This is a genomic window from Pontibacter akesuensis, from assembly GCF_001611675.1.
GTDB classification, from domain to species: Bacteria; Bacteroidota; Bacteroidia; order Cytophagales; family Hymenobacteraceae; genus Pontibacter; species Pontibacter akesuensis.
On record NZ_CP014766.1, the window covers coordinates 57,672 to 115,342 of the forward strand.

The 57,671-nt window shown below is 51.0% G+C and carries 50 protein-coding genes (2 of these 50 cut by a window edge); 19 read left to right on the forward strand and 31 right to left on the reverse strand.

What is annotated here, in order from left to right; all coding sequences use genetic code 11:
- On the reverse strand, nucleotides 1–837 hold the 5' portion of the coding sequence (locus A0W33_RS00270; RefSeq protein ID WP_068836302.1) for a hypothetical protein. 636 nt of this gene lie to the left of the window's left edge; 837 of the gene's 1,473 nt are visible here — the first part of the coding sequence; its start codon is at nucleotides 835–837; the stop codon falls past the left edge of the window.
- 509 nt (nucleotides 838–1,346) lie between these two features.
- On the opposite strand from A0W33_RS00270, the gene A0W33_RS00275 reads away from it, so the two are divergent.
- The 4 genes from A0W33_RS00275 to A0W33_RS20790 all read left to right on the forward strand — a co-directional run bounded on the left by A0W33_RS00275 (nucleotide 1,347) and on the right by A0W33_RS20790 (nucleotide 5,990).
- Nucleotides 1,347–3,071: an ABC transporter substrate-binding protein gene (locus A0W33_RS00275; protein ID WP_082815083.1), complete on the forward strand. Its 1,725-nt coding sequence runs from the start codon at nucleotides 1,347–1,349 to the stop codon at nucleotides 3,069–3,071.
- 6 nt (nucleotides 3,072–3,077) lie between these two features.
- Nucleotides 3,078–4,451, forward strand: coding sequence for an ABC transporter permease (locus tag A0W33_RS00280; protein WP_068836303.1), 1,374 nt, complete (start codon nucleotides 3,078–3,080; stop codon nucleotides 4,449–4,451).
- A complete protein-coding gene (locus A0W33_RS00285; protein ID WP_068836304.1) occupies nucleotides 4,448–5,524 on the forward strand; it encodes an ABC transporter permease in 1,077 nt (358 codons plus the stop codon). Before A0W33_RS00280 ends, A0W33_RS00285 begins: the two co-directional genes overlap by 4 nt.
- A gap of 205 nt (nucleotides 5,525–5,729) precedes the next feature.
- The gene (locus tag A0W33_RS20790) at nucleotides 5,730–5,990 is read left to right on the forward strand and encodes a hypothetical protein (RefSeq protein WP_139237096.1); all 261 of its coding nucleotides are present in this window, start codon (nucleotides 5,730–5,732) and stop codon (nucleotides 5,988–5,990) included.
- A 432-nt stretch (nucleotides 5,991–6,422) separates the two neighbouring features.
- On the opposite strand, the gene hemA is transcribed toward A0W33_RS20790, so the two are convergent.
- The 5 genes from hemA to A0W33_RS00310 all read right to left on the reverse strand — a co-directional run bounded on the left by hemA (nucleotide 6,423) and on the right by A0W33_RS00310 (nucleotide 12,346).
- Nucleotides 6,423–7,706, reverse strand: a complete 1,284-nt coding sequence (gene hemA, locus A0W33_RS00290) for a glutamyl-tRNA reductase (protein WP_068839848.1) — start codon at nucleotides 7,704–7,706, stop codon at nucleotides 6,423–6,425.
- 143 nt (nucleotides 7,707–7,849) lie between these two features.
- Nucleotides 7,850–8,911 carry a response regulator gene (locus A0W33_RS00295; protein WP_068836305.1) on the reverse strand — a complete coding sequence of 354 codons (1,062 nt, stop codon included), beginning with the start codon at nucleotides 8,909–8,911 and terminating at the stop codon, nucleotides 7,850–7,852.
- A 3-nt stretch (nucleotides 8,912–8,914) separates the two neighbouring features.
- Nucleotides 8,915–10,141 (reverse strand): hybrid sensor histidine kinase/response regulator, encoded by a 1,227-nt coding sequence (locus A0W33_RS00300; RefSeq protein ID WP_068836306.1) that lies wholly within the window; start codon nucleotides 10,139–10,141, stop codon nucleotides 8,915–8,917.
- 203 nt (nucleotides 10,142–10,344) lie between these two features.
- Nucleotides 10,345–10,791: a response regulator gene (locus A0W33_RS00305; RefSeq protein WP_068836307.1), complete on the reverse strand. Its 447-nt coding sequence runs from the start codon at nucleotides 10,789–10,791 to the stop codon at nucleotides 10,345–10,347.
- A 10-nt stretch (nucleotides 10,792–10,801) separates the two neighbouring features.
- On the reverse strand, nucleotides 10,802–12,346 hold the full coding sequence (locus tag A0W33_RS00310; protein WP_068836308.1) for a sensor histidine kinase: 1,545 nt from the start codon (nucleotides 12,344–12,346) through the stop codon (nucleotides 10,802–10,804).
- Nucleotides 12,347–12,578: 232 nt separating this feature from the next.
- Here A0W33_RS00310 and A0W33_RS00315 point away from each other — a divergent pair, with 232 nt between their 5' ends.
- A complete protein-coding gene (locus A0W33_RS00315) occupies nucleotides 12,579–13,325 on the forward strand; it encodes a universal stress protein (RefSeq protein ID WP_139237098.1) in 747 nt (248 codons plus the stop codon).
- Between the two features lie 307 nt (nucleotides 13,326–13,632).
- Here the strand turns inward: A0W33_RS00315 and A0W33_RS00320 are convergent, their stop codons facing one another.
- The 5 genes from A0W33_RS00320 to ric all read right to left on the reverse strand — a co-directional run bounded on the left by A0W33_RS00320 (nucleotide 13,633) and on the right by ric (nucleotide 17,706).
- The gene (locus A0W33_RS00320; protein ID WP_068836310.1) at nucleotides 13,633–13,947 is read right to left on the reverse strand and encodes a metal-sulfur cluster assembly factor; all 315 of its coding nucleotides are present in this window, start codon (nucleotides 13,945–13,947) and stop codon (nucleotides 13,633–13,635) included.
- On the reverse strand, nucleotides 13,928–15,235 hold the full coding sequence (locus A0W33_RS00325; RefSeq protein WP_068836311.1) for a cbb3-type cytochrome c oxidase subunit I: 1,308 nt from the start codon (nucleotides 15,233–15,235) through the stop codon (nucleotides 13,928–13,930). The genes A0W33_RS00320 and A0W33_RS00325 overlap by 20 nt, the downstream gene beginning before the upstream one ends.
- A gap of 4 nt (nucleotides 15,236–15,239) precedes the next feature.
- Complete coding sequence (locus A0W33_RS00330) at nucleotides 15,240–16,052, reverse strand: DUF2249 domain-containing protein (protein WP_068836312.1); 813 nt, start codon at nucleotides 16,050–16,052, stop codon at nucleotides 15,240–15,242.
- Nucleotides 16,053–16,054: 2 nt separating this feature from the next.
- On the reverse strand, nucleotides 16,055–16,564 hold the full coding sequence (locus A0W33_RS00335; RefSeq protein ID WP_068836313.1) for a hypothetical protein: 510 nt from the start codon (nucleotides 16,562–16,564) through the stop codon (nucleotides 16,055–16,057).
- 182 nt (nucleotides 16,565–16,746) lie between these two features.
- The gene (gene ric / locus A0W33_RS00340) at nucleotides 16,747–17,706 is read right to left on the reverse strand and encodes an iron-sulfur cluster repair di-iron protein (protein WP_068836314.1); all 960 of its coding nucleotides are present in this window, start codon (nucleotides 17,704–17,706) and stop codon (nucleotides 16,747–16,749) included.
- Between the two features lie 197 nt (nucleotides 17,707–17,903).
- Here ric and A0W33_RS00345 point away from each other — a divergent pair, with 197 nt between their 5' ends.
- Complete coding sequence (locus A0W33_RS00345; RefSeq protein ID WP_068836315.1) at nucleotides 17,904–21,191, forward strand: vitamin B12-dependent ribonucleotide reductase; 3,288 nt, start codon at nucleotides 17,904–17,906, stop codon at nucleotides 21,189–21,191.
- Nucleotides 21,192–21,480: 289 nt separating this feature from the next.
- Here the strand turns inward: A0W33_RS00345 and A0W33_RS00350 are convergent, their stop codons facing one another.
- Together A0W33_RS00350 and A0W33_RS00355 are read right to left on the reverse strand one after the other, a co-directional pair.
- Entirely contained in the window at nucleotides 21,481–22,761 is a 1,281-nt protein-coding gene (locus tag A0W33_RS00350; RefSeq protein ID WP_068836316.1) for a hypothetical protein, read from the reverse strand.
- Nucleotides 22,762–22,820: 59 nt separating this feature from the next.
- Nucleotides 22,821–23,462, reverse strand: coding sequence for a thioredoxin family protein (locus A0W33_RS00355; protein ID WP_068839849.1), 642 nt, complete (start codon nucleotides 23,460–23,462; stop codon nucleotides 22,821–22,823).
- 286 nt (nucleotides 23,463–23,748) lie between these two features.
- On the opposite strand from A0W33_RS00355, the gene A0W33_RS00360 reads away from it, so the two are divergent.
- From A0W33_RS00360 to A0W33_RS00370, 3 genes are all read left to right on the forward strand, one after another.
- Nucleotides 23,749–25,563, forward strand: a complete 1,815-nt coding sequence (locus A0W33_RS00360) for a hypothetical protein (RefSeq protein ID WP_068836317.1) — start codon at nucleotides 23,749–23,751, stop codon at nucleotides 25,561–25,563.
- Between the two features lie 7 nt (nucleotides 25,564–25,570).
- Nucleotides 25,571–26,032, forward strand: coding sequence for a 6-pyruvoyl trahydropterin synthase family protein (locus A0W33_RS00365; protein WP_068836318.1), 462 nt, complete (start codon nucleotides 25,571–25,573; stop codon nucleotides 26,030–26,032).
- A 188-nt stretch (nucleotides 26,033–26,220) separates the two neighbouring features.
- Entirely contained in the window at nucleotides 26,221–26,421 is a 201-nt protein-coding gene (locus tag A0W33_RS00370; RefSeq protein ID WP_068836319.1) for a hypothetical protein, read from the forward strand.
- 79 nt (nucleotides 26,422–26,500) lie between these two features.
- Here the strand turns inward: A0W33_RS00370 and A0W33_RS00375 are convergent, their stop codons facing one another.
- The 7 genes from A0W33_RS00375 to A0W33_RS00405 all read right to left on the reverse strand — a co-directional run bounded on the left by A0W33_RS00375 (nucleotide 26,501) and on the right by A0W33_RS00405 (nucleotide 32,977).
- Nucleotides 26,501–27,268, reverse strand: a complete 768-nt coding sequence (locus A0W33_RS00375) for an ABC transporter permease (protein ID WP_068836320.1) — start codon at nucleotides 27,266–27,268, stop codon at nucleotides 26,501–26,503.
- Nucleotides 27,265–27,978, reverse strand: a complete 714-nt coding sequence (locus tag A0W33_RS00380; protein ID WP_068836321.1) for an ABC transporter ATP-binding protein — start codon at nucleotides 27,976–27,978, stop codon at nucleotides 27,265–27,267. The genes A0W33_RS00375 and A0W33_RS00380 overlap by 4 nt, the downstream gene beginning before the upstream one ends.
- A complete protein-coding gene (locus A0W33_RS00385; protein WP_068836322.1) occupies nucleotides 27,941–29,233 on the reverse strand; it encodes a nitrous oxide reductase family maturation protein NosD in 1,293 nt (430 codons plus the stop codon). The genes A0W33_RS00380 and A0W33_RS00385 overlap by 38 nt, the downstream gene beginning before the upstream one ends.
- Nucleotides 29,217–29,681 (reverse strand): nitrous oxide reductase accessory protein NosL, encoded by a 465-nt coding sequence (locus A0W33_RS00390; protein ID WP_068836323.1) that lies wholly within the window; start codon nucleotides 29,679–29,681, stop codon nucleotides 29,217–29,219. Before A0W33_RS00390 ends, A0W33_RS00385 begins: the two co-directional genes overlap by 17 nt.
- On the reverse strand, nucleotides 29,678–30,286 hold the full coding sequence (locus tag A0W33_RS00395) for a hypothetical protein (RefSeq protein ID WP_068836324.1): 609 nt from the start codon (nucleotides 30,284–30,286) through the stop codon (nucleotides 29,678–29,680). The genes A0W33_RS00390 and A0W33_RS00395 overlap by 4 nt, the downstream gene beginning before the upstream one ends.
- Nucleotides 30,287–30,364: 78 nt before the next feature.
- On the reverse strand, nucleotides 30,365–32,404 hold the full coding sequence (nosZ, locus tag A0W33_RS00400; RefSeq protein ID WP_068836325.1) for a Sec-dependent nitrous-oxide reductase: 2,040 nt from the start codon (nucleotides 32,402–32,404) through the stop codon (nucleotides 30,365–30,367).
- A gap of 27 nt (nucleotides 32,405–32,431) precedes the next feature.
- On the reverse strand, nucleotides 32,432–32,977 hold the full coding sequence (locus A0W33_RS00405; protein WP_068836326.1) for a c-type cytochrome: 546 nt from the start codon (nucleotides 32,975–32,977) through the stop codon (nucleotides 32,432–32,434).
- 165 nt (nucleotides 32,978–33,142) lie between these two features.
- On the opposite strand from A0W33_RS00405, the gene A0W33_RS00410 reads away from it, so the two are divergent.
- From A0W33_RS00410 to A0W33_RS00435, 6 genes are all read left to right on the forward strand, one after another.
- Nucleotides 33,143–33,514: a hypothetical protein gene (locus A0W33_RS00410; protein ID WP_068836327.1), complete on the forward strand. Its 372-nt coding sequence runs from the start codon at nucleotides 33,143–33,145 to the stop codon at nucleotides 33,512–33,514.
- A 51-nt stretch (nucleotides 33,515–33,565) separates the two neighbouring features.
- A complete protein-coding gene (locus A0W33_RS00415; protein ID WP_068836328.1) occupies nucleotides 33,566–34,483 on the forward strand; it encodes a transporter family protein in 918 nt (305 codons plus the stop codon).
- An 87-nt stretch (nucleotides 34,484–34,570) separates the two neighbouring features.
- Complete coding sequence (locus A0W33_RS00420) at nucleotides 34,571–36,874, forward strand: nitric-oxide reductase large subunit (RefSeq protein ID WP_068836329.1); 2,304 nt, start codon at nucleotides 34,571–34,573, stop codon at nucleotides 36,872–36,874.
- A gap of 492 nt (nucleotides 36,875–37,366) precedes the next feature.
- A complete protein-coding gene (gene nirK, locus A0W33_RS00425) occupies nucleotides 37,367–38,842 on the forward strand; it encodes a copper-containing nitrite reductase (protein WP_068836330.1) in 1,476 nt (491 codons plus the stop codon).
- 11 nt (nucleotides 38,843–38,853) lie between these two features.
- Nucleotides 38,854–39,657: a formylglycine-generating enzyme family protein gene (locus A0W33_RS00430; RefSeq protein ID WP_068836331.1), complete on the forward strand. Its 804-nt coding sequence runs from the start codon at nucleotides 38,854–38,856 to the stop codon at nucleotides 39,655–39,657.
- Between the two features lie 45 nt (nucleotides 39,658–39,702).
- Complete coding sequence (locus A0W33_RS00435) at nucleotides 39,703–40,326, forward strand: SCO family protein (RefSeq protein WP_068836332.1); 624 nt, start codon at nucleotides 39,703–39,705, stop codon at nucleotides 40,324–40,326.
- Nucleotides 40,327–40,429: 103 nt separating this feature from the next.
- Here A0W33_RS00435 and A0W33_RS00440 read toward each other — a convergent pair whose 3' ends face one another.
- From A0W33_RS00440 to A0W33_RS00485, 10 genes are all read right to left on the reverse strand, one after another.
- Nucleotides 40,430–40,879 carry an RrF2 family transcriptional regulator gene (locus A0W33_RS00440; RefSeq protein ID WP_068836333.1) on the reverse strand — a complete coding sequence of 150 codons (450 nt, stop codon included), beginning with the start codon at nucleotides 40,877–40,879 and terminating at the stop codon, nucleotides 40,430–40,432.
- Between the two features lie 365 nt (nucleotides 40,880–41,244).
- Nucleotides 41,245–42,165: a universal stress protein gene (locus A0W33_RS00445; protein ID WP_068836334.1), complete on the reverse strand. Its 921-nt coding sequence runs from the start codon at nucleotides 42,163–42,165 to the stop codon at nucleotides 41,245–41,247.
- Nucleotides 42,166–42,216: 51 nt separating this feature from the next.
- A complete protein-coding gene (locus A0W33_RS00450) occupies nucleotides 42,217–42,954 on the reverse strand; it encodes a sulfite exporter TauE/SafE family protein (RefSeq protein WP_071890006.1) in 738 nt (245 codons plus the stop codon).
- A 2-nt stretch (nucleotides 42,955–42,956) separates the two neighbouring features.
- Complete coding sequence (locus A0W33_RS00455; RefSeq protein WP_068836336.1) at nucleotides 42,957–43,427, reverse strand: FixH family protein; 471 nt, start codon at nucleotides 43,425–43,427, stop codon at nucleotides 42,957–42,959.
- 42 nt (nucleotides 43,428–43,469) lie between these two features.
- Entirely contained in the window at nucleotides 43,470–44,873 is a 1,404-nt protein-coding gene (gene ccoG / locus A0W33_RS00460; protein WP_068836337.1) for a cytochrome c oxidase accessory protein CcoG, read from the reverse strand.
- A 296-nt stretch (nucleotides 44,874–45,169) separates the two neighbouring features.
- Nucleotides 45,170–46,372, reverse strand: a complete 1,203-nt coding sequence (locus A0W33_RS00465) for a c-type cytochrome (protein ID WP_068836338.1) — start codon at nucleotides 46,370–46,372, stop codon at nucleotides 45,170–45,172.
- Nucleotides 46,369–46,566 (reverse strand): hypothetical protein, encoded by a 198-nt coding sequence (locus tag A0W33_RS00470; RefSeq protein WP_068836339.1) that lies wholly within the window; start codon nucleotides 46,564–46,566, stop codon nucleotides 46,369–46,371. The genes A0W33_RS00465 and A0W33_RS00470 overlap by 4 nt, the downstream gene beginning before the upstream one ends.
- 111 nt (nucleotides 46,567–46,677) lie before the next feature.
- Nucleotides 46,678–48,870, reverse strand: a complete 2,193-nt coding sequence (gene ccoN, locus A0W33_RS00475) for a cytochrome-c oxidase, cbb3-type subunit I (protein WP_068836340.1) — start codon at nucleotides 48,868–48,870, stop codon at nucleotides 46,678–46,680.
- Between the two features lie 351 nt (nucleotides 48,871–49,221).
- On the reverse strand, nucleotides 49,222–49,413 hold the full coding sequence (gene ccoS, locus A0W33_RS00480; protein ID WP_068836341.1) for a cbb3-type cytochrome oxidase assembly protein CcoS: 192 nt from the start codon (nucleotides 49,411–49,413) through the stop codon (nucleotides 49,222–49,224).
- 166 nt (nucleotides 49,414–49,579) lie between these two features.
- The gene (locus A0W33_RS00485) at nucleotides 49,580–51,982 is read right to left on the reverse strand and encodes a heavy metal translocating P-type ATPase (protein WP_068836342.1); all 2,403 of its coding nucleotides are present in this window, start codon (nucleotides 51,980–51,982) and stop codon (nucleotides 49,580–49,582) included.
- A 513-nt stretch (nucleotides 51,983–52,495) separates the two neighbouring features.
- Between A0W33_RS00485 and A0W33_RS20795 the strand changes: the two genes are divergently transcribed.
- Nucleotides 52,496–52,660: a hypothetical protein gene (locus A0W33_RS20795; RefSeq protein WP_157577979.1), complete on the forward strand. Its 165-nt coding sequence runs from the start codon at nucleotides 52,496–52,498 to the stop codon at nucleotides 52,658–52,660.
- A gap of 305 nt (nucleotides 52,661–52,965) precedes the next feature.
- Here the strand turns inward: A0W33_RS20795 and hemN are convergent, their stop codons facing one another.
- On the reverse strand, nucleotides 52,966–54,336 hold the full coding sequence (gene hemN / locus A0W33_RS00490) for an oxygen-independent coproporphyrinogen III oxidase (protein WP_068839850.1): 1,371 nt from the start codon (nucleotides 54,334–54,336) through the stop codon (nucleotides 52,966–52,968).
- 811 nt (nucleotides 54,337–55,147) lie between these two features.
- Here hemN and A0W33_RS00495 point away from each other — a divergent pair.
- From A0W33_RS00495 to A0W33_RS00505, 3 genes are all read left to right on the forward strand, one after another.
- Nucleotides 55,148–55,471, forward strand: a complete 324-nt coding sequence (locus tag A0W33_RS00495; protein WP_068836343.1) for a hypothetical protein — start codon at nucleotides 55,148–55,150, stop codon at nucleotides 55,469–55,471.
- A gap of 286 nt (nucleotides 55,472–55,757) precedes the next feature.
- A complete protein-coding gene (locus A0W33_RS00500; protein ID WP_068836344.1) occupies nucleotides 55,758–56,336 on the forward strand; it encodes a class I SAM-dependent methyltransferase in 579 nt (192 codons plus the stop codon).
- Nucleotides 56,337–57,564: 1,228 nt separating this feature from the next.
- Nucleotides 57,565–57,671: the 5' end (the start) of a PA14 domain-containing protein gene (locus A0W33_RS00505; protein WP_068836345.1), read on the forward strand. 3,142 nt of this gene lie beyond the right edge of the window; only the first 107 of its 3,249 coding nucleotides appear in the window; it begins with the start codon at nucleotides 57,565–57,567; its stop codon lies off the right edge, out of view.

The following is a 57,671-nucleotide window of genomic DNA, read 5'->3' on the forward strand; positions in this document are numbered from 1 at the left end:
CCTTTTTAGCCTTAAAAGCGCGTAAACAAGTATATACTTGTTATACAAACTGTCGAAACGGTATTTATTAACCAGACCTTTTGCCAGCAGCTTCTCCGAAAATATTGTCAACTGTAGAATCTTCTCAAAGTCTCCAATCATTTCATAATAAAGGATTGAAAGCTTATAAAAAGAATTAAAAGCCTCGTAAGTACCAGAGCACCGCCACAATTCCTTTACTTCCTGTACTTTCAGATCCAGTTCCGCAACAAGAAGCCTTCTGTTTTTTACACTTTTATGCGCTGACACCCGCATTAACTGGTAAATATTTTGGGCTTTACGCTCAGTAATTTTATTATCTAGCATTTTGTTATACTCACTCACCTGTTTCTGGTATAAAGTGTGCTTACCTGTAAAGGCGTAACACGACAGGATTAACTCATATGCCAGAAGGGTTTGATTGGTAAATGAAAACATAATAGCAACGGAGAGCGCCTTATTTGCGATACTCACTGCTAGTTGAAACCTTTGGTTTCGGAATAAGACATTGGCCTTAATAAGCAGTTGCTGACAATACTGTTCCTGCTGATAAATTAAGTTTTCATCATTATCGAACTCGTAGAGCAATAACATATCATACAATTTTGCTTTAACCCGGTGTTTAAGCATCTTGTACTTATAGTTATTCGGCAAATCGTTGTATAGTTGTTGAGCAGCCTCTGTGTCATCTTTAATAGCACCACTCGTAACCATCGCAAAGAATTGCGCCTCTTTGCTAGTGCTTCTATTAGACTTAAAAAGACTTCCTTTCGTTGGGCTAGCTTTTAACACTTCAACCAGTTGTAATATTTCTTCCAAAAGTTATATCTTATAACGGTATAATAAATGTTACAATTAGCTCAAAAGCTTACTTTTTAGGCAAAGCCACTTTATATATTTTTGAAATACTGACATCTGAAATTTTATTTACCAGATGTTACAATATATAAATTCTGATTTTAAATAACATTTTAATTTTTAAAACAGCACAATATTTTCTGATTTTTATAAGAATTCCCTTATAAAACAATGCAATTTTAATAGTTACTTTTATTATTACTTATTCCTTTTAAAGTAGACCTCATTTTAGAAATATTTGCTTATAACTTAAACACTCACATCATGATAACTCTGATCGTCACTATCATCATTTCTTTGTTCCCTACATCAGGTGATAAAAGCACTACTGGTACTACTACTCCTACAACTCAGCCAGCAACTGAACAACCTATATCTACATTCGGCGGAACAACTGGCTGGATCGATAAATAACATTGCCCCTTTTTCCCTATCTTGCCCCTAAAAGCTTGTAGCTTAAAAGGCGATTCATGAGGAAAATTAGTCAGGCATTAATTTGCTGCATACTCTTACTTACATGCTGTGGCCAGCCTGAGCGGGCGCCTGAAGAGGTGCGTGTACGGCTGCAGGCAGAGCCGGAAACACTAAGCCCTGTCAGCTACAGTGATGCCGGGGCTTTACAGATCATCAACCTTCTGTTCCAGAGTTTGCTTAGCGCTGATTTGGGCACGAATAAGGTGAAGCCTTTTTTGGCTGCAGAGCTACCTGTGATTCAGCAGCAGGACTCCCTAACGCTATTTACCTACACCATTAGGGAAGAAGCCACGTGGACAGACGGCAGACCTGTTACAGCAGCAGATGTAGCTTTTACCCTGAAGGTTTTAAAAGCTCCTTTGCTCAATAACGAGAGCATGAAGCCGCAGGTAGAATTTATTCAGGATATCAGGTTTGATGAGAGGAACAACAGGCGTTTTACGCTGGTTTGTGCTGGCTTCGCTCCTGAGATGGAACTGCTGACAGGTGATTACTTCATTCTGCCGTCCCATGTCTTCGATCCTGAAAACTTACTTCAGCACCTTCGCGTGGCTGATTTAGCTGGAAGCTCTTCCAAGCTGGAAAACGATAGTAAACTTAAAACTTATGCAGCCAGGTTTAATTCTGCCGAGTATGGGCGGGACCCGAACCTGCTGCAAGGCAGTGGCGGCTATACATTAGAGAATTGGGTAAACGGCCAATACCTGACATTGGCGCGCAAAAAAGACTGGTGGGGGAATAACACATCTAACACACAACATCTGACAGCCATTCCGGAACGCGTTAGTTTTCAGATTATACCAGATATCACAACGGCTCTGCTGGCGCTGAAAAACCAGCAGCTGGATGTACTCGAGAACATTCCAGCTGCTGAGTTTGACCAGTTAAAGCAAAACGAGAACTTTCAGGAACACTATGCGCTTTTCGCGCCCGATGCCTACGAATTCGTATATGCAGGCATTAACTCACGCCTTCCCAAATTTGCCGATAAAAGAACTCGTCAGGCTATCGCCCACCTATTGGACATCAACAGTGTGATCAAGGTCTCGCAGCAAAGTTATGCTACCCCAACAGTGGGCCCTATTCCGCCTTCTGTCCCTGAATATTACAACGCAAACCTCAAGCCATTTACCTATAACCCTGACAGAGCTATTGCGTTGCTGAAAGCTGCGGGTTGGTCACGGGAGCAGGATGGCTGGTTCAAAACCATTGAAGGCAAACGACAGCAACTTTCCATTAAGGCGAATTACCGCGCCGGAAACACCAACTTCGAAAATGCAGCCATTATCCTGCAGCAGAACGCAGCCAAGCTGGATATTCCGGTGCAGGTGCAGGCCATGGAGAACAGTTTGCTAAGCCAAAACCTGAAAGCGCATGAATTTGACCTATTCTTCCGGGCGCTTTCAGGAAATCCTTTTGTTTTCAATTTCAAGCCACTCCTCCACACGAGTTATGCAGCGGCTGGCGGCTTGAACTATACCGGATTTGGCACAGCAGAAAGCGATCAGATACTCGACAAAATCAGCTCAACGGCAGCAACCGAGGCAGAAAAGGCAGCGCTTCTAAAGCGTCTGCAGCATATTATGCATGAAGAAGCCTCTTTTATTTCCATGTATTACCAGAAGGACCGCCTGGCAGTGCATCGCCGGTTCGGTAACCTGAAAATATCCGGTCTGAAGCCTAACTATGATGTTAGCGCCTTCACCCTTAAAAAAGAGTAGGCGCCGATGCTGTTGTCCCTGATCAGGAAGCTATTGTTGATTTTACCCGCGCTTTGGCTACTTGGCACTATAGTATTCCTTCTGAGCCGGCTCCTACCGGGCTCCTTTGGAGCAGAGCGCTTTCTGCAGAAGGAGGCAGGCTACTATAGCACAGGCACAGAGCAGAGCAGGCAGGCAGCCTATGCTCAATTCCAGGAGAAGTCAGGTCTTGATCTGCCGCTGTTTTATTTTAGCCTCTCCTCCACTTCCCTGCCTGATTCGCTGCAGCGTGTTTTCCCTGAGGCTCGTCGCCAACAGTTAGAAAAGCTGACGTTTGTTTATAGTGACTGGACTGCTGTAGCTGCGTATGATACCGCTGTGCAGCGACTTCTGTTAGGTGCCCCAACCAACACCGCACCTTACATTCAAACACTCCGCTACAGCACTGACCCTGAAAAGTTGCGAGTGGCGGCACAGCGTTTAACCCAATCAACCGATCAGGCACTGGCTAAGGCTGCAGTGGGTGTAGAACAAAAGCTACAGCAGCTGGAGCAGAATGGGCTAAAACACGCGTTCCTGCTTCCCCACATTAGTTGGCACGGCACTGACAACCAATACCACAAGTGGCTCACCATCCTGTTAGCTGGTGATTTAGGCACCTCTTACCGCACAGGACGGCCGGTGATGGAAATGGTGGAGGAAGCAATCGGCAACACGTTGTGGCTGCTGCTATGCAGCATGGCCCTAACCCTGATACTGGCCGTTGAATTAAGCGTACAGATGGCAAAGGGCCGTATGCAATGGCTTCGCCGCTTTACCTTGCCCTCTCTTTTCCTTTTGGACAGTATTCCGCTGTTTGTATTAGCGCTGCTGCTTTTGCTTCTGTTTGCTAATCCTAATTTCCTGCAGCTTTTCCCCATGTATGGCATGGGCTACTTTACCCCGCAAACCCTATCGCTTGGGCAGCAGGTGGCACAGTGGTTTCAGTTCATGGCGCTGCCCATCATCTGTCTGGTACTCGCGAACCTGCCTTACATGGCAAACCAATGTTATACTTTGCTGCAGGCTTCAATGCAGCAGGATTACACCCGCACCGCCAGAGCAAAGGGTTTACCGGAGCAGCAAATCATTCGGAAGCATGCCTTCCGGAATGCGCTTATTCCGCTCATCACCATCGTTTCTGATTTTTTACCGGCGCTGGTGGATGGCGCTTTCATCATCGAAACCATTTTTGCCATACCCGGTGTGGGGCGTCTGCTGGTGGAATCGGTACTGGCCCGTGACTACCCCGTTCTCCTGGCAATCGTGCTGGTAATTTTATTTGTGCGAATGGTAGCGTATGCACTGGCCGACATAGGATACGTCCTGGCGGACCCGCGCATCAAGCAACAAGTGGCATGAGGCAGCTCTGGGAAAACCTTTTGCAGCAGTGGCAGACTAAATGGCCCTTCCGCCTTGCCTTGCTATACTTGCTGTTGCTAGTGGTGCTGGTGCTGGTGCTACCGGCGCTCCCTCTTCCCTATTCACCGGGTTACCTTGATTTGAATTATGCTTTTCTGCCGCCTTTTTCGGAGAGTGCGCTTGCCACCCAGCACTGGCTCGGAACCGACGGTTTGGGGCGGGATATACTTTCAAATTTGCTTTACGGTGCCCGCTCTGCCTTTCTCATCAGCTTTCCCGTAATGACCGTGGCAACCCTCTTCGGTTTGTTGATAGGTGTAAGTTCCGGCTATTTTGGAGACAAAGGGTTGGTTATGCCCCGCTACCTGTTACTTGCTTTAGTAGTAACCATGGCGGTCAGCTGCTACTATGGGCTGTATATTCCGTTACAGGTAATGGAATTTAAGCTGCCTTTTACCTATGCTACTCAGGCACTATCGGCCCTACTTGGGTTGGTGCTGCTTTGCGCGTTACTTGCAAAAATTTTAGCCAGCTATACTTTCTGGAAGCGGAAAGTAAAATTACCCGCTGATTGGCTCGTATTGCGGAGTATAGAAGCGCTCAACACCATCCCGAGGTTTGTGCTCATACTTGTACTTGCTTCTTTCATGCCTCCCTCTGTCTTGCTGCTGTCGCTTCTGCTAGTCTTCACCCTGTGGCCCACTCCCGCACGCTTGGCACGTGCCGAAATGCTTAAAATTAAGGAGCTGCCTTATTTCGAAGCTGCCAGGAGTGTTGGTACACCACCCTTACTTCTAATCTGGCGCCATGCAATTCCAAACCTGCTGGGCCCGGTGCTGGTGGCGTTTACCTTTGGGTTAGGAGGCTTGCTGGCCTTAGAGTCTACCCTGTCTTTCCTAAATATAGGATTGCCCACAACTTTTGTTAGCTGGGGCCGTACAATTGCTGGCTTCCGAACCAATACAGCCGCCTGGTGGCTTGTCGCGTTCCCTGGCGGATTACTATCGATTACTGTTTTGGCTATTTATACCTGCAGCCATTACCTGACAAAGCTATTCAGCACAAAAAAGTGACAGCTATATGTTACTTTTCAGCCTATAAATCCACTACAAAACAGCTTCCATCAACTTAAATAAGTTGATAAAGCCCTATTCTTGAAGTTTAATGCAAAAGATGTAAGGTTTTAACAATGTTACTTTTGCAACTTTATATTCCTGTTATCGGAGGGGTGGCAGTGGTATACTTGTAACGTGTTAGAACCCAAACCCCCTTTGTCACATGAAATCGAATGTTCACCCCTCAGCAAAAGTGCTTGTAGAATCATGCCTGAGCATCATAGGATTACATCCTAAAGGTGTTCAGAAGGCAGCTACAGTTGAAGAAGAACCAGCTGGCTTTGCTACCATAGATGGTAGTATGGTCTCTCATCATTCCGGATCATATGCCATCAGTAGTGGCTCCGGTATCTTCATCGGTGATTATTTCGTTGGCTTTGCCGATTCGTGTCAGTCTATCACGCTACCTCCCTATTCCCGGTAGCATAAGACTAATTTGTTTGTAACCCCTTTAATTTTTAAAATAGATTTTGTTGGTTGTTTGTGTTTAAATTAGGCAAAGCCCTGTAGTCCCCCCTGCAGGGCTTTTGCTTTTAAGGCTTTTGCAATTCCTGCAGGTTGAACTACAGGGCTGCATTAGGTCAGCTATAAAATGACTTTTATAATCAATCAGCTTCGATGAATGCCTACAGGGTACAGCAAAAAACACCTGAAGGCCGCTGCATCAATCTTTCTTGCGGAAAGTTTACGCTGCTTATGTTCGTTTCTACTAATTTAATGAACCATGCGTGAAGTGGAAAAGGCTCCGGCCTGTCTGCTTTGTTAGCTGCAAACATGCCGGAGCCTTTTTCAATAATTTTTCTACCCTAAAGGTAGAAGCAACAACTTCAACTTATACTGCTATAGGCAAATCTGTTTATATCCTAACATCAGCTGCAGGAAACTCTTCTTTCTCCAGGTCAAACAAGGAGCTCAACCCTTCGAGAAGTGCATCAGACTCCCCGCGCATACAGGCAGCTTTCAAACGCATCGCTGGCATGCGCACAATCTTGTTCAGCATGTTCTTGGTGATGGTCTCTACCAAAGCCTTCTCCTCTGTGCTTAATTTTTTCAGGTAACGCGCTATCTCCTGCTCACGCACTTCCTCAAGGCGGTTCTTAAACTGCTGCAGGGCCGGCGACATCGTCATCTCACGTGTCCAGTTACTGAACTCAGCTATAGCATCAGCTATAATGTACTGCACCGCAGGGATAGCGGCCAGGCGCAGCTCCAGAGCCTGGGTTGTCCGGTTTCGGATACTGTCTACATTGTGTACTGAGGTGCCCTTTAATGCAGCCAAATCGCTGTCGATGCTGCGTGGCATGGACAGGTCGATGAAAAACGTAGGCGCCTGCGGGCCACACTGCTCAAACTCTGCTTTGCTGATAAAGAAGCAGTCTCCCGGCACGGATGAAATCACGACATCTGCCAGCTTTATTTCTTCCCACACGTTTTCCCAGTAGGCCACGCGCGCGTTGCATTTCTGCGCAAGTTCCAGTGCCTTGTGGTGCGTACGGTTTACAATTGTCAGATTTTCTATACTTGATTTGCGGAAATTGTCGCACACGTTGGCGCCGATCTCCCCAACGCCAATCATGAGCACGCGCGGGTTCAGCAGGTGGTCTGTCAGTTCCTCCACCAACTCCACAGTGGCATAGGAAACCGAGGCGGCACCGTCGCGGAAGGCGGTTTCGTTGGCCACGCGTTTGTTGGCAAAGAAAATTGTATGCATTAACCGGTGTAGAAACGGACCGGCCATTCCTGCGTCCGAAGCCCATTGGTAAGACTTCTTTACCTGGTTCAGGATCTGCATATCGCCCACCACCTGCGACTCTAACCCCAGTGCCACCTGAAACAGGTGCTGCACGGCCTCCTGGTGTGCCGTAATGTGGCGAAAATGCGGCATGATGCGCTTGGTGGCAACAAATCCCTTCTCAATCGCCAGCAGCTTCACAATTTCGCGTGACAGGTCTTTGGGTGAACTGTAGTATACTTCGGTGCGGTTGCAGGTGGATAGCACCAGCACATCCTGCGCCTCAGTAAACTCGCGGATCTTGTCCAGCAGGTTTCGGCAGGCAATCTCATTCAAAGCCACCTCTTCACGAATGACGATCGGAGCGTTTTTGTAGGAAAGTGTGAGTGCTTTAAAATGGTTCTGCATCTGAAATCGGTTAATGTCTGATGCAAAATTCAGCATATAGCCGATGCTAAAACATGACGGATGTCACCCAATTTGATGATACTCAGCAGATGCCCCACCGCGCGCCGAGCGGGCGGTGGTACGGTATTTTTAAAGGAGCCGCCTTAGTTTCGCATGCGTTTCAGCTTGTCCAGGTTCAGGATGGTGATTTTGCTGCCCTGGCTGTCAATAAGCTTTTCTTCCTTGAAATCGGCTAATGTACGAATCACCGTTTCCTTGGAGGCACCCACAATACTGGCCAGGTCCTCTCTCGAGATCACTACCTGCGACAATCCCTGGTGCTCATTTTTATACTGCTTCTCCACGAAGATCAACGCCTCAGCCACGCGCTTGCGCACGGAGTTGTACGCCAGCCGTAGCAGCCGCTCCTCGCGCTCGGCCAAATTGTCGGAGAGTATTTTAATAAATTTGTTAGCCACCAGCCGGTTGTTGTGCAGTAGCAGGAAGAAATCCTCCTTCGAAATCACAAAGATCTCCGAGTCCTCCATCACCGTCGCCGACTCATGGTAAGCCTTCTCCTCAATCAAATCGAGGTAGCCGATAAAATCGCCGTCCTTGTACAGGTTGGTAATGTACTCGCGCCCGTCTTCGTTCGACTTATAAGTTTTGACCTTCCCCTTGTTGAGGAAGTATAGGGCGTTGGGGTGATTTCCCTCCAGGAACAGCGGCTGCTTCTTTTTGAAGAGCTGCAGTTTCTGCCTGTCGGAGGTGAGCTGGCTTAGGTTGTCCTGTCCTTTGGCCTCCTGTATAAATTCATTCAGCCCTTCGGCACTTTTCTGAAAGCCCGCCTTCAGGGCTTCGTTCTTGCGCAGGCGCATCTCCACGGCATCAAGCAGTTCCAGGTCATCAAAGGGTTTTATGAGGTAATCATCGGCGCCCAGGTTCATTCCTTTGCGGAAATCCTCCTTCTCCGATTTAGCTGTCAGAAAAATAAAAGGAATACTGGCTGTTGCCGGGTTATTGCCCAACAGGTGCAGCACGCCGTAGCCATCGAGCTGTGGCATCATAATGTCGCAAATGATGAGGTCGGGCAGTTCTCTTTTTGCCAGCTCCACCCCTTCCTTGCCGTTGGCCGCCTCTGAAATATTGTAATTGGCCAGCGAAAGAATCTCAGCAATGTTCTCGCGTATCTCCTGATTGTCTTCTATTAGCAGTATCTTCTTCATTTCTTAGCTTTTGTTCGGGAAAATAACGGTGAAGGTGGTGCCTTTGTCCAGTTCACTCTCGTAACTCAACGTCCCCTCCATAATATCCACATATTTTTTGACAATGTTTAGGCCTAGGCCCGTCCCCTGAATATTCGTTACGTTCTGAGCGCGGAAGAATGGCGAGAACAAGTGTGCTTTATCGGCCTCGGGTATGCCGATGCCCTCATCCTGCACCGTAATCGTGATGTTATCTTCGGTTGTTTCGGTGGAGAAGTAAACTTCCTTTCCCTCAGCAGAATACTTACTGGCATTGGAGAGCAGGTTGAACAGGATGTTTTTCAGAAGCTGCTTATCCAAGGCTACCAGTGCTTTTTCGCGGAAGTGGCTGTAGTGAATGCGCTGCCCCGGCTTTAAAAATCCTTGCAACTCGTCTGTAACCTCGGCCGCGAACGCCACCAGATCAAACTGCGTGGGCACGTTGTATATTTTGCCCTCCTCAATGCGGCTGATCGACAGGAAGTCATTTAGAATACCGGTCAGGTTGCTCACGGCAGATTTTATTCTTTCGACGTGCTTCTGCCTTTTGTCATCGTCCTCGGTTGTTTTATACTTGCCAATGAGCGATGCGGAGGAAAGCACCGTGCTTAGCGGCGTCCGGAACTCGTGCGAGGCTATCGTCACAAACCTGGACTTCAGCTCGTGCAGCTCTTTCTCCTTTTGTAGGGCCTTGCGCACCTCCTGCTCGGCTTTGTACAAACTTCTGTTCGATTTTTCGAGCTTCTGGATGGCAGCACCCAACTCGTGCGTGCGCTCTTTCACGCGCTGTTCCAGCTCAGTATTCAACCGCTGAATCACCGCAAGGCTTTTGGCGTGCTCTATACTGTATCGAATGGAGCGCTCCAACTCATTTGGGCTGATGGTGCCTTTGACAAGATAATCCAACGCACCGGCACGCATGGCCTTTTCATCGGTTTCGCGGTCGCTTTGGCCTGTCATCAGTATAAGCGGGGCTGTGGTTCCCCGTTTCACCGCTTCCTTTATCAGTTCCAACCCATCCTGTGCGCCCAACCTGAAATCGACCAGGTACACATCGTGCCGTTTCTGCTCGATCAGCTCAAGGCCTTCTTCAAAAGACCCGGCCCACTCCAGCAGGTAGTGGCGCCCCGGAATATCGTTGATACTGTCGCGGGTGATGATAAAATCGTCCTCATCATCGTCTATCAGCAGTATGCGAATCTTATCTTGCATAAAGGAGCTGTTTTGGGGCAGTTGGGGGTTAATTTGTCTTAGCTGTATGCTTCGCTCTAGTAACTCCTGATAAAGTATGGCTTGAAAGTATAAACAAGCGGCACTTAAAAAGTAAACTGATCAGCTAAACCAGTTCGCCCTTAGAAGTATTATTTTATACTTAACTCAGTGTTCAATAACCCTCTCTTAGTAGGACATTATACTTATAGCTTCGGCAACTCCACTATCTCAAACCAGTACTTGCTCAGGGTTTTCATCACATCCACGAGCGAGGCGAACGTAACGGGTTTTGTTATAAAGGAGCTGACACCCAGATCGTAAGTACGCAGAATATCTTCTTCGGCTTTGGAGGTGGTGAGCACGACTACCGGAATCAGGCGCAGGTACTCATCCGATTTAATTTCCTTCAAAGCTTCGCGGCCATCTTTCTTCGGCATGTTGAGGTCGAGCAGAATAAGGCCCGGTGTTGGAAACTTTGCCTTATCCGTAAAGTTCCCCCGGTGATGGAGGTAGTCCATCAGGTCCTCGCCGTTCTCTACAAAGTGGATGTTGTTTTTCAGGCGGCTTTCCTCCAGGGCATCCTTCACCATCATGCGGTCTTCGGCATCATCGTCGGCAATCAGAATAACAATTGTTTTTTTATCGGCCATAATTTTTAATCTACTCCTCTGGGTGTTTACGTGCGAGTGTGATGATAAAGCGGGTGCCTACACCGGGCTGGCTGCTGGCGGTAATATCGCCGCCATGTCGGATGGCAATTTTACGGCATACCGCCAAGCCAATACCTGAGCCTTCATACTTCTGCCCCTCTAGCCGCTGAAAAATGTTGAAGATACGGTCCAGGTACTTTTCATCGAAGCCGATGCCGTTGTCCTCCACGTATATCTCCACCACCTCATCGCCGGGTGTGGCAGTGAGGTGGGCCTTGCGCTGCAGGCTTTTGGCATATACGTTGATGATCGGGCTCTCCTCGGCTTTGCGGAACTTGATGGCATTGCTGATCAGGTTCTGAAACAGCTGCCGCATCTGGGTCGGCTCTGCCTCTATGTTTGGCAAAGGCGAACGGATAATCTCCGCGCCGGTGTGTTCTATACTTACTTCCAGGTCCGAAATCACCTCCGAAAGTATGTCGTCCAAACTCACCATCACAAAAGCCTTTGATTTGGCGGTAACCCTGGAAAAGCCCAGCAGGTCGTTGATGAGGTTCTGCATGCGGGAGGCGGCATTGAGCATGCGGTTTACATAATCCTTGCCCTGTTCGCTCAGGTTGTCATACTCCTTCGTCATCAGGCGGTCGCCGAATGCCTGAATTTTCCGCAAAGGCTCCTGCAAATCGTGGGAGGAAACGTAGGCGAAATCCTGCAGCTCCCTGTTGCTGCGCTCCAGTTCGGCGGCGTAACGGCGCAGGCGCTCCTCGTTCAGTTTCTGCACCGTAATGTCGTGCACGAAACCAGTATATACTTTGCGGCCACTCAATTCCACCTCACTTATACTTAAATAGAAAGGAAAGATGGTGCCGTCTTTCCGAAGACCTGTTACTTCTCTGCCAATTCCGATGATGCGGCGCTTGCCGGTTACCTCGTAGTCGTGCATGTAGCCGTCGTGCAGGCTTTTGTCCGGCTCGGGCATGAGCAGGTTAATGGACTGCCCCAAGAGCTCATCGGCGCTGTAGCCAAACTGTTTCGCGGCGGCGGGGTTCACCATTTCGATGATGCCGCGCTGGTTGATCGTGATGATACCGTCAACCGCTCCCTGTATGATGGAATTGATTTTGTTCTCGCTCTCGCGCAGGGCGTTTTCAGCCTTCTTCAACTCCGAGATATCGTGCACAATGCCTGTAAAGATTAGCCTGTCGGGCAGGCGCACCTCACTTATACTTAGCAGAAAAGGGAATACGCTTCCATCTTTCTTCTTGCCCAGCACCTCGCGCCCCTTCCCAATTATCTGGGCATATCCGGTCTCTAGGTAATTCTGGATGTACTTGTCGTGGTTGCTGTGGTCGGGCTCAGGCATCAGCATACTGATGTTCTGGCCAATCACCTCCTCGGGCGCATAGCCAAAGATATTCCCCGCAGCAGGGTTCATTGTTTCCACAATGCCACGGGTGTCGATGGTGATGATGCCGTCGATCGCCGTGTCAATGATCGCCTTTAAACGGGTGCGGCTGTCTATCTGGTCCTGATGGGTATGCAAAGGTTCTTCCAAATCAAACGTTTTTATAAAAATAGGTACTAGAACTAATATTTACCAACTATCCCCGCAATCATTGCCTCAAACTGATAATTATCACTGCCCCGGGTGCTGTACATCATACAGGAGAAGGCATACGAAAAATAACTTTACACACGCTAACTGAACAGGCTGTTTCTACAGGCGAAGGAAAAGTGAAGTGCCGCCCTACGGCAGGTTTGGTTTAAATTTTAAGGTAGCCCCACTGATGAAAAACATACTGGTAGCAACAGATTTTTCGGACAACGCGCGCAATTCAGCCATATATGCTGCAAGGCTGGCGTGCTGTGCCGGCTGCCGCCTAATCCTGCTGCATACGTACAGCATGGCAGACGTGGTCGCAGAAAATGAGGACAGTAAACCCTGCATTGAAAAGCGGCGGCAGGCAAAGATGGATGAACTGGCACATGAACTGCACGACCACTATGGGGTGTCTGTTACACGCTTGCTGAAGCCGGGCTTCTCGGCCGATGAAATCCCCTCGCTTGCCCGCCGGGTGAAGGCGGATGTGGTGGTGCTGGCCTTTTCCTCGTTGCAGCAATTGCAAAGCGGGGAGACAACAACAACTTTACTTGCCACAGGAATGCCCGCCCTGCTTTTCGTTCCACCGCTGGCTGTTTTCACGCAAGCAGCGGGCATGGCATTCGGGCAGGAACAGTATGGCACACGTATAGCGGAAAACTCCCTGTTGCCAAAGCTAAAGAAAGTATACGGCACGGGCAGCTTTCTGCAGCCGCATCAGCCTATCGCCGCCGTAGGAGAATCATCAATTAGGAATGACGTAGCAATTGTAAGCACAGCAGCGCCAGTTAAAAATCCCTTCATAGCACAACTTCAGCCACACCAACTGCTGGTGCTTTTCGCTGTTGCTGCAACAAGTATAGGCAGCGGAGCGATGGATTTCTTATCAGATGAATCGAACCTGTCGCACCCTATACTTGTGTTGCGAGGCTAATCCAGCTTTCAGCATCAAAGCTATTACAAAGGCCCCATCATTTTGATATCATGGGGCCTTTGTAATTAAGTATGGTGGGTGATGTTGGCAGTTGTAAAAGATGTCCGGGAAACAAGATGGCTCCTCTCCTGCGCGAAGGCTATTAAGTTCTCCGATTTGGTCCACCTGAAAGGCCATGGTGGCAATTAAGTAAAAGGCTTAGCCTCCACGGGAGAAGTTTTTTCCACCACGTAACTTTACGGACGCAAATGTCTTTAATGCGGCTTCCCGAAAACTTAGCAGCCCCTTCTCCTGCCCGGTCTTAAGTTTACCGCCCCTCCAACTGCGCCATGCCTTCCGGCGTTATCATGTCAGGAGACCATGGCGGCGACCAGACAAGGTTTACCTTCACCTCGAGGTTAGGAAAGCGTTTGAGCAGGATTTGTTCGGTGGCAGTTACGATGGTGCCGCTCATGGGGCAGCCCGGGGTGGTAAGCGTCAGTTTCACTTCCAGCAGTTTCCCATCCAGGCTTACTTCGTACACGAGCCCGAGATCCACAATATTCACCCCGAGTTCCGGGTCAATGATATACCTGAGCGTCTCGAAAACATCTTTTCCAATATCAGGCGTTTGCATTTCCATACGTAAAAGGTTTAAGGTCATGAACTTTGTGCAGCAGCATGCGGAACACGTTGACCGTGTACAGGAGCGAGGTGGCCGTGAAGCAGATGGCACCGGCAAGTATAACAGGCTGCATCTGAAGCAGCACACCAGCAACCAGCAGCACGAAGCCAGCCAGGTAAAGGATGTTCTGCCAGCGCAGCAACATGTTGCTGTACATGTCCTTCGGCAGCGGTGTTTTAAAGCGCCCCACGTAGTCTTCGTAGGCATGCATCCACACGATAAAGGGCAGCGTTTTAAAAGTCTGCCCCAGGATCAGGGCTGAAATAAAACCCAGGAACACAGAGAGGCCATACACCAGGTAGATGGCTGAAAGCAGTTCCTGCGGCAAGGCCAGGTTGCTGCTCACCACAAACACCAGCAGCAGGGGAAGCAGCAGGAGCGCCAGCGCCACGAAGGTCTGTTTCATGCCCAGGTCCACATCCTGCCGCTGTCGCAGCTGCTTGGCATCGTGCAAAAACCACAGGAACAGCAGCACCCCTCCCACCACCAAGGCCGCGTAGAGCGGCAAAAGCGCCGTGCGAAAAAGCAGGTGGTCGAAAATGAAAAGCACTAGCCCGGCATTGATGAAATTATACGACCAGTTGAGCTTTTTTATACTTGCCACGTGCGACAGCAAAAACATCGGGATCAGCTTGGAGCCGACGCCGATGATGAGCAGCAGAAACCAGCCTGCCATGCCCATGTGCGCGTGCAGCTGCAGGTAATGCACATGATCACGTGGCAAAAACGCATAGGTAAAATTGAACGCCATCAGCAGTCCCACAAAACCCGTTACCAGGAGCCAAACAGCCGAGGTCACGATAAAATCAGCCTCCACGGCCCATTTTGCCGCTTTGCGGGCTGTTTGAATGATGTTGATTGTTACCAACAAGAAAGAGAAAAACAACAGCACCGCCGCCACCTGCAGAAGCAAACCCACCCAGAAGTGCCAGAAGGCGCAGGCCAGCAACATGGTGCCCACTCCAAGTAAAACGAACGTCCAGACCGCCAGCTTTTCGCTGTAAAGTTTGCTCTCCAGCACCACAGGCAGCAGTTGGTACAGCGCGCCAAAGATCAACATGGTGGCCCAGCCAAGCACGGTTAGGTGCGTGATGGTGAGCAGCTTTGGGTTGAAGTAATGGCCTCCAAAGGCATCGGTGGAGAAAAGCAGCAACACGCTCATGGCCACAAACGACAGCGCGGCAAAGGCATAATGCGGCAATACAACCCATTTGCCCGGTGAATTTGAAGTAGAGGCAGTGCTCATTTCTTTATTTTCTATAGATGAACAAATATACTTCGCCTGGGCCAGCCTCTTTTATACTTATAGCAAAGCCCCGCTCCTGCAACTGCGGCAACAAGTACTGCGGCACTCGTTTGTGCAGCACGTACAGTCCCGCATCCGCAGGTAGCTTTTCCAGTTCACAAAGGATAGTAACCATGGGCTGCGGCATTTCCAGGTGGCGCACATCCACGCGTCGAACTTTGCCGGCATAGGCCGCTAGCAGCGCATCAAAGCTTTCGGAACTGGCAGTGAGTGCTTCCCCAGAAACGGGCGCTGCCGCGTTTTCACGCCAGAAGTAAGTATGCACCAGCTCCAGCCCAAGGTTCTCCACGAAATGCAGAAATCCCTTCTTCCGAAGTATAGTCAGCAAGGGCGTGGGCTCAAAAGTATTGACCAGCAGCAGCGCCTGCGTTAGATCAAGGGTTGTCACGGCATCCATAATCAACCGGAATGGATCCTGGCCAGCGGCTATGCTTTCGCGCACGTCCAGGGTGGTGATTTTTTCTATTGGCAGCTGCTGCAGAAATTCCGGTTTGGCGGCAACGGCAACAGGGGTTGGTTCGGGTGCCGCCGTGGCAGCCATAGTAAAACCCAACGGCGCCAGCTTCCGATAAAAGTCCTCTATCTGGCAGCCGCCAATGCGCGCAGCATCCGCTATACTTACACGCGACGCCAAAATTTTGCGAAGCAGCGGGTTTCGCAGCTTCGCAAAATGAGCGCTTATACTTGCAATCGCCTCTATCGCCGCCGGGTTGGCTTTAATGATGGCGGATATTTTGGTGCTGGCGGCCAGATTCATACTTAGGCTTCTGCTTTTTTGTGTACCCAGAATTCCGGTGTAAAATCGTCGGTGTGCACGGTGTGGCACTGCTCCAGCAGTTTCCCCGCCAGTTCCAGTTCCTCCGGGTTCGCCTGGTCCTGCAGGTACGGGAACAGCTCCCGCTCCTCCCACCGGATGTGGTCGGTCAGGTCCAGCTGCAGCATTTCATACAGCTCCTTTGTCAGTTTCTCCTCTTTAAGGATTAGGTTGATAATCGACTCCAGCAGGCGGTGCTCCTCCTCAATACGGATGCGCAGGGCATCGTTTTTGGGCAGCAGCCGATCCAGCAGCCACTCCTCCTCCTGGCAGTGCTCCTTCAGGATGTTGCCCCAGAAATAGCGCACGTAGTCGCGAATCAGATCCAGATCTGTTCCTTTCTTCAGGCCCTGGCGCAGCTTCCAGCAAAATAGCAACCCAAAGTGGTGTTCCCTGGAAAGCGGCACCAAACTCTTGTCTCTTTTCTGTGGGGTGATGGATGCAGTCTTTTTCATGATCTTGAGAATTTTTCTGAATCAGGAATTGCGGGATGAAGCAGGATGAACAGATTCAGTAGTTCATACTTCACGCCTGGCGGACAAGACACTCGCAGGACCTTCCACGCTGTGAAGTCTGCACAACAGCGAAACAAATTCTGCACATCCTTTCACATCCTGCAACTCCTGATTCAGAGAGTTTATTTAATCACTTCTTTTTCCAGTTCAATGGCCTTCGGGAACAGGATGTTGTTCTCCAGGTGAATGTGGCGGTGCAGGTCGTCCTCAAACTCCTGCAGTTTTTTGAAGGCAACGGTGTAGGTTGCGCAGGCATCAGCGGGCAAAGCGAAATTACTGCTAAGCGCACGGATTGCCTCCAGGCTCTCGCCAGCTGCCTCGTGCTCCATCTCCATCATGTTGATCGGATTCTGGATAGAGCCGAAGGCTGGCTTATCAAGCTGTACGCCGCTCTTTTTAGCCTCCACCAACTGCTTGATGAACGGGAACAGCACGCGCTCCTCTTTCGGCATGTGCGCCTCCAGTTCGTTGGCTACGTTGGTGAAGTGCCTGGCAATTTCCAGCAACTCCGGATGGCGGCCGCCATGCACGCGCGCAATTTTCGAGGTGTACTCGTAGAGCGCCGGAATGGCCTCACGCACATACTTGTGGTGAACGTTCACGATATAATCGGCCAGGAAGGATGGCTCCCAGCTGGCGTAGTCGGTTTCGTTGCTGGTGCTTGCATCCGGAATAGCCTGGAGTTCTTTCTCCACCACATTGGCGTCAAGCCCTTTTTCCTCGCACACCTGCTTAATGGATTTCTTGCCGCCGCAGCAGAAGTCGATGCCGTATTTCTTAAACACCTGCGCCTTGCGGAAGTCCTTTGCCACCAGCTCCCCGATAGACTCACCGGCCTCGAGGTTTAGCTTCGTAATCAGCACTTCCCATACTTCGGGGCCCTGCTCCAGGTACTCCCACTTAAAGATATTGCCGCGCTCGCCCAGCAGTTGGTAATACACCGGCTTTGGGTCGTGATCGTTGTGGATGATGAATCCCTGGCCGCCCTGCAGGTTGTCAAAACGGTCGAATATGGTCGGATGCTTCAGGCGTGGCGCTAGCACGGTTACATCCAGGGTCTCTACTGTTGCGGTATTTTCCATTGTTGAATTTGATGAAGGTTAAAATTCTTTTCTGCTTCTGATTTGTATTTCAAAAGTAAAAAAGCCGTCGCTGAATAAAAGACAGTAAAGTCTTCTATAGGAATGATCTTCGTCATTTTTCATACGCGCAGATGGTCCCACTTTTAACCCGCAGCACCACAATGCAAACCAATTCTATTCACGCTCACCCCTATCTTATGGCAAAACACCAACCCACACTAGAAGGCATGACCATTCCGCGCCTGTTCACTAAAGCGGGCAGCAGCCCCTACACGTTCTATAAGTATGAGCGCCGTTCCTCCACCATCCGCACTCCCACCGGCGAGGTGGTGGCAGAGCTGAAGGACGTGGAAGTACCGGAAATGTGGTCGCAGATTGCTACCGACATCCTGGCCCAAAAGTACCTGCGCCGGGCGGGCGTCCCTCAGTCCGACGGCAGCACCGGCACCGAAACATCGGTGAAGCAGGTGGTGCACCGCCTCGCCAACTGCTGGAAAGTATGGGGCCAGCGCTACAACTATTTCAAATCAGAGGCGGATGCACAGGCATTTTACGACGAGCTGGTTTTCCTGCTGCTGGGCCAGTATGCCGCGCCCAACTCCCCGCAATGGTTTAACACCGGCCTTTATGAAAGCTACGGACTCACCGGCAAGGCACAGGGTCATTTTTATGTTGACCCAGACACACAGGAACTCAAGGAATCCACCTCGGCTTACGAGCGTCCGCAGCCGCATGCCTGCTTTATACTTGGCGTAAACGACGACCTGGTGAACAAGGGCGGCATTATGGATTTGTGGGTGCAGGAGGCGTGCATTTTCAAGTATGGCTCGGGCGTGGGCAGCAACTTCTCCAGCATCCGGGGCAAGGACGAGCCGCTCGAAGGCGGCGGCACTTCCTCTGGGCTGATGTCTTTCCTGAAAATCGGAGACCGCGCGGCCGGGGCCATTAAGTCAGGAGGCACCACACGCAGGGCCGCCAAAATGGTGAGCCTCGACCTGGATCACCCCGAGATCGTGGAGTTTATCAACTGGAAAAAAGAAGAGGAGAAAAAGGTGGCGGCGCTGATTGCCGCGGGCTACAGTTCTGACTACAACGGGGAGGCGTACCAGACAGTGTCAGGGCAAAATTCAAACAACTCGGTACGCGTGCCGGATGCGTTTATGGAAGCGCTGCAGGAAAATAGGGATTGGGAACTGACCGCCCGCACCGACGGCAGCGTCGTACAACGCATACCGGCACGGGAACTGTGGCAACAGATTGCAGACGCCGCGTGGGCCTGCGCCGACCCGGGCCTGCAGTTCGACACCACCATCAACGATTGGCACACCTGCCCCGCCGACGGCCCTATCCGCGGCTCCAACCCCTGCTCCGAGTACATGTTCCTCGACAACACCGCCTGCAACCTCGCCTCCCTTAATTTGCTTAAATTCTATAACACTAAGAAGCAGCAGTTTGATGTAGCGGCTTTCGAACACGCCTGCCGGCTATGGACGGTGGTGCTGGAGCTATCGGTGCTGATGGCGCAGTTCCCATCTGAGGCGGTGGCGCAGCGCTCGTACGATTACCGCACCATCGGCCTGGGCTATGCTAACCTTGGTGCGCTGCTCATGGTGCAGGGCCTCCCCTACGACAGCCCCGAAGCCCGGAGTACCGCCGCCGCCATCACTGCCCTGATGACAGGCACCGCCTACAAAACATCCGCAGAAATGGCAGCAGCGCTGGGCGCTTTCCCAAAGTATGCGCAAAACAAAACCGCCATGCTGCGCGTGCTCCGGAACCACCGTTACGCTGCCTATAACCAGCAAGAGAAGTATGAGTCGCTTCATGTACAACCAGTGGGGTTGGATGAAGCCACCTGCCCGGCTTACCTGCTGCAGGCTGCGCGACAAGTATGGGACGAGGCGCTGGAGCAGGGCCAACAACACGGCTACCGCAACGCTCAGGCCGCCGTTATCGCCCCCACCGGCACCATCGGTCTGCTCATGGACTGCGACACAACAGGCGTTGAACCAGATTTTTCCTTGGTGAAGTATAAAAAACTGGCTGGCGGCGGTTACTTCAAGATCATCAATCAAAGTATACCGGCGGCACTCCAGAAGCTGGGCTATACTTCCAAAGAGTCCGAAGCCATTGTACATTACGCCAAAGGACACGCTTCGCTGAAAGGCGCGCTGCACCTGCACGAGGTAGCCCTGCAACAATTGGGTTTCACCGAGCAGGATGTTGCGGTGCTGGAGGCGGCCTTGCCTACTGCGTACGACATCAGCGCGTTGTTCTCTGTTTATACTTTGGGTGATGACTGCCTGCAACGTCTGGGATTCACGCCTGCACAATACCAGCAGCCGGAGTTTAACCTGCTGCGCGCCCTTGGTTTTACAAACCTACAGGTAGCAGAACTGAACGACTACTGCTGCGGCACGATGACGGTGGAGGGCGCTCCTTTTCTGAAGCCGGAGCACTACCCTGTTTTTGACTGCGCCAACCGCTGCGGCCACACCGGTACACGGTATATTCTGCCCGAGGGGCATATTCGGATGATGGCTTCGGTACAGCCGTTTATCTCCGGAGCCATCTCTAAAACCATTAACCTGCCCCACGAAACCACCGTCGCCGAGGTAGCCCATTGCTATGCTTTTTCGTGGGAGTTGGGTTTGAAGGCCTGCTCACTTTACCGCGATGGCAGCAAACTGTCGCAGCCGCTGTCCGGTAAAAATGCGAAAGCTGAAACGGAGAAACCCACGGCCAAACCCGAGGAATTGAGTTACAATGCCGAGCAGGTGCTGCAGGCAGCCAAAGCCATACTTGCCAATGCCGATAGTCCTGCTTTCCGGCAGCAGCTCACGCACATGGTGGAGCGCCACAAACTGCCCGACAAACGCAAGGGCTTCACCCAGAAAGCGAAGATTGACGGGCACACGGTGTACATCCGAACAGGTGAGTATGCCGACGGCACGCTGGGTGAAATTTTCATTGACATGTATAAGGAGGGAGCCTCTTTCCGTTCCATCCTCAACTGCTTCGCCATTGCCGTGTCGCTGGGATTGCAGTATGGCGTGCCGCTGGAGGAGTTTGTCAGCCGCTTCACCTTCACCCGTTTTGAGCCGGCTGGCCGCGTGGAGCACCCCAATATCAAGTCCACTACCTCAGTGTTCGATTACCTTTTCCGCCTGCTGGGCTACGAATACCTGCAACGTAACGACCTGGTGCATGTACAATCAGAGGAAACTCAGGAGGTGGTTATGCTGCAGCGTTTAACAGCACCTTCATCGGCAGAAGCAAGTATAGCCCCACCAAGTACAGCCGCCGCCAACGGCAGCTACAAAGGAGTGTCCCAAAGCCGCACGGTTCTGATGGAGCAAACGCAGCAGGTATTGGCCAGCATGATGGGCGATGCACCCATCTGCAACACCTGCGGCCACATCACCATCCGCTCCGGTACCTGCTACAAATGCCTGAACTGCGGAAATAGTCTGGGCTGCAGTTGATTCAAGTGACAAGCAAATAAAGAAGCCGCAGCTGTTTAGTAAAGCTGCGGCTTCTTTTTGTCTAGACAAAGCAACAACCAAGCTGCTGCTTAGAATAAGATTGTTTTGAATCTGTATAGTTGAAGGAGGCACAAGCGGACGCTTGCGCCAGTAAGGCTAATCTTACCAGTTCCTTTTCTGTTATTCGGATAAATAGTCTTGTTTTAAGCGAGCTTAAGCTGATGCTTATGGCTGAAAAGAACCTTTCGGGATTACAAATGGGGTATAGAGTGAACAGCCTCCTTGTTCCTCAGGCAACTTTATGTTGTAGCTTCGCTTTTGCCACCGGCTCCTGCTTTATACTTCTGAGGCCGGAAATCTGTGGGATGAAAAACAGCAATATTCCCACTGGCATGGCGATGCTGATGCAGAACAGGAGTATAAAATAGTGTGGAATCAAACCTGCACCAGCCCAGAAGAAGATGCCCTGCAGAAAAAGTATGGCTTCGCTGCCTACAAGTCCGGTTAAAAACAGACTGATGCCCCAGCGGCTCCTGATTGTCTGGAAGCTTAACCAGCCGCGCTGCACAAAAAAAGACAGCAGAAAAAGACTCACAAACCCGAGCAAAACAAGGTGCAGGTAGCCAATTACAAAGTTTCGCTGCCGGTAAGCCAGGTCAGCCACATACGGAAAAGCGGAGGCAAATTGCATCACGATCTTCATCACAAGCGCTACACCAGATAGCAGCAGCAGCGCTCGGCTCCAGGCGTCAAAACGAGCAAGTATGGCTTGGCGCAACGGGTAAAGCAAGCGCAACAATAAACCCAGCGCCACTACCTGCCCAAAAGCCGCCGCACCACCTAGCAGATATACAAGCCCATTCGGCTTTGTCCAAAGCACTGAGAGCGCAAAGGCGGGCAGGCAGGACCAGAACATCAGCCGAAAAAAAGCAAGCGCTATAGCACGGTTGAAGCCTACGTTATACTTTTCCAGTAGCCAGAAAAGCAGGCCCGTCACCGCAAACGCAAACCAGCCGTTGTACTGGAAATGCAGGTAAAAATAGATGGCGTTGAAGTATAAACTGTCGCCAATATGGCCTGTTGCCATGATCGGCCCCATCGCCCAGGGTCCAAGCGAGGAAAGCACCATGAAAAACAGCGCGGCGCGAATCAGATTGAATGAAAAACTATGTGCACCGTGGGCAAGGTTCGCTGCTTTGGCATCGCGCCAGAACCGGTAGGCAAACCAGTAACTCAGCAGGATGTGGAGCGAAGAGAAGGTGATGGAAAAGAAGGCATAGCCCTGCACCGGAAAGCTGATAAGCATACCCGCCACTGCGCCCTGTGAGAGCCAGAACTGCCGGGCGTATACTTTTTTCTGCTGCATAAGGGGAGGCAGGTACGCGTACAGCAACGCTACGAAAAGGGCCGAATACAGCCAGCCCAGCAACGCCACGTGCGAGTGCCCGTGCAGCAGGTATTTATAGTTGATCCCCTCCAGCGGCGCCACAAACATCCAGCGAAGCAACAGCCCCAGAAAGGCCACCACCACCAGGTTCAAAAGCGTCACGATAAGCCATTCCCTTCTCATTTTCAGTAGATGCGTGTACCGGCCAACAGGTTCGAGTAAAGCCTGTTTTGCCTGGTTAATTAGTGTGCAAGCGCCTCATTCTCCTTTACCTGGAGCGCCCTGCGCATAAGCACCAGCAGGTCCTGCTGCAGGGCCTGGCTACGGTCCTGGGCGTAGAGGCTGTGCAGGTACAGGGCAACTTCCGCTGCCTCTGCCCGTGGGTTGGCTGCCTTAAAATTGTTGAGCTGCTCCTGGATGGCTGCCGGGCGCGGGCCCCAGGTAAACATGCGCTCCCCTGTCACGGGCGAGGTGCAGATCAGCTTCGGGATGGCACGGCTGCCGTTGGTCAGGCAGGTGTCCATCCAGTTCGGGTTTTCGTCGCGCAGCAGTACCCGGAGGGAAATACCAGGTGCCTGTGCGGCAATAGCGGCAATGGCTGGAATCTGTTGCGCGCCGTCGCCGCACCAGGATTCCGACAAGACCACCCACTCCCATTCCGGCTTGTTTTCCTGCAGCAGCATTTCCAATTCAGGCAGGAGCACAAACTGCTTCTCCACCCGTTTCATGCGCTGCAGGTTCAGTTTCGTGTAAGCAATGCGCTCTTCTGACTGCTCAGGGCCAGAGGTTTTCTGCTGCCTTACCAGCTCTGCCACCACACTGTGGTATGCCTGGTAAGACCGCGGGTTGCGCATGGCGGGGGCAAGTATGTTGTATAGGCTCATAATCCAGATTTCTTTATGCAAGATTACTTCTACTAAACCGCTATTTAAATGACTGTCGTCACTTCTGCCCCATAAACCGGCTGCTTTTCGTCATTATATGCACTTTTCAATATAGCAATGATATATATCATGCCTGCCAATGATGCCCGGCATTCAGCTTCGAACCCACACCCGCTACCTTGTCACTCCTTAGCGCCTGCTCCAGCTTCTGTGCTTGAAATGACGATGTTGAGTAGAGCAGGCCAGTGAATCATCGATCTTAAAAGCATCAAAAAAATAAGTACATATGAACCAGCACGCACCGCACACATTTCACATCCCGGTAATGGGGCTTGCCTTCACGGCCGATTCCCCTTTAAAGGTGGCCCGCTTCGGCATCACGTCTGTTGTATCAATCGGAGACGATGTGCTGCTCGAGCAACTGAGGGCCCACTACAGCCAGCAGCACGGGCGGCCATACTTTCCCATCGCCCCTGGTGAGGAGGATTACCGTGCCCGCCGCATTACCGCATTCTTAAATCTGACGGATGAGCTGGTGCAGGAGCAAATACAGGAGTTGAAGCAGCAGGAGTTCACGCCAGACAGTGACCTTACCCGCTATTTTGAGATGCTACCGGATCATTCTCCTTTACGGGAGCAGTACCTGGAGATGCGCTACACCAAAGATCCTTTTCAGCGGCTGTGCATTCAGGAAGAGCTGTGTGAGGCGGTGGTGCCAGGACGGATTGACGTGAACATCATGACGAAGCTGGATAAAACGAACTTCGCGAAAAACGGGGAGCCGCTGCCACAGGAGTACACCGATGCCCAGGCCGCCTTGCGTGGGTTTGCCAACAGCACCGTACGGGCCGCCTTGGTGTTTTCAGCGGGTATGAACATGCGCCTTTACGGGTATCTGGAGCAGTTTGAGTGCTTTCTGCCAGATAAAGAAGGTGCATTCGAGAAGGAAGTCATCATCAAAGTGAGTGACTATCGCTCTGCCTTTGTTCAGGGTAAGATACTAGCTAAGAAAGGCATCTGGGTATCTGAGTTCAGAGTGGAGTCCGGCCTGAATTGCGGCGGCCATGCCTTCGCCACCGACGGCTACCTGATGGGCCCTATCCTGGAGGAGTTCCGGCAGAACCGTGAGAGCATGCGCCTGGAGCTTTACAGTTTGTACAGTGCCGCCCTGGCCGCCAAAGGCAACCAGGTACCGTACGATGTTCCGGAACAACGCATCAGTGCGCAGGGTGGAATCGGTACGGCGGGGGAAGACAAACTAATGCGCCGCCACTATGGCATGGACGCCACCGGCTGGGGAACGCCTTTCCTGCTGGTACCCGAAGCAACCACAGTGGACGAGGAAACGCTTGCAAAGCTGGTGCAGGCCACAGAAAAAGATTTGTACCTGAGCCCGATATCTCCCTTGGGCGTACCTTTCAATGCATTGCGGGGCACTTCAAGCGAGCAGCAAAAGGCTGACCGTGCAGCCAAAGGCAAACCCGGCAGCCCCTGTATCAAGAAGTTCCTGGTTTCGAACACCGAGTTTACGGATGAGCCCATTTGCACGGCTTCCCGCAAGTACCAGCGGCGCAAACTGATTCAGTTGCAGGAACAGCAGCTGCCATCAGAAGTATACCAGGCCGAGGAAGCAAAAGTGCTGGCAAAGGAGTGCCTTTGCGACGGACTGGCCAACGCAGCGCTGCAGCTACTGAACATCGGCAAAAAAGCCGCCTCCAAAGCCGTTACCATCTGCCCCGGTCCTAACCTGGCTTACTTTTCAGGTGTTTTCAGGCTGCAGGAGATGGTCGATCACATCTATGGCCGCTTTAACGTGCTCAACAGCACCTATCGACCGCACGTGTTTATCAAGGAGCTAAACATGTACATCGACTACTGGAAAAACAAAAAAGACGAGCAACTCGAAACGCTGACGGAAAAGCAATACAAGTACCTGCAGGGCTTCTGGGAGAATTTACAACAGGGTATTCAATACTACAAAAAACAGCTGCCTGAATTCTTTAAAGACCAGTTGGAGCAGCAGGTGCTGATGCTGGATGAGTTGCTGGATGCCGAAGAGGAACTGCTGCTTGCCCGCCTCCCAAAAACAGCTGCCGATTAAAAAAGCAATGAACATAATACGGTTAACGCGCCTGTTCACCTTCGAGATGGCGCACGCGCTGCAGGGGTACGATGGCCCCTGTAGCCACATTCACGGGCACAGCTACCGCCTGGAGGTAACCATTACCGGCATACCCATCCAGGAGAAAGGGCATCCTAAAAATGGGATGGTGCTGGACTTCGGTGATCTGAAAAAGCTGGTTCAGGAAACAATTGTAGATGAGGTAGACCATGCCCTGCTGTTGAGTCAGGATAGCCCGGCAGAACTGATCAGCATGTTGCAGCAGTTGCAGCACAAACTGGTTTTAACACCTTACCAGCCAACCTGTGAAAACATGCTGCTTGATTTCAGAACAAAGCTCCGCAACAAATTACCTGAGAACCTCTCACTGCACTGCTTAAAGCTTTGGGAAACGCAGAGTTCATTTGCCGAGTGGTATGCCGCAGACGAAGTAAAACTGAAGAACTAAATCCTTCGCTACTTTTTTACAGGAAATGCGCTGTAGTTTTAAATAACTACAGCGCATTTCCTTTTTTAGAACAGCCATACTTGCAGCTTTAAGTTCAGGATGCAATCAGGGCTCCCAGCTATACTTGCTAAACCTGTAACAACCTGTTGTTTATGCCGTTCTAGAGTTACTAAACTATTGAAAGAACTATGAAAAAGCTACTGATCATATTGCTCGGAACTTGTACTTTCGCCTGTGGTGATGCCGCGAACGAAGGCGCTACAGAGGAGGACACTGACATTCAGGCGGGCGATGAAGTAAGGCCTCAGATTGAATACGAAGCGGACACTGCCGGCACATTTGAAACGGATACTGCATCGGCAGCACCGGTGATTGAAGAGCAGCCTTAATACCCCAACTGCCTACCGTAAAACAGGAGCGCAGGGCCAAAGGCCCTGCGCTCAAACCAAACACTTCACCTTATTGAAACTATAGATCCCGTTTCGTGAAAATTCTGCTGGAGCTTAGCAAAGGCAGGAGCACCCAGGCCAGCAGCAATCCAAAAGACATTCCTATTCCCAACAGGCTTCCGAAGATGCTCTTGTAGAGCGCACCGGTATAGCCCATTAGCGCCGACACATCCAGGTTCAGCAGTACCATGATCCGTCCCAGGTCTACCGGGTTTAGCGCCGTCATCGCCAGCGTGGCGTACTCCAGCGGGTAATCTGCAAAGGTGTAAAGTATAAACAGCACTATCCCATCGTAGAGCAGCGCAAAGTAAAACCACAGCATCAGCGCGATGCCAATGCCTTTGGCTTTATCACGGGTGATAACGGAGGATAGAAACGCCAGCGCCACAAAAATAAAGGTGATAAAGATGCCCGTCAGCAGCAGGTACAAGCCTGTAAGGCTGGCCCCGAAAAGCAGCACCGGCAGCCCCACCCCCACCCAAAAAGCGGCAGAAAGCGACAAGGCAACCCCAAAGAACTCGCCCAGGAAAATCTTGCGGCGGTTGATCGGCTGAGCTACCAGCAGCTCCATAAACTCGTAGGAGTTGTAAAAGTGCGTGGTGGCAAACACAATGCTGATAAGCGGCACTGTGAGTATTATTAAATTCAGCAGGCTTAGAATGCCTTTATCCGGACTGCCTCCCAGGTTAAACAAGCCGATGGAAAGCAGCAGCAGAAACACCGTGTAGGCAATAATGATCTTGCTTTTAACAATGTCGTAAAGCACGTATTTGATAATTTTGCTCATGGCTTAACCTCCTCATTCATAATTTTGGCGATGGCCTTGCTTAGGCGCTCTTCGTTTGTCTGCTGCTTCAGGCTGCTGATGGTCTCGTAGAATTTCACGTGGCCGTCCACCAGGCACATCACCTCATCGGCCACCTCCTCCACTTCGCTCATGATGTGCGATGTGATCAACACCAGTTTCCCTTTTTTGCGCTCCTTCAAGATTTTGCACTTCAGAATTTCTGCAGAAATCGGGTCGAGGCCGGCAGTTGGTTCATCCAGGATCAGCACCTGCGGGTTGAACATAAAAGCCAGCGCCGCACTTACTTTCTGCTTGGTGCCGCCAGACAAGGCGCCCATGCGTTTGTCGTACATCTCCTTCAGCCTGTACAACCCAATCAGCTCCTCATCTACTTCCTTCACATCCTTGCGAATGTCGCGCATCATCTCGATCACCTGCCGGATCGTCATGTTCTCGGGGTAGCGGCCAATTTGGGACATATAGCCAATCTGCCTGCGGTAGGCATGTTGCTTCAGAACGCTTTTGCCATTCATTTTTATATCGCCGCTGTCGGGCAGCACCATGCCCAGGATGCACTTGCTCACGGTGGTTTTGCCGGCGCCGTTCGGTCCGATAATGGAGATCACTTTGCCTGCAGCAAAGGTTACACTCACATCCTGGAGCACCTGCAGTTTACCGTAGGACTTGCGTAAGTTTTCTATCGTTATCATGGTCAATCTTCTTCATTAAGGGGAATTTATCTACCAGGTGCTCAGGTATGATGCTCGGCAGCACTTTCTCCATGTTATCCAACAGGTTTACCATAAAACTGCGCATCAGCATCACCGAAGGCGGCACCTGCTCCACCAGCATGGCATACAAACTCACCGGCCGGTAGGGCACATCTCCTACTTTGTCTTTGTTCAGGTCGTAGCCGGTATACTTCTCCCAATAGTTGTTTTCGAAGTAATTGTACTGCGATTTGCCATTGGTGCTGACATCAAAGGAGTTGCCGGTAAAGTTGTTCAACCGGAACGTGTCCTCTATGCAGGTCGTCATCAGCTTGATGGCCCAGCCGTTGCGCTCAAAATCGTTGTGTTTAATGTCCAGTCGGCTGGAGCTTTCCATGTGTATGGCCGTGGTGTTGCGGCGGAAGAGGTTGTGGTGAATCACACTGTTGTTTATTTCTTTCAGGAGCAGCCCGTAAGAAGCGGCACCCCAGTTATCTTCAAACGTGTTGTGCTCCATCCGCACGTTTCGTGTATACATCACCGCCACGCCCGCCCCGTTTTTCCGGAAGGTATTGTACGTATAGGTATTGCCATCTGAGAACATAAAGTGCAGCCCATAGCGTAGGTTCTTATGGCTTGTATTGCGGTGCACCTGACTGTTTTTCACCACTTCTAGGTAAATACCGTCGCGGTGGCCCTGCACGTTGTTGCCGCTTATCTCCACCTCGTCGGTATAGTATAAATGGATGGCGTTTCCTAAGGCCGACTCATTCCGGTCAGTGTTATCACCCAATATATTATTGTTTTTGATGAGAACTTTTTCCGAATTCTGCAGGTAAATGCCATAGTATGTCTTCAGAATGGTGTTGCCGACAATGCGGATGTTCTGGCGCCCCATTACCCTAATCGCGGCATCGTCGCGAGTGTAGCTGGTGGCCACATTCTTAAGCGTGAGCCCCAGTATGGTTACATTGTCAGCCGTTACGGTCAGGAGCTGGCCGGTAAAGTTGCCATCAATTACGGCGTTGTTCTGACCGATCAGCGTTAATGGCTTGTTAATATCTATTCCGGATTCCCTGTACACCCCACCGGAAACAAGTATGGTGTCGCCTGGATTGGCTTTTTGCACCGCCTGCTTCACCGAAGTATAGCGACAGGTTTTGCACACCTTCAGTGTACTGCCGAAGGCATTTGGAGCCAGCAACAGTAGTATAAAGGTGCAGGTAAGTATAAAGGTGTTACTTAAATTTTTCATCGTTCTGTACGGCTAATAGCACCTGGTCCCAGGATAATACCTGCCCCCCCAGTTGCTGTTGCATCTCTCCTGCGGTCGCCGCTTCTGCCAGCGCAGTCAGGTTCATTCCCATGGGGCTTGGCAGCGCCTCGCTTTGCAGAAAGTATGCCTTTTGCGCCTCTATCAGCTCCTCGGGGTTTGTGTAGTTGGTGACCATCAGGAAGGCGGCCTTATTCCCCAGCTCAGGCTGGTCTACCACGTAGGCAGCCAGACACTCGGCAGAGTCAAAAAAATAAGCCCTGCCCTTATCGTTCACCAGCTCTGCGCCATACCGTTTGTCAGACAGCGTCATGCTGCAGTGGGCGCAGTTGGCGGCACCGTACGCAATCGGCTTCGGCTCAACGCTGCAGCCTGCCAGCAGGAAAAGCAGCATCAGCAGGCTCAAAGAATCTTGAATGACTTGTTTCATACCAGTACATTTTTTCGATTTATACTTGCTGTTTTGTTTGTGTTGCGGCTTAGGAAGTATACCAGCCCTGCCAGCACCACCGCCAGGAAAACACCCAAACTTCCCCAACCTGGCAACGACAGTGCATCGAAGTTGAGCAACTGTTTACTGCCCAGCAGGGGCGGGATGTACGTCATGCCAGGTACCTTTATCGGCGCTTCGGGATTCAGGTTGGTTCCGAATTTGTGCAGCCACATGTAAAAGTCGAACAGGCCCACGGCACCGGCCAGCAGCAGCAGCATAGTCCAGTAAAGCACCAGCCGCCTTCTGCCCAGCAGGGCAAGGGTTACGCCCGCCACCATAAAGAAAACTACCACGTAGGGCATAATCTTCAACTCGGCAAATGATTCGGCGTGTATTGGCTCCATCCCGATGTAGTGGTTCAGGATGTTGAAATTCTGCAGCACGCTTTCAGAGCTGCCGGAAATCTTGTTTACCCAGATGTGCAGCTCCAGCCCTTCCGGGTACTGGGGAGCGTTGAGGTAAATCTTCCACATCGGAAAGAAAAACAAAAGCCCAAGTGACAAGCCCGCCAGCAGCATCAGCACTTTATGGGAGGTTTTCATCTTTGCACTGTTTAAGGTGAAATAAAAACAGCGGAGGCCTGCCCGGGGCAACCTCCGCTGTCTTGCCCGTTTAAAGCATTATTTGCTTACAGAGGCTGTTGCTGGCGGTACCGGCTTTTTCTCTCCGGTAGAGAAGCTGATCGGTACTTTAGATCCTCTCGGGGAAACCCGTACGTAGCCTTGCATCTCCTGGTGCAGCGCAGAGCAGAAGTCAGTGCAGTAGAACGGGTAGATACCAGCCTGCTGTGGCACCCACTTAAGGGTTTGGGTGGCTCCCGGCATGATCAGCGTTTCGGCGTTATTGGCACCCATTATTGCGAATCCGTGCGGTACATCCCAGTCCTGCTCCAGGTTTGTCACGTGGAAGAGCACCGTGTCGCCAACCTGCACCCCTTCAATGTTATCCGGTGTGAAGTGGCTTCGGATGGAGGTCATATTGATCTTCACGTTTCTGCCGTTTCTGGTCACGCTCACGTCTTTCTCGCTCTTTACGGCTTCAGGGTGGGTGTTCTCATCCAGTTTGAAGAACTTCACGCTGTTCGGCGCCACTAAATCAGCCCGTATACCTTGGGCGTAGTGCGGTTCAGCCACTGTCGGGAAGTCGAGGAGCATCTTCATTTTTTCGCCGCTGATGTCGATCAACTGCGCAGAGTGCATCAATTCAGGACCTGTAGGCAGGAAACGGTCTTTTGTGATCTTGTTCATCACCACCATGTACTTGCCGTATGGTTCCCGTGTATCGCCACCCGGAATCATCAGGTGACCCGGAGAGTAGTACACCGGCATTCTGTCTTTCACCTGGAAGTCCTTCAGGCTCCACTTCACTACCTCAGAAGACACGAACATGGTAGAGTAGGCATTGCCCTTGCCATCAAATTCGGTGTGCAGCGGCCCTAGGCCCGGCTCCTTCACTTCGGCTGCCAGCACAGACTCATACTTGAGCACCGGAATACCGTTCACCTCACCATCAAAATCCTTGTTCTTGATAGCCTTCTGCATTTTGGAGAACGCGAACACTGGCAGCGATGAGGCCAGTTTGCCGTTCACCACCATGTACTCGCCAGTTGGGTCCACGTCAATACCGTGCGGCGACTTAGGCGCAGGCAGCAGGTACATCATACCCGGGCAATCCTCTGGCAGCAGGTAGCGCACTGTTTTCTTCACCGTAGATTTGGCGATGTGCGAGTTGTGGTCCATCTTGTTATGATAGTAGTTGGCCGGCATTTCCTTTGCCTTGCCCTCTGCCGCATACTTGGCAGCGAGTTTCCAGTTGATGGCAGCCAGATAATCCCTGTCGTTCTGGGAGGCACCAAGCTCTTTCAGCGTGGCAGATTTCTCAGTATTGTAGGTTGTAAAGAACACCCAGTCTTCAGAAGGGCCTTTACCGCCGTTAGCCAGGTCATAGTCGAAGCCAGGTACCAGGATCTGGAAGTCCAGTTCCATGTCGCCATGCTCCTTGTCTACCTTGATGAAAGAAATAGAGCCTCTGAACTTGTCCTTATAGTCGTTCAGGCTCACGTCCTGTGTTCCGCCTTTCATGTCGAGCGGCACACTGAAGCGTGTTCCGGCCAGCACATACTCGTTGTTGTTCGTAGGATAAGGTGAGCAGTGGTTACCGGCGCTGTTCGGGATTTCCATGATCTCCACCGTCTCGAAAGTCTTCAGGTCAACCCGGGCCACGCGCGGTGTGTTGTTACCGTTAACGAAGAGCCAGCGTCCGTCTGCCATGCCGTCGGCGCGGGAGAGCTTCGGGTGGTGCAGGTCGTCCCAGGGCACAAAGCCGTGGGAAGTCATCAGCATCGCTTTCGATTCCTCGTTGTAGCCGTAGCCGTTCTCCGCGAACTGGGTGAACACCGGTATGATCTTCAGCAGCCTGCCAGAGGGAATACCGTAAACCGATACCTGCCCGTTGAAGCCGCCAGAGAGAAAAGAGTATAGCTCATCGTGCTCGCCAGGGGCCACGTAAACGGCGGTTGCGGCATCGGCCGACACAGCTTCGTCTTTGCTGTTTCCTTGCTCCGTGCCACTACAGCCTTGGAACGCCGCGCCGGCTGCCAGCGCCATCAGCAGCGTCATCTTAAGCGCCGCTGCTTTTAATTTATTGATCAGGGTTTCCATATAAGTAAGGTTATGGTCGTGTGTTTCTTATCCTTCGGTGTCGTTCTTTCTCAGGAACTCCAGCAGTGCGCGGGCATCCGGTTCGTTAATGTTCTGGTTCGTCATCTGGGTCAGGTGCTCGGCCAGCAGTTTTTTCGCTTCAGGGTCTTTTTTGGTCATCTCCTCAGGGTTGATGATCATGTTCATTACCCACTCAGGCTTGCGGCGCTCTGTAACCCCAGCCAGTCCCGGACCTACAATCTTCTGGTCTGACAACTGATGACAGGCTGCGCACTTACCCTCGAAGATGGCCTGGCCATTTGCGGCGAGTGCCTCATCCACCTGCTCCCCCAGCGCTACTGTTTTAACCGGGCCTATTCCCTTGCCGTCATCGGCTGCAGGAGCTTCGGCTTTCGCTGTGGCATCTTCCAAAACGCCATTTTCCGCTTTGTAACCGTCGTAGTAGTTCTCGCTTTCGCCTGATGAGCAGCTAAAAAGCATGGCACCGCAAAGTATAGCCGTAGCGCTTCCTTTGATCGCAGGTAACAGGCTTTGTCTCAGCAGACTTCCCAGGCTTGTTTGTATTTTTTTCATGGTGGCAAAATTTAAGTGTTCGGATTGTATTTGTGTTTTGCTATGGTTCAAAGGTATTGTCGGATTGGGGGATAATAGAAGACCTAAATCTCTTTTAGTAATGACTCTTGTCATTTTCCATCTTGCCCTGCCGCAGGACATTTGTACCGAACAAATGGAATAGAAATGAAACGGCTGGCCTGGATATTTCTGGTGATTGGTGCAGTGGCTCAGCCAATGGGCAACACGGGCGCTTACCTGCTTTTCCAGGCAAACCACGCCTACATTAGCAAGTACCTGTGTGAGCAGCGCGAGGTGCAAGGTTCCGATTGCGAGGGCAGTTGCTATTTAAAGCGGAAGCTGCAGAAAGAGGCGGAGCAGGAAAGCCAGCTGCAGCAGCGGATGGATATCTCCATACCCGATCAGTTATTTCAACTGCACGAAGTTAGCCTCACGGTAGAAACACCCGGTAAAGCGACTCCCTACACTTTAGAAGTATACTCCTCCCCGGACTTCACATTGTTCCACCCTCCCCAAAGGCATGACTTTATTTCCTGAAAGGTGCCAGCAGGCACCTCATCCTTATTTAACCCATTAAAATCACAAGTCATGAAAAAGCTATTTATACTTGCCCTAGCCTTTGCAGGCATAAGTTTCACCAGCCAGGCCTGCGACGGCGGCTGCACCATGGGAGGAAGCTACCTGGGCATTCTGCCTCAGGTGCACAAAAACCTGTTTGGCGTACGCTACCTGAACAGCTCCTACACCATTACCAGCACCTATACCCACTTGCATGATGGGGTACCGGAGACACACCACGAGCAAACAGATAATATTTTCCGCACCGCCGAGCTTTGGGGCCGCTATACCCCAATAAGGGGAATGCAGGTATTCGCCTTTGTGCCTTACCGCTTTAACGAGCACGTGATGCCTGACATGACGCACCGCAGCAGCGGCCTTGGGGATGTGACCCTGCTGGCCAACTATGCGGTAATCAATACCGGCGACAGCCTGAATTATACCTTAAAGCACACCTTGCGCGTGGGCGGCGGCATCAAATTGCCCACAGGCTCCTTTTCTTCCGGCCACGATCATGGCCCTGTCAGCATGCAGCCCGGCACCGGCAGCACCGACTATATCGTAACCGGCATTTACACCATCCGCTTTGATAAGCTCGGCCTGAACTCAGATGTGACTTACAATCGCAACAACAAGAACAGCGCCGGCTATCAGTTTGGCAATTGCCTTAGCGCCTCCTCCAACCTGTTTTACTGGCAGAATATGGGCAGTGAAGTTACGCTACTGCCCAGCGCCGGCCTCTACTACGAAAAGGCAGAGGCAGACAAAGTAAGCGGCGAGGTGAACGCGCAAACGGGGGACGAGAGCATGTATGGCAACCTGGGACTGAGCGTGTACCTGCAGAACTTCTCGGTAAGCGCCATGCTGCAGAAAAACATCAGCACCACCACCAACCGCGATACCAAAGGAAACAGCCGCACGCAACTTGGCGTCGCCTACCTTTTTTAAGCCAGCAACAACCCGGAACTAACACAACCTGATTCTATACTTCCTACACTTAAACAAAAAGCATCAAACACTTAAACACTAAATGCCATGAAATACAAAAAGCTCTGGCTGGGATTTTTAGCCGTGATAGTCGGCTCCTTCGCTGTTCTCGGGTACTACGGTTCCGAGATTTACCGGGAGGCGCCTCCCATTCCAAAACAAGTTGTCACTGCCTCAGGTAAGGTGATCTTCACTCAGGAGGATATACAGGATGGCCAGAACGTATGGCAGTCTATAGGCGGGCAGGAATTAGGTTCTATCTGGGGCCACGGCGCCTACGTTGCACCTGATTGGAGCGCCGAATGGCTGCACAAAGAGGCGCTTTACTTTGTGAACGTTTGGGCGCAGCAGGAAAAAGGCGTTCCATACGACGAACTGGATGAGGAGCTGCAAGCCATGCTGCAGGCCCGTCTGCAGAAGCAGATCCGCGCTAATACTTACAATCCGGCAACAGGTGTTCTCACCATTTCTGACCTGCGTGCCGAGGCCATAGCCGATGTAAGTGCGCACTATACTGCCCTCTTCACAGATGATCCGGCCCTGGCTGAACACCGCGATGCCTACGCCATGGCCGACAATACGGTGAAAGATCCGGAGCGCATGCGTAAGCTGAATGCCTTCTTCTTCTGGACTTCCTGGGCCTGCATAACCGAACGCCCCGGTCAGGCAATTACCTACACCAACAACTGGCCTGCAGATAAACTGGTGGGCAACGAACCAAGCTCATACCTCATCATCTGGACAGGCTTCAGTGTGATTATACTTATTGCGGGTGTTGGTTTGCTGGCCTACTATTATGCCTCTAACAAAGAGGATGAGATTGACCATTCCAAACTGCCGAAGCAGGACCCGCTGTTGGGTCTCAAAGCTACGCCATCCATGAAGGCGACGCTAAAGTACATCTGGATTGTGACAGCCCTGATTGTGGTGCAGGTGACGTTGGGCGTGGTAACGGCGCACTACGGTGTGGAAGGACAGGCGCTTTATGGCTTCCCGCTGGCTGATTACCTACCCTACTCTATTACACGCACCTGGCACGTGCAGCTGGCCATTTTCTGGATTGCTACTTCCTGGCTTGCTACGGGTCTATACATCGCCCCGGCTGTGTCTGGTTATGAGCCGAAGTTCCAGAAGCTGGGCGTTGACTTTCTGTTTATCTGCCTACTCATAATTGTGGCTGGCTCACTGGCCGGGCAGTGGTACGGCGTGATGCAAAAACTGGGCTACGGCGAGAACTTCTGGTTCGGACACCAAGGCTATGAGTATGTAGACCTGGGCCGTTTCTGGCAGATCTTCCTGCTGGTGGGGCTGTTCCTGTGGCTGGGGCTGATGGTGCGCGCCATTATGCCTGCCTTTAAAAACGATGTCGAAGGGCGCCACCTGCTGGGCATGTTCCTGATCTCGTCGGCTGCCATCGCCATTTTCTACGCCTCCGGCCTGATGTGGGGCCAGCACACCAACCTGGCCATTGCCGAGTACTGGCGCTGGTGGGTGGTGCACCTGTGGGTAGAAGGCTTCTTTGAGGTGTTTGCCACTGTGGTGATTGCGTTCCTGTTCGTGCGCATGGGCCTGCTGGAAACAAAAATGGCGACGGCTACCGTGCTGTTCTCCACCATCATTTTCCTGTTCGGCGGTATCATCGGCACCTTCCACCACTTATACTTCAGCGGCACACCAACTTCGGTGATGGCACTGGGAGCCACCTTCAGCGCTCTGGAAGTAGTACCGCTCGTGCTAATTGGTTTTGAAGCATACCACAACCTGGAGATCAGCCGCGCCACCCAGTGGATCAAAGCCTACAAATGGCCAATATACTGCTTCATAGCGGTTGCGTTCTGGAACCTGGTAGGTGCCGGCGTATTCGGTTTCGTAATCAACCCGCCGATTGCGCTTTACTATATGCAAGGGCTTAATACTACGCCTGTACACGCCCACACCGCCTTGTTTGGTGTGTACGGCATGCTGGGTATTGGTTTGATGCTGTTCGTGGTGAAATGTCTCTCTGCCCGCCGCCGCTGGAAGGACGGTGTGATCAGCTTTGCGTTCTGGTCTATCAATATCGGCCTGATGCTAATGGTGCTGATCAGTGTGCTGCCAATCGGTCTGCTGCAGACATGGGCCAGTGTGGAGTACGGCCTGTGGTACGCCCGCTCTATGGAGTTTATGCAAACCGACACCATGGAAATTCTGCGCTGGCTGCGCGTGGTGGGTGATACCATCTTCGCGGGTGGTGTAGTGGCCCTGGCCTGGTTCATCATCGGTCTGAAAACCGGGTGGTCGCTGGAAGAGGACACCGATGTTTCACTGGAGGATTACCCTTCTTCTGAAGTTAAAAAAGAAGCCAAGTCTTAGTTTTAATGCCCTAGGCAGTGCATGATCTTAGCACTGCGCTTACACATCAGAATACAAACTTAATAGGGAATGCCCTGGCACCACAGCCAGGGCTTTCTGTCTTTATACCTAAACCAACATCATAAAGCGGTAGAGTTAGCTATCTAACCCTTACTTTACTTGGTAGCACAAGTTTGTAGCCGGCAGCATGTTTAGAACTGGTATAAGCTTGTACAATTGCTTTGCAGTAGTTAACACCATGGCCGTCCACCTCCGGAGGACGCTTCTGCCCTTACTTTCATAGCCTCCCTTAACTTCCGCCAACAGACAATTCGGGAAAAACACTTATTTCAAAAGTGATAGAAAAGAAAGTCACCTCATATACGAAAAGGAGTCTTCTGCTAGCTTAAAAACCATAGTGACAACCGTCATTAAAGCTCATGACGGGCATCATGAAATAAAAGAGTGCCAGCTCTTTATTTAGCACTATCAATCCTACCACAACCCTACGTCATGAAAAGGTCATCTATCACCAGAAAATTGCAGCTGCTGGCAATCGCCATCTACTGCGCCGGTATTCTCGGCGCATGCAGCACACAAACCACAGAGGCAGAAAAAGCCTTGACAGCAGGCACCAGCAGCTCAAAAGAACTTCCTGTCATTGAGGCAGAGCTGACAGCCCCTCCGCTAGTTCCCGCCCCCATCACCCGCAAGCACCCTGCAAAGGTGGTGGTGCGCCTTGAGGTAACAGAGGTGGTTCAAAAGCTGGCTGATGGTGTGGATTATACTTTCTGGACGTTTGGTGGATCCGTTCCGGGCAAGTTCATTCGCATTAGGCAAAACGATGAGGTGGAGTTTCACCTCATGAACCACCCCGACAGCAAGAACCCGCACAACATCGACCTGCACGCCGTGACAGGCCCAGGTGGTGGCGCGGCTTCTACGTTCACGGCGCCAGGACACGAAACCGTGTTCTCCTTCAAAGCCCTGAACCCGGGCCTGTATGTTTACCACTGTGCCACCGCACCGGTGGGTATGCACATCGCCAACGGTATGTACGGGCTTATACTTGTAGAGCCGGAAGAAGGGCTGCCGAAGGTAGACAAAGAGTACTACGTGATGCAGGGCGACTTCTACACCAAAGGAGGTTTTGGGGATGCCGGTCTGCAACCGTTTGACATGGGCAAAGCCCTGGACGAAAATCCGACTTACGTGGTGTTCAATGGCTCCGTGGGTGCGCTTAATGGCGACAATGCCCTTACCGCTAAAACTGGCGAAACAGTGCGCCTCTTTGTAGGCAACGGTGGCCCGAACCTGGTGTCTTCCTTCCATGTGATCGGCGAGATCTTCGACAAAGTGTATTCTGAGGGCGGTTCTAAAACAAACTTGAACGTGCAGACAACCCTGGTCCCAGCCGGTGGCTCCGCCATCACCGAGTTCAAGGCTGATGTGCCGGGCACTTATATCCTGGTAGACCACTCCATCTTCAGGGCCTTCAACAAAGGCGCGCTAGGCATGCTGAAAGTAGAAGGACCGGAATACAAAGACATCTACTCTGGCCAGATCATGGATAAAGTATACTTACCTGAGGGCGCAACCATACAGGAAATGCCGCTGGCAAAAGCACCTACCGCACCTGTGGCAGCCAACAAAGACCAGCGACTGGCACTTGGCAAGGCTGTGTTTGTACAGAACTGCCAGGCTTGCCACCAGGCTGAAGGTCAGGGTATCAAAGGCGCCTTCCCTCCCCTTGCCAAATCTGATTACCTGAATGCTGATGTGGACAGATCCATCGGGGTGATTGCACATGGTTTAGAGGGGCAGATTAAGGTGAACGGCGAGCTTTACAATAGCACCATGCCGAAGCTGAAGCTGACAGACGAGGAGATTGCCAACGTGATGACCTTTATACTGAACAACTGGGGCAACAAAGGCGGTGAGGTAACAACACAGCAGGTAGCCAAAGCAAAGGCCAGTAACAAGCATTAACATCTAAAACCATGGCCCGACAGCTTTTGATTTTCCTATTGCTCTGGAGCAGCAGCCTGCTGGAAACGGCACAGCAAAGCGGTACTGCAGCGATGGCCAGAATAAAGAGCGGCACGTTTGTGCCGCTCTATGGTTCTGAAAAAGAACCTGTAGCGGTACAAGGCTTTCAGCTAGATAAATACCCTGTTACCAACGCAGAATTCCTCGCTTTCGTGAAGCAGAACCCGCAGTGGCAGAAGTCAAAGGTGAAGCGTTTGTTTGCCGATCAGAATTACCTCCGCCATTGGGCATCGGATGCAAGTATAGGCGCAGAGGCTGCCAAGATCAGCAACAGTCCGGTGATCAACGTGTCGTGGTTTGCGGCCAAGGCTTATTGCGAGTGCCAGGGAAAACGGCTGCCAACGGTGAACGAATGGGAGTATGCCGCACTGGCCTCCGAAACAAAACCCGATGCCACCAACGACGAGCGCTTTTACCAGCGCAGCCTAGAGTGGTATAGCCAGCCAAACCCGCAGTACCTGCCGCCTGTGCAAAAGAGTTTCCGCAACTACTATGGTGTCTTTGGCATGATTGGCCTGGTCTGGGAATGGACAGCAGATTTTAACTCAGCCATGCTGGTAGTCGATGCCCGCGGTACAGGCAAAAACGGGGAGCAGCAGTTTTGCGGCGGCGGTTCCAGCAATGCCACTGACCTGAAGAACTATGTTGCCTTCATGCGGTACGCCTTCCGCTCCAGCCTTAAGGCCAACTACACCGTGGGAAACCTCGGTTTCCGTTGCGCCCAAAGCACTAAAGCACAGGTAGCCCGCCGCTAGAAGGCAACAGAAGTATAAATTAAACAGCCTAAAAACAAAAAATGCATGAAACGCTTCACCTATCCTCTACTTCTCGCCTTTGGTTTCGGATTGGCTGCCTGTCAGCCGAACGACCAGCATATGGCTACACCAGCCACATCCAAAACGCAGGCGCAGCAAAGAGGGGCCCTGACGGACATGTCGCTGTACCACCTGGATGCGGAGTGGACAGACCAGCAGGGGCAGCTTGTGAAGCTGGAGAAGCTGCGGGGAAAAGTGCAGTTGGTTTCGATGATCTACACCAGTTGTAGCTATGCCTGCCCCAGAACCATGGAGGACCTGAAAGTACTCGAAAGCCGTCTGAGCAAGTATAGCGACACTGAATTGGGCATCGTGCTCGTCACCATCGACCCTGCCAACGACACGCCAGAAAAGCTGAAGCTGTTTGCGAAGGGCCACAACCTCAACCCAGCCAAATGGAACCTGCTCACCAGCGAACCAGAGAACATACAGGAACTGGCAGCATTACTGCATGTGAAGTATAAGAACGACTTCAAGGGAAACATTTCCCACTCCAACACAATTTCGGTGCTCAATGCGGCGGGAGAGTTAGTTTACCAGCAGCAGGGCCTTGGTACTTCACCAGACGAAACAGTGAAAGCCATCGAGGCCCTCTCCCATACGTTATAACCCACAGGTTTAACGAAAGCAGAACTGCTCTGATTTCTTCGCTCCAAAATAGAGCGCAACCACTTTGTGGCGGAACTGGCTCAGCCGCGGCACACGTACCCCACTACCAATCAGCTCCTAAAGCATTATTAATGTAAGAGGAACCGTCTTTCACCCCACCTGCCAGCTGCCCAAGGGTTGTGCTCTGAAAAACATCCAGCAGTGCTTCCCGCGCTACTTTAAAGGTAGCGTGCATGGGGCAGGGATGTACTTCGGAGCACTGCCTGAGCCCAAGACCACACTCCTGGAAAATGGCCATGCCATCGATAGCATTCACGATATGAATGATGGGTTGGTCCAGCTGAAATCGCTCCACATAAAAACCACCATGTGGCCCCTTTTGGGAGGTGATGATGTGTTGCTTGTTCAGTAGCTGCAGGATTTTGCCTGTGAAAGCCTCGGGTGCATCCACCTCCTTCGCGATTTCCTTTACGCTCAGCTTTACCCCATCACTGGCTTTGAGCGCAACGTAAGCTGCCGCCCGAATGCCATATTTACACGTTTTAGATAACATCTAATCTCTCTTACCTCTGATGATTTGTTCACCTGACAATCTCTGTTCCTGCTGATGGATGTAACGTAAAAGACTTTGCTTCGGCTATGACATCACTACTCACTGCCAGCGCTATTCCGTTGTGTACCAGCTATGCTTATTCTCCTTCACAACAGTACAAGCTCCAATGCCGGCTATATGTTTAAAGAGGTCTTCGCTTTGACCACCGCCCTGAATTGCTTACAATTCAGCAGTACTTTGAATTTGCCGCTCCTCCTTTATCTGATTTGAAACACATATTAGGTATAAAAATACCCTCATCAGTTTGAAGTGATGAGGGTATTTTGTTTAGGTGGCGCTTGAAAAGCTATTGAAGACCGCTCCTACTACACAAAAACCTGCTGGTATGCAGGTGCTTCTGCTTGTAGTGCTGTTTTTTTGCTGGCACAATTGGCGCAGCAGCCTGAGCAGGGCTTTTTCTTTTGCTGCCTGAACGTTAAGATTGGGTTGCGGGTGTGGTAGGCCATTGTTTTAATGTAGTTGCTGCTGAACAGACGTTTAAGCATGAAATTATCCTGCGTGGCCAGTACGAGCATGCTGGCGGCAGACCTCTCGGCAAAGTCACTGATGCCCTCCAGGGTATCTTCCTCCTCCAGCATTTTCAGCGTCACATTTTTGCCGCTAAGCTTTTTCTCTATCGCCAGCATGGCGGCTTTGTAGCTGCTTAGCTGCTGGCGCTCTGCTTTGGTGTATACCTGCACCAGTGTCAGCCGGGCAGCGGCCTGCTCGGCAAAAGCCACGATCTGCTCCTGCACGTGGGCCTCTTGGTCGGTGAAGTCGGTGGCAAACACCAAGTTCTCCAGCTTTTTATAGGTAGCCGTGCACGGCACCACCATCACCGGGCATTTGACCAATTCCATAATGGCGGCTGCGTTATCCGGGTCATTGTGCCCTTCTTCCTGGTGCAGCACACACGTCTCCATCAGCACCATATCTATGGCATACTCCCTGATGATAACATTTATACACTCACGCAGTTGGCCCGGCCGCACCACGCACTGAAAAGGCACTTGTTTGGCTCCCGACATTTGCTCCTCTCCTAGAATGCGCATACTGAACGTGCGCAGTTGCTGCAGGAAGCTGCTTTGCTGGGTAAAGGTTAGCTCGTTGGTATGGGAATTTTGCAACAGCAGCAGCTCTGCCCCAAGGGCATTGGCTAAGTGCCCGGCATAGCGCAGCAACTTTTTGCCTGCTTTGTCGAACTTTACAGGCACTAATACGCGCTTCACATTTTTTGTCTTGCACATAGTTGAAGGTGATAAAATCTTATAATTCGCTTTTGAGTTAAGTCTATTTCGTTACGGTAGCTCGGCCTTTGCCACAACAGGCTTGCTGCAGCAGCTCATTTCTGTTTTATGCGTAGGAGTTTCCACTACTTCTGGGCTCAAGTATGGGATGCCCAACCCCAGCCCGCGAACGATGAAAAGCACCGCCAGCGTCGTTCCGACATATGGCACAGCACGGTTAAAGAAGCTGCGCATTTTCAGGCTGATTAGCTTGCCGGACAAGGACACCAGGAACATGAGCGGAAAAGTGCCCAGGCCAAACAGCGCCATGTACAGCATAGAACCCTGTACTCCGGGTGCACTGATAGCACCCGCCAGGGCGATATACACAAAGCCGCAGGGCAGCAAGCCGTTTAGCAGACCAACCGTAAATAGCGAGGAAAGGGAGTTTTTCTGGAAGTAGTAGCCCAGCTTTTTCCGCACCCACGCCATCAACTTATCGGTACCAAGAATACTTGCTGATTTACCTTTAAGTGTAGCAGGCAGTACCAGCAATAAAAGTATAAGCAGCCCAGAAAGAATGGATACAGTTTGTTGCAAACCCGCCAGCTGCAGGGTTTCACCAAAGGCACCGGCCAGTGCCCCCAGCAAGGCATAGGTCACAATTCTGCCGCTGTTGTACAGGAGCCGGCCAGCGTAGTAACGCCAGCCGGTACTCCCGACAAAGGGTAGCGCCATTGCTATAGGGCCGCACATCCCTACACAATGGAAACTACCAACTAACCCAAATATAAATCCAGCCCAGATCATGGCTACTGTATTGTTATGGTTTGCTCAGCGAAGTAGGCTTCATCCTGAGCCGTAAAGTTGACGCGCACCTTCCACAGGCCTTTCTCCAGTTCTGCTGTCTCCACCAACTGGCTCATGTCACGGCCAAGCTGCAGGGGCAGTTCCTGATCCAGCTTATCATCGGAAGGGCGGAACAGGTTAACCGTACCAAGTATGGCTTGCCCCTTCAGGCTCTGCGGAAGCTGCACCAGGATGCTGTTGTTTTCCGCGTTGTAGTTGATGGCCACATCTCCGGCAGCCTTTGTGCGGCCAACTTTATTAATGTGGTCCTGGTACTTAATTTCCTGCTCGTAATAGTTCGTGCTTACCAGGTCCACATCCTGGTTCATGGCACGGTACACGAACATGGCAATGTAGCCCATGAACAGCACCATGCATACAACGATCGCGTATGGCCAGAGGGTGAAGCTGTTATTTTTATCTGCAGTTTTCATTTGATATCACTTTTATACTTTGCCGTTCTAGCAGCTTAATAATTATTTGGCTGGCCCCATAAACTTGGTATCCGTGGTGGTGATTAGTTCATCGCCGTGGAACACGCCTACTTCAATTTCAGAGTTCAGGCCGGTTAATTGTTCCTGGGCAATTTCCATGAAGAAAATCCCCTCCACAATTCCCTGTGCTGGCAGTACCAACTCACTTCCGATTACCTTGATGGTTCCCTCTTTGTCGAGCAACTTCAGCGAAAGCGGCAGGTTGTGGTTGGTTTTGTTGATGACAGAAATGTTGTACAAGTTTCTGATATGCCCTTCCTCTGTCTTCTGGTACTGCTGCCCAGGTGTGCGCAGAATGGTTGCCTCTGCTTCGTCACGCGTCATGAGCAAAGTTGTCAGCGCTACCAAAAGTATAGCCAGCACGCCCGTCAGGCTCATGACACGCGTGGTGAAAAAGGTCCACTTCCTGCCGGTCTCCAGCGCTTCCTCCGACTCGTACCGAATCAAACCTTCAGGCTTATCGATCATGCGCATGATGTCGTTGCAGGCGTCGATGCAGGCTGTGCAGTTAATGCACTCGAGCTGCTGCGCGCCATTGCGGATATCTATACCAGTCGGGCAAACCTGCACGCATTGGTTGCAGTCGATGCAGTCGCCCTCGGTGCGCTCCTGGTTCTTTCGTAGTTTGCCTCTCGGCTCGCCACGGTTATAATCGTAAGCCACCACCACTGTTTTCTTGTCTTGCATCACGCCCTGCAAACGGCCGTAAGGACAGACAATGGTGCACACCTGCTCCCGAAAGTAGGCAAACACCCAGTAGAACACGCCTGTAAAAGCTATTAGCGTTCCGAAGCCAACCAGGTGGTTCAGCGGACCATCGGTTGCTATTTTCTGCAGCTCGTCAACACCAATAATGTAGGCAAGGAATATGTTGGCGATCAGGAAAGAGATCAGCAGGAAAACAACTGTCTTACTGCCTTTTTTCAGGATCTTCTCCGTATTCCAGGGCATTTTATCCAGTGCCTTCTGCTTCGTGTAATCGCCTTCAATGGCATACTCAATACGGCGGAAAATCATCTCCAGGAAGATCGTCTGCGGACAAATCCAGCCACAGAAAACACGCCCGTACACCACCGTGAAAAGTATGATAAATACCACGAGGGCCAGGAATGCCAGCACCAGCAAAAAGAAATCCTGCGGCCAGAACAGCACCCCAAATATCACAAACTTCCGCTCCACCACGTTCAGCATGAGCAGCGGCAGGCCGTTGATCTTGATGAACGGCCCGGCGAAAAGGAGTGCCAGCAGAAGGTAGCTGACATACTTGCGGTAATCGTACAGTTTGCCCTTCGGCTTTCTAGGGTACACCCAAATGCGCTTCCCCTGGTCATCTACTGTCGAGATGTGGTCCCGAAATTCATCGGTTGGTTTCGTTTTAAGTGCCATGGCAGTGATAAAATTGTGCGGAGATTAGTCCTGCCTGTTAATTGATTTTGAATAGTTGAATTTTGAGTGAGTGAATGGAACAAGCTTTTTCACCTGGTCTTCTTCAATGCATCTCTAAAATTCTTTTACAAAAATCCGCATTCTGCCTGTGGCAAAAGATGACCAGCATCATTAACTAGGTTGATCCTGGTCAGCAGCAGGGGCTGCACTGGAGGAGGCAACAAAAAAAACGTTGCAGGCACATTAATTTAAAGGCCTGCAACGCTAAAAAAACACTCGAAACTCAATTTAATCTATTACATCTTTTCGCCCTGCGGCTCCTTCGCGTTGGCTGGGTTGGTGCCCTGCAGGCTCAGGATGTAGCTGGATACCTCAAGCATCTGGTCTTTGGTCAGTTTGCCCTGCCAAGGCACCATGCCTTTAGAAGGCACGCCATACTTCACGGTTTTGAAGATGTCGTTCACATCGCCGCCGTGCAGCCAGTACTCATCTGTCAGGTTTGGTCCTACAGTACCCTGCCCCTCCTGCCCGTGGCAGGCAGCGCAGTTGGCGTTGTAGATCGCCTGTCCGGCTTCTAAGGCAACGGCGTCTGTCAGCACCTCGTAGTTTGTCACAGCGTTCGGGTCATCAGGCGTCATGGCGGCAAGTATAGCGGCCTGCTCCATTTCCATTTCATACTCCTCTGCCTGCAGCGCACCAGTATTGAACACATGGTAATGCAGCATGTAACTGATGGCAAACACAATGCTCACGTAGAACATGGTTTTCCACCAAGGCGGCAGGTCGTTATCGTATTCCTGGATGCCGTCAAAATCGTGGTGCGAGTGGATCTCGTCTTTGGCTTTGCCAGTCATTAGGGTAGTGTCGCCGCGCATCAGGAACAGCACACGGCCTGCAAACGAGCTGCGGAAATCCTCATCGTAAATAGAGTCGCCCAGCATCGGCACGAACAGGCGGAACAGCATCACCAGCACCGCGATAATCAGCAGGATAATAATACCAGACAGCGCAATGGTTATGTGCACGGCCAAAGGCAGGTCAGAGAATGCTACTTCATGCGGAGCAACCGCCACACCGGGATCAGCGGTTGGTGTGGCAGGTGTCTCGGCTACCGCCGCCACAGGTTTGTCGCTTTCTGCCTTTATATAGGCGATCACATTAGTAATATCCTCGTCAGACAGGGAGCTGGCGAAGGCTGGCATCGGTACTTTGTTAAACTTCTCGTACAGGGCCACCGCGTCTTTATCGCCTGCCTGCACCATCTCCTGTGAGTTCTTGATGAACTTCACCAGCCACTCGTCTCCGCGACGCTTGTGAGCATCTTTTAGTGCCGGACCTACTACGTCAGCATCCATGCTGTGGCAGGCGGCGCAATTGCCCTCAAAAATAGCCTTCCCGGCTACGGCATCCTGGGCCTTGGCTGCCGGAGCGCCCAACAGCAGCAGGCCAGCCACCAGGGCCAGGCTGCTTTTTCGGAAAATGTTCTTTATCAGGCTCATCTTCTTGTATTTTCAAGTATGGTATTGTCCTCCTCCTCGTTATCGCAGGCAATGCAACTCATGGCCTGGGTATAGTTCTTATCCATAAAGACAACATAGACGATTAGGCCCAGGAAAAACACGAAGAAGATGCTGAACGAGATAAGCGGGTATATTTCGATGCCTTCTATGGCTTGCAAAACATTTTTATACATAACTTTTTGAATTTGGACACAGGTAGCAAGACACAGGACACAAGACTTTTAGATGATGTGTACTTTCAGAATTTTGGTCTTGTGTCTTGCTACTTGTGTCTTGTGTCTCAATTATTCTTCAATTACCTCTTTCACTTTGATGTCCGTGCCCAGGCGCTGCAGGTAAGCAATCAGAGCTACGATTTCCTTTTCAGGCGCTACCTCGATGCCTTCTTTGGCCAGATCTGCGGAAATACCCTTTGCCTGCTCCATCAGCTCCTCGTTGGCGTTGGCGATGTAGGCGTCCTCGTACGGAACTCCCAGGCCTTTCAGTACTTCCAGCTTATCCTGTGTAGTGCTTAGGTCCACATCCTGCTCAAACAGCCACGGGTAAGACGGCATGATAGAGCCTGGTGACATGGAGGTTGGGTCGAGCATGTGGTTGTAGTGCCAGGAGTGCGGGTACTTGCCGCCGATGCGGTGCAAATCCGGACCCGTACGCTTGGAGCCCCACAGGAAGTTATGGTCGTACACAAACTCACCTGCTTTGGAGTACTCGCCGTAGCGTTCTGTCTCTGATCTGAACGGGCGCACCATTTGGGTATGGCAGTTCACGCAACCTTCCTTGATGTACAGGTCGCGGCCCTGCAACTCCAGCGAAGTATAAGGCTTCACACTGGCAATGGTCGGCACGTTCGACTTGATCACAAAGGCAGGAATGAACTCTACCAGACCACCTATAAGTATAACAACTGTCGCCCAGATAGCCATCTGCGTAGGGCGCTTCTCAATCCAGGAGTGCCAGTGGCCAGCGTTGGCACTTTCAGTCTTCACAACCACAGGAGCTTCAGTTCTTTCGTTTGCTACCAGGCTTCCTGATTTAGTAGTTTTGTACAGGTTGTACACCATCAGGAATACACCGCTCAGGTAAAGGATGCCACCTATGCCGCGCATGTAGTACATCGGCACAATCTGCAGCACAGTCTCCAGGAAGTTAGAGTACTGCAGCGTTCCTTCCGGAGTGAACTGCTTCCACATCAGGCCCTGGGTGAAACCCGCCCAGTACATTGGGATGGCATAGAACAGGATTCCTAATGTGCCCAACCAGAAGTGCGCATTAGCCAGCTTCTTAGAGTGCAGTTGCGTTTTGTAAATGCGTGGGAACAACCAGTACAGCATGGCGAATGTCAGGAAGCCGTTCCAGCCCAAGGCACCCACGTGCACGTGCGCTACAATCCAGTCGGTAAAGTGGGCGATGGCATTCACGTTTTTCAGCGACAGCATCGGCCCTTCAAACGTAGCCATACCGTAAGCCGTGATAGCTACCACCATAAACTTCAGCACCGGTTCTTCGCGCACCTTGTCCCAGGCGCCGCGCAGTGTGAGCAGACCGTTAATCATACCACCCCAGCTCGGAGCCAGCAGCATTACAGAGAACACCACACCCAGCGACTGTGCCCAGTCAGGCAATGAAGTATAAAGCAAGTGGTGCGGACCAGCCCAGATGTAGATAAAGATCAGCGACCAGAAGTGAATGATGGACAGGCGGTACGAGTATACCGGGCGATTCGCAGCCTTCGGCAGGAAGTAGTACATCAGGCCCAGGAACGGCGTTGTCAGGAAAAACGCAACCGCGTTGTGGCCGTACCACCACTGCACCAGCGCATCCTGCACCCCGGCGTAGCCAGAGTAGCTTTTGAAGAGGTTAACCGGCATCTCGTAAGAGTTTACAATGTGCAGCACAGCAACTGTCAGGAAGGTGGCAATGTAGAACCAAATGGCTACGTACATGTGCTTTTCACGGCGCCTGGCAAGTGTCCCGAACATGTTCCAGCCAAACACCACCCAAATCAGCGTGATGGCAATATCGATCGGCCACTCCAGCTCTGCATACTCTTTGGAGGTGGTTATTCCCAGCGGAAGCGTAATTACGGCCGATACGATGATCAGCTGCCAGCCCCAGAAGTTAATCTTGCTAAGCAGGTCACTGTACATGCGGGTTTTGCAAAGGCGCTGCAGCGAGTAGTACACGCCCATGAAGATGGCGTTGCCCACAAAGGCGAAGATAACGGCATTAGTGTGCAGTGGCCTAACGCGGCCAAACGTAGTGTACTGGTTGCCCATGTTTACGTCCGGGTTTGCCAGCTGAAAGGCGATGATCACCCCGATCAGCATACCGGCAATGCCCCAGAACACAGTGGCTATACCAAAATCCCGAACGATCTTATTGTCATAGAAGAACGTGTCGGTGGCTCCCGTGTTTCTGCCTTTCGGCTTCAGCTTATCGGGTGCGGTTTCTAAGACTTCAGCTACATTAGTTGACATGTGCGGTGTCCTCCATTTTGTTTAATAGTGTTGTGTGATGTTTAAGTTTTTCTTAGCCCCCGAAGCGGCTGTTCCGCATGCTTGTTTTCAGCTTTTGGATGTCTGTTTTGGTGTTTCAAAATTCGGGAAGAGCAGGCTCTGAAAAGATGACAAAAGTCAACTGAGGGATTGATTGATGTCAACAGCAGGGGCGGCGGTGGCAGAAAAGAGCCTATAGCAACTGGAGATGCACTTTATACTTGCTAACCCACCTGTCTGGCGCTAGCACCATAGACCACTCTGCAAGTATGATTTGCTGATTTAGTGCCCAAGAATAAGATGAGCGTAACGGCCACTACTGGCAAGCAGGCGCTAAGCCCGCGGTTGCGCGTCAGTTTGTCCCTTGCCTTTGTTGTCGGCCACAGTTTCGTTGTCAAAGAGCATGCGCACAGCTGGCGTATAGTCATCGTCGTACTGGCCGGAACGCACTGCCCACAGAAATGCCCCGAGAAACAGCGCCGCTACCGACACGCTGACCGCTATCATGAAGAATATGATGTACATGGCTTTGTAATTATGAATGACGAATTAAGAATTATGAATTGTAGCAGTTTCCAAAAGACCTCACAGCGTGCGCAGCTCCTGCGAGTGTCTGGCTTTGAAAGGCTTTTGCTCCGTGGCTCAGACACTCGCGGGACCTTCGGACACCGCGAGGTATTCTGAGCTTCCTTTATAGCCCAGCTCTTTTGGCGACAAATTTCACCGAGAGTGTGGCAAACACAATCACGCTAAGGGAGCTAATCGGCATCAGAATGGCGGAGGCAATAGGTGAAAAGAGTCCCTGTACCGCCAGCGTCAGACCGATCACGTTGTAGAACAGCGACACGATGAACGTCGCTAGGATGATGTTCATGGTTTTTTTAGAAAAGGCCAAAAACCTGCTCAGCTTGCCAAAGGCCGTCGCGTCCAGTATGGCATCGCAGGATGGGGAGAAGTTGGTGACGCTGTTGGTAAGGGCAATGCCCGCATCACTTTGCTTCAGGGCGCCTGCGTCGTTCAAGCCGTCGCCCACCATCAGTACGTGCTGGTGCTTTTCCTGAAGCGCCTGTATGCTCTGTAGCTTCTGCACCGGCGACTGATTAAACACCAGTTCGGCCTCCTCGCCCAACAAAGCTCTTAGCCTGTCCTCCTCATGGTTGTTGTCACCGGATAGCACCGCAATCTTCTTGTCGCTCAGGTCCTGCAGGATTCCTCTCAAGCCTTCTCTATACACATTATAAAACGTATAGTAGCCCAGCACCACCCCGTCCAGCGATACATAAACGGTAGTTTTTAGGTTGTCAGAGGTTTTATCGGCGGGAATGCCCTGGTAAGCAGCAGAGCCTACCCGCACGAGCTGCCCGTTCACCTCACCGCTCAACCCTTGGCCGGTATACTCTTTGAAGTTTTCCACCGGCAGCGGCTTATCTTTCAGATTTTCGCTGATGCGCTGGCTTAGCGGATGCGTGGAGTGGCGCAACACGGAAAGTATTCTTCGCTCCTGCTCCGCTGTTAATGCCTTGCCGGTGTAGCTGATCTCGGCAGCGCTTAGCTCGGTGAGTGTGCCGGTTTTATCAAACACCACCGTGTCTATTTTGGCTAGTGTTTCTACTACCGAAGTGTTTTTAAGGAAGAACTTGTTCTTGCCGAACACCCGCAAAGTATGGCCGTGCACAAATGGCGTAGCCAGCGAAAGCGCGCAAGGGCAGGCAATAATCAGTACCGATGTGAAAGCCCGCATTGCCATGTCCATATCGCGCGGCACCCAGTAATAGAGCGTTCCGGCAGCCACGATCAGCGTCACAATTACAAACCACCTCCCGGCAGTGTTGGCGTACGTCTCTACCGAATGCGCTTCTTTCTTGGAAAAGGCGCCGTCGTTCCAGAGCTGCGTCAAGTAGCCCTGCGACACCTCTTTTACCACCTCCAACTCAATGCTCTCCCCTACCTGTCGTCCGCCAGCGTAAATCACTTCACCCGCCACTTTTTCTACCGCCTCTGATTCACCGGAAACAAAGCTGTAATCGATCATGGCCTGTCCGCGCAACAGCATCGCATCGGCAGGTATAAGCTCCTGGTTGCGGACACGGATGCGGTTGCCCACTTTCAGGTTCCGTACAGCAGTGGCTTCTTCCTTTCCGTCCTTTAATACTGTTACTGAAACCGGAAAGTAGGAAGTATAGTCTCTGTCGAAGGAGAGCGTATCGTAGGTCTTCTGCTGAAAGTATTTGCCGATCAGCATAAAGAACACAAGGCCTGTAAAGGAGTCGAGGTAGCCGGGACCAGTGCCGGTGATGATTTCATACAAACTCACGCAGAACAACGAAATAAGTCCCAGCGCAATCGGGAAATCGATGTTGATGTAACGCTGTCTGATGCCTTCCCAGGCCGAAGTAAAGAAACCCCGCGCGCTGTAGATGAACACCGGGATAGACAGAATGATGCTCAGGTAGCCGAAGAAGGAGCCAAAGCTGCGCTGCAGCCCTTCGGTTACGGCAAGGTAGTCCGGAAAAGCCAGCAACATCACGTTGCCAAAGCAGAAACCGGCAATACCGAGCTTGTAGATGATGGTGTGGCTCTGGCTCTGGATTTTCTTTCCGTCGGTATCGGCCAGTGTGATAGCCGGCTCATAGCCGAGTCGTGCCAGCAGCGTTACTACCTCGCGCAGGCTGGTTTGCTGGTGAAAATAAGTAAGTGATATTTCCTTGCGCAGGAAATTTACGGTTGATTCTGAAATTCCAGTGTTCAGCTTAAAGAGGTTCTCCAGCAACCAGATACAGGAACTGCAGTGCATCTGCGGCACGTAAAACGTCAGCTTGCAAATGGTGTCGTTGCGGAAGTTAAGCAACTGCGTTTCCACGCCCGCATCATCCAGGTAAGCAAAACGTGCATCTGACGCCTGCGCCTTTCCGGAAATGCCTGGATTTTGCTCTAAATTATAGTAGGTGCAGAGGTTGTTTTCCTCCAGCAGTTCATACACGGTTTTGCATCCGGCGCAGCAAAAGGCTTTGTCGTCTGCTAGAACGAGCTCATCCACACAGGAATCCCCGCAGTGGTAGCAGGTCTGAACATTGGTTTGGAGTGCGGCTTCCATCACAATTTTCTTTAAATGGTTTGGCACAAAAGTAGCAGGCAAGGCCGCGGCAAATGATGATGAACGTCACTAATCCCATTGATACTTCTCAACAGAAAAGGCCAATGGAGCGGCGTACCTTTGTAAGGTCAAGCAGATGAGGCACAGGGTGCTATCTGCCACCAAGGGAAGTATGGCAGGAGCCACTACACCAGGATTGTTTTAGAGTTTAGTTTAGTATATGGTATACACGGCCAAAAGCAGGTTATTTTGTAGCCTGCTTTTCCTTTTTATACTTGGTTGTAGATTTTGGCTTGATGTTGTTTGACTGCCACGTATCAAGTATAAATGCTATTCTGTTCAACCCACCCCAAACTCCTCTAAAAAACCATACTCCCTCTCCTAAAAACAGGAGAGGGAGTATGGTTTAAGTTGTACAAACAGAGGCTACAGGCATGGGAAAATATCCGCAGAAGTAGAACACCCCTGTAGTCCCCTCAAGGGGACAGTTATACTTGTTGCATAGCTACAGCAGTGGCTAGTGGAACTGTATCCAGTCCTTGGGTGGGGGTGGGGGCCCTCGAAAAAGAGCGCCTTGTAATTGATGCGGTGCCCGAAGGGCAGCCTGCAGCGCAGCGATGGCAGCTTCAATTGCACAGCGAGATGCCCGATGCCCGAGACGAGGCCTCGCTCAAATAGGGCCCCTTCCCCTGCCGTGAGCGCTCCAAAGCCAAAGGTGAAACACTGGGTAATTGGGAGCTGGAGGATAAACCGTAACTAGAAAAGATAGCTTGGTTGAATTTACAGAAGACAGTGGCTAAGTATGACTGAAAAAGTAAAGCCGCTGCTATACAAGTGTGGCTTAGCCAGCCAGTCGAGTAGCAAACCAGACACCATGATAAAACACAGGCCTGAAGACTTGCGCCAGCTAGGGATAAAGCTAAAAAAGCCCAGGCAATGCGATGGCACAGCCTGGGCGTCTCCTATAGTTATACTTGTTTATCTTATATCGCTTTGCTGAATACCTGCAACTCAGAAGGCACATTGCGCTTCAGCCGCAGGTCGAATACCATGCAGACGTTGCGAATAAAGGCTTTGCCATTTGGTGTCACTATTAGCTTATTATTGCCTAATAGCACCAGCCCTTCCTCCTCCATTTCCTCCAGCGCGGCAAAAGTATCTGCGGGAAGTATAGCAATCAGCTGCTCCTCCAGCTCAAGCTCGCCGTTACAGGCAATCTGAAGGATGGCCTCCTTTATTCGAAGGTCTTCTTCTGTCAGGAAATGGCCTTTGAAGATGCCCAGTTCAATTCTGTTTACGGCTGCTTCGTAGTCTTCTACTTTCTTTAGGTTTTGCATGTAGCCATACTTTGCGTCGCTGATAGAGGAGGTTCCCAGGCCAATCATCAAATCGGTTTGGCAGGTGGTGTAGCCCATAAAGTTACGGTGCAGCTCCTTTTGCTGCATGGCCTTGTAAAGCGGATCGTGTGGAAGCGCGAAGTGGTCCATGCCGATGTCGGTGTAGCCAAGTGCTGTCAGTTTCTGTAAACCCAATTCGTATAGCGCCCGCTTCTCCACGTTGTCCGGCAAATCCTTATCCGTATAGCTGCGCTGGCCGGGGCTAACCCAAGGCACGTGCGCGTAAGAGTAAAACGCAATGCGGTCGGGCATCAGTTGGGCCACCTTGTCAATCGTCTCACCCACACTTTGCAGCGTCTGGTACGGGAGTCCGTATATCAGGTCAAAATTCACCGAGTCATAACCGATCCGGCGGGCTTCGTCGGTCACGTGCTTCACATTTTTGTAAGGCTGGAAGCGGTTGATGGTCAGCTGCACTTTCAGATCAAAATCCTGAATGCCGTAGCTCACGCGGCGGAAGCCCAGGTCGTAGAGGGTTTGCAGGTGCTCGGTGGTGGTATTGTTTGGGTGGCCCTCAAAGCTAAACTCCTTTTCCGGGTGCAGTTCGGCCCCGGCATAAATTCCTTCCAGCAACAGGCTCAGGTTTTCAGGGCTGAAAAACGTGGGGGTACCGCCACCCAGGTGCAACTCCCGGATTACCGGCTTCTCCGGGAACTGCTGCAAGTATAAATCCCACTCCTTCAGCACCGCCTCCAGGTATCCTCCTTCCACTTTATGGTTTTTGGTGATGCGCTTGTTACAGCCGCAGTAGGTGCACAGGGCTTCGCAAAACGGCAAGTGAATGTACAGGCTGATGCCTTTCTCTGCGTTCGATTCAGCAAAAGTTCGCTGCACCATCTGCATCCATTTGTCGGCTGCAGGCTTCTCGTTATCCCAAAACGGAACGGTGGGATAACTCGTGTACCGTGGGGCCGGAACGTTATACTTCTGTACCAATCTCTCTTGCTGCGTGCTCATTTTCATATCCGTTGCTTTTACCGTTTATAACTTCCGGTTACTTCTGCAAAATTGAAGGATTCGGCCTGCCTCAGGAATGACTTTGGGCGCTCTGGCCGCTGACATTTGTCAGTTTTATTCAATAATGTCCTCCGAATATAGAACGTAGAGTAGGAAAGACCTCAACAAAGCCTCCTTGTGCCTGTTTTAACGATGCTGGGTGGGTGCAGGAAGTATTCGCTGCAGATTGATTAACTATAGACGGAGGGGAAATGACGCTATGCAACAGAGCCTATGCATGGGGCACACAAGGAGAAGGGTTTTACTGCCAGCTTAAAGCCGCTGAATTTAACAGGTTTCGGCGATGCGCCTGGCTTACTCAACTCCTCTATGCAAGGCTTTGCCGTTTATGTGCTGCAGGAACCTCTGCATCGCCAACTACACGTTTGTAGGGCACTCCATGGGAGGCAAAAATGCCTTACAGGTAGCTGCTGACGCCCCACCGGAATGGTGAAACAGTTGATTCTTTTTGCTCCCTCCCCACCTACAACTGAGCCGATGCCGGAAGAGGAAAAGGTGCGCATGCTTCGGCACCCCAGCCGTACCAAAGACGGTTTCTTCAAATTACGCTGGTCATCTGCGGCCTATAGAGGCTCGCGCCTTGCTTGCCCAACAGATCCGAATTGCATGCCGATAAGTAGCGGATAACACGAGCCGCAGCGGAAGATGCTCAGATAACTGTCTTTGTCATCGGAACTTGTGTCTGCGGCACTCCTGCGCCATAAGCTTTTGATGCCAGATTGCGTAGATGCTGTGTAGAGAAGCAAGAAATATGAGGTTTAAGGATAGCTATACATTACTGAAATTAAAATTTCTGAAGCAGCACATAGCGGCAATCAAAGCAGAATACATAAAACACAAACACACCAACGGCTTTGTGCTTGTGAACGCTGACAACCAATTTGACTTAGTGGAGCCGCCACGCTTCGTCCAGCGTGAGTTTAATAAAGAAACTTTTACCGCCGTAAATGAGACACTACCTGCCGTCGACAAAGTACAGGATACAGACTGGTTCTATTACGAGGTGTTCTGGAGACACGACTGGACAACCTGGCGCCTGAAGGAAATCTATGAGGCGCCTGTGCAGCCCTCCTGACCGGCACGGGGTTGCACGACCGAAGGCTGTTTGAAAGTCACAGAAAAAAGAGCATGTGCTATGATGTATAGTTATTTATATATAGGAGAAATAACAAAGTAATAAAAACCAAAGTATAAGACCCTACTTAGCTTATAGGTACGTAATAACCTGTAACTTATATGAAGAAGAACGTAAGGCCGAGGCAGGATGGAAAGGCACGGAAGCTTTAATCAGATTGGCAATTAAGGCAGAATTCAACAGGTGCTGCCGCATAATTCATACTTCAACAAACCCGCTCAACTTGATGAACATTGCTCAGAAAATGCCCGAAGCTATTAAAGCGCCTTTGCGGAGTGCCCGCAACATCTCCAGAATTCCTTCCTCCTATATGCGCCTGCACTGGCCAAAGGAGCCACTGAAACTGCACCTTGGCTGTGGAAACAGACGCTTAGACGGTTTTGTGAATATCGACATGAATTGGTCGGCAGCTACTGATTACCGCTGCGATATAGCCAAGCTGCCGTGCCCGGATGGCAGTGTTACCCGCATCGAAACGTATCATGTGATCGAGCATATCCCCCGCCCTCAGGCAGAGCGGGTACTTGGCGAGTGGTTCCGTGTGCTGGCTCCAGGCGGTGTGCTCGTGATGGAATGCCCTGATTTCGGAAAAGATATCGAGCAGCTTCTGGCAGGAAACCAGGATATCATGCACAGCATTTTCGGCTGGCAGCGGTTTCCCGGTGATGCCCACCACTGGGGATACACAAGCGAGACCCTGTCGGCGCTGGTGCGGCAGGTAGGCTTTACCAGCGTAAGCACGCCGCCCGCACAGGACTACCACTCCAGCAAAGAGCCCTGCCTCCGGGTGGAGGCGATAAAATAAGGCTATTTACTCCCGTAGACCTACACGTTTCTTCCCCTCTTTTAGGAGTAATTGCTTCAGGCGCCCCAGCTGTTTCTATACTTACTAAACAGAGCGCACAGCTGCTTCTGTTTGTTTCGGTAGCCAGCTGGCGTCTGCTGAAAAACTGTGGCAGTAATGGGCAAAGTGTGCCCCTCTTAGAAAATAAGGTAGCACCAGCAGCGCTTTCTTTGCCATCATTCATCGCCATTTATTAATATCCTGTACTTAATATAGTAGCTTCAAATACAATGGCCGCGCTTTATAGTACTGCAGGCAAGCTAGTGCATTTTATTCTGTGGCATAGCAAGTTTCATCTGTTAACTCGGCAGAGTTCTAACCTAACCCCGTAGTACCTGCATGTATAGCGCTGCAGGACTGGTTGCGGTTGCTTCGCCCGAGTTCTGCTACTGTTGTTTGATAGTTCAGCTTGAGGTTACACATTACCTGAGTAGGTCATCGCCTAGGATTCAACTCTCTACAACTCCTGTGCGGAGCTATCATCAAAGTACTAGAAGCAGGTCGGCTCATTAGTTTCCTTTATATCCTGCTTAAATGATTCTGGTGCTCTTCCTTCTCTCTTCTCTACTCTTAAACAAGCTTTCCATCAACCAAAAATGCTCCGCAGCAAGCCAAAATATACCTATTATACAATTCCACGTAAAAAACCATTCTTTTCAGTATGCTTAAATATACAATTCCACAGTCTGCCCCATTTTTCCACAACATATTTCATTAGGCCAATATAATTGAACAAAAATCATAAAAGACCTTGGGATTTCATTACATAAATTAAGATTTAAGACTCTAATTGTTCATTGCAAAGTTAATTATGCATTATATCTATTTTTGCACTTTCATTCACTAAATTTATTTATTGTAAAGCTTGCATATTGAATTTGTTTCATAGTTTTACCCACTCAAACACTGGATTCAATGCTTATTCAAAGCCTAATCCAACTAACGTTTTAACACCTGATATCCTGTTTTGGATTAATTATTACAACCTGGTAAAAGCATCCGCTTTAACCATAGGATTACTTTGTCATTTTTTAAATTAATTGAAATATCACTTTTTAAACACTCCTGCAAATTGCGTTGCTTTTACAAATGTCACTACGGCACTGAAACGATTAACAGCAGAACAAATAATCAGAAGTTATAACATATAAACAGAGTACAAATTAACTTTTTCAATTTTTAGCCAAACATGAAAAAATTAACTACTAAATCGCTTATCATCCTCTTGATGAGCTACTTGTATGTCTTTCCGGGTCATGCGCAACTTAATTCAAGCCAAACGGCCAACACCTCTGT

Bases quoted from the DNA above. Each gene is read 5' to 3' on its own strand.
- A0W33_RS00390 (WP_068836323.1), bottom strand. From the start codon at position 29,681: ATGAAACAAGTCATTCAAGATTCTTTGAGCCTGCTGATGCTGCTTTTC.
- A0W33_RS00465 (WP_068836338.1), bottom strand. From the start codon at position 46,372: ATGAGCCTGATAAAGAACATTTTCCGAAAAAGCAGCCTGGCCCTGGTG.
- A0W33_RS00385 (WP_068836322.1), bottom strand. From the start codon at position 29,233: ATGAAAAATTTAAGTAACACCTTTATACTTACCTGCACCTTTATACTA.
- A0W33_RS00295 (WP_068836305.1), bottom strand. From the start codon at position 8,911: ATGAAGAAGATACTGCTAATAGAAGACAATCAGGAGATACGCGAGAAC.
- A0W33_RS00315 (WP_139237098.1), top strand. From the start codon at position 12,579: ATGAAAAACATACTGGTAGCAACAGATTTTTCGGACAACGCGCGCAAT.
- A0W33_RS00435 (WP_068836332.1), top strand. From the start codon at position 39,703: ATGAAACGCTTCACCTATCCTCTACTTCTCGCCTTTGGTTTCGGATTG.
- A0W33_RS00360 (WP_068836317.1), top strand. From the start codon at position 23,749: ATGAACCAGCACGCACCGCACACATTTCACATCCCGGTAATGGGGCTT.
- A0W33_RS00500 (WP_068836344.1), top strand. From the start codon at position 55,758: ATGAACATTGCTCAGAAAATGCCCGAAGCTATTAAAGCGCCTTTGCGG.
- A0W33_RS00285 (WP_068836304.1), top strand. From the start codon at position 4,448: ATGAGGCAGCTCTGGGAAAACCTTTTGCAGCAGTGGCAGACTAAATGG.
- A0W33_RS20790 (WP_139237096.1), top strand. From the start codon at position 5,730: ATGAAATCGAATGTTCACCCCTCAGCAAAAGTGCTTGTAGAATCATGC.
- A0W33_RS00410 (WP_068836327.1), top strand. From the start codon at position 33,143: ATGAAACGGCTGGCCTGGATATTTCTGGTGATTGGTGCAGTGGCTCAG.
- nosZ (WP_068836325.1), bottom strand. From the start codon at position 32,404: ATGGAAACCCTGATCAATAAATTAAAAGCAGCGGCGCTTAAGATGACG.
- A0W33_RS00440 (WP_068836333.1), bottom strand. From the start codon at position 40,879: ATGTTATCTAAAACGTGTAAATATGGCATTCGGGCGGCAGCTTACGTT.
- A0W33_RS00450 (WP_071890006.1), bottom strand. From the start codon at position 42,954: ATGATCTGGGCTGGATTTATATTTGGGTTAGTTGGTAGTTTCCATTGT.
- A0W33_RS00320 (WP_068836310.1), bottom strand. From the start codon at position 13,947: ATGGAAATGCAAACGCCTGATATTGGAAAAGATGTTTTCGAGACGCTC.
- A0W33_RS00305 (WP_068836307.1), bottom strand. From the start codon at position 10,791: ATGGCCGATAAAAAAACAATTGTTATTCTGATTGCCGACGATGATGCC.
- A0W33_RS00365 (WP_068836318.1), top strand. From the start codon at position 25,571: ATGAACATAATACGGTTAACGCGCCTGTTCACCTTCGAGATGGCGCAC.
- A0W33_RS00335 (WP_068836313.1), bottom strand. From the start codon at position 16,564: ATGAAAAAGACTGCATCCATCACCCCACAGAAAAGAGACAAGAGTTTG.
- A0W33_RS00430 (WP_068836331.1), top strand. From the start codon at position 38,854: ATGGCCCGACAGCTTTTGATTTTCCTATTGCTCTGGAGCAGCAGCCTG.
- A0W33_RS00415 (WP_068836328.1), top strand. From the start codon at position 33,566: ATGAAAAAGCTATTTATACTTGCCCTAGCCTTTGCAGGCATAAGTTTC.
- A0W33_RS00325 (WP_068836311.1), bottom strand. From the start codon at position 15,235: ATGAGCACTGCCTCTACTTCAAATTCACCGGGCAAATGGGTTGTATTG.
- A0W33_RS00370 (WP_068836319.1), top strand. From the start codon at position 26,221: ATGAAAAAGCTACTGATCATATTGCTCGGAACTTGTACTTTCGCCTGT.
- A0W33_RS00395 (WP_068836324.1), bottom strand. From the start codon at position 30,286: ATGAAAACCTCCCATAAAGTGCTGATGCTGCTGGCGGGCTTGTCACTT.
- A0W33_RS00375 (WP_068836320.1), bottom strand. From the start codon at position 27,268: ATGAGCAAAATTATCAAATACGTGCTTTACGACATTGTTAAAAGCAAG.
- hemA (WP_068839848.1), bottom strand. From the start codon at position 7,706: ATGCAGAACCATTTTAAAGCACTCACACTTTCCTACAAAAACGCTCCG.
- A0W33_RS00405 (WP_068836326.1), bottom strand. From the start codon at position 32,977: ATGAAAAAAATACAAACAAGCCTGGGAAGTCTGCTGAGACAAAGCCTG.
- A0W33_RS00455 (WP_068836336.1), bottom strand. From the start codon at position 43,427: ATGAAAACTGCAGATAAAAATAACAGCTTCACCCTCTGGCCATACGCG.
- A0W33_RS00495 (WP_068836343.1), top strand. From the start codon at position 55,148: ATGAGGTTTAAGGATAGCTATACATTACTGAAATTAAAATTTCTGAAG.
- nirK (WP_068836330.1), top strand. From the start codon at position 37,367: ATGAAAAGGTCATCTATCACCAGAAAATTGCAGCTGCTGGCAATCGCC.
- ric (WP_068836314.1), bottom strand. From the start codon at position 17,706: ATGGAAAATACCGCAACAGTAGAGACCCTGGATGTAACCGTGCTAGCG.
- ccoN (WP_068836340.1), bottom strand. From the start codon at position 48,870: ATGTCAACTAATGTAGCTGAAGTCTTAGAAACCGCACCCGATAAGCTG.
- A0W33_RS00470 (WP_068836339.1), bottom strand. From the start codon at position 46,566: ATGTATAAAAATGTTTTGCAAGCCATAGAAGGCATCGAAATATACCCG.
- A0W33_RS00445 (WP_068836334.1), bottom strand. From the start codon at position 42,165: ATGTGCAAGACAAAAAATGTGAAGCGCGTATTAGTGCCTGTAAAGTTC.
- A0W33_RS00300 (WP_068836306.1), bottom strand. From the start codon at position 10,141: ATGCAAGATAAGATTCGCATACTGCTGATAGACGATGATGAGGACGAT.
- A0W33_RS00355 (WP_068839849.1), bottom strand. From the start codon at position 23,462: ATGAGCCTATACAACATACTTGCCCCCGCCATGCGCAACCCGCGGTCT.
- ccoS (WP_068836341.1), bottom strand. From the start codon at position 49,413: ATGTACATCATATTCTTCATGATAGCGGTCAGCGTGTCGGTAGCGGCG.
- A0W33_RS00420 (WP_068836329.1), top strand. From the start codon at position 34,571: ATGAAATACAAAAAGCTCTGGCTGGGATTTTTAGCCGTGATAGTCGGC.
- hemN (WP_068839850.1), bottom strand. From the start codon at position 54,336: ATGAGCACGCAGCAAGAGAGATTGGTACAGAAGTATAACGTTCCGGCC.
- A0W33_RS00280 (WP_068836303.1), top strand. From the start codon at position 3,078: ATGCTGTTGTCCCTGATCAGGAAGCTATTGTTGATTTTACCCGCGCTT.
- A0W33_RS00345 (WP_068836315.1), top strand. From the start codon at position 17,904: ATGGCAAAACACCAACCCACACTAGAAGGCATGACCATTCCGCGCCTG.
- A0W33_RS00350 (WP_068836316.1), bottom strand. From the start codon at position 22,761: ATGAGAAGGGAATGGCTTATCGTGACGCTTTTGAACCTGGTGGTGGTG.
- A0W33_RS00485 (WP_068836342.1), bottom strand. From the start codon at position 51,982: ATGGAAGCCGCACTCCAAACCAATGTTCAGACCTGCTACCACTGCGGG.
- A0W33_RS00380 (WP_068836321.1), bottom strand. From the start codon at position 27,978: ATGATAACGATAGAAAACTTACGCAAGTCCTACGGTAAACTGCAGGTG.
- ccoG (WP_068836337.1), bottom strand. From the start codon at position 44,873: ATGGCACTTAAAACGAAACCAACCGATGAATTTCGGGACCACATCTCG.
- A0W33_RS00275 (WP_082815083.1), top strand. From the start codon at position 1,347: ATGAGGAAAATTAGTCAGGCATTAATTTGCTGCATACTCTTACTTACA.
- A0W33_RS00330 (WP_068836312.1), bottom strand. From the start codon at position 16,052: ATGAATCTGGCCGCCAGCACCAAAATATCCGCCATCATTAAAGCCAAC.